The sequence below is a fragment of the Prosthecobacter debontii genome, assembly GCF_900167535.1.
In the GTDB taxonomy this organism is placed as follows: Bacteria; Verrucomicrobiota; Verrucomicrobiia; order Verrucomicrobiales; family Verrucomicrobiaceae; genus Prosthecobacter; species Prosthecobacter debontii.
Map to the genome: position 1 here is coordinate 114,667 of NZ_FUYE01000013.1, position 53,281 is coordinate 167,947.

General features: G+C 57.5%; 40 protein-coding genes, 2 tRNA genes and 1 pseudogene (1 of these 43 cut by a window edge). 25 read left to right on the plus strand and 18 right to left on the minus strand.

Annotation, left to right across the window (positions count from 1 at the left end):
- The 4 genes from B5D61_RS17820 to B5D61_RS17835 form a co-directional block, all read right to left on the minus strand.
- Positions 1 to 52: the start of a hypothetical protein gene (locus B5D61_RS17820; RefSeq protein WP_078814784.1), read on the minus strand. 326 nt of this gene lie to the left of the window's left edge; 52 of the gene's 378 nt are visible here — the first part of the coding sequence; it begins with the start codon at positions 50 to 52; its stop codon lies beyond the left edge, outside the window.
- Entirely contained in the window at positions 49 to 435 is a 387-nt protein-coding gene (locus B5D61_RS17825) for a phage holin family protein (protein ID WP_078814785.1), read from the minus strand. Before B5D61_RS17825 ends, B5D61_RS17820 begins: the two co-directional genes overlap by 4 nt.
- Positions 436 to 459: 24 nt before the next feature.
- The gene (locus tag B5D61_RS17830) at positions 460 to 846 is read right to left on the minus strand and encodes an ElaB/YgaM/YqjD family protein (RefSeq protein WP_078814786.1); all 387 of its coding nucleotides are present in this window, start codon (positions 844 to 846) and stop codon (positions 460 to 462) included.
- 165 nt (positions 847 to 1,011) lie between these two features.
- Positions 1,012 to 1,875: a sugar phosphate isomerase/epimerase family protein gene (locus tag B5D61_RS17835; RefSeq protein ID WP_078814787.1), complete on the minus strand. Its 864-nt coding sequence runs from the start codon at positions 1,873 to 1,875 to the stop codon at positions 1,012 to 1,014.
- Positions 1,876 to 2,020: 145 nt separating this feature from the next.
- Here B5D61_RS17835 and B5D61_RS17840 point away from each other — a divergent pair, with 145 nt between their 5' ends.
- From B5D61_RS17840 to B5D61_RS17850, 3 genes are read left to right on the plus strand one after another with little or no spacing between them, the layout of a single operon-like run.
- The gene (locus B5D61_RS17840) at positions 2,021 to 2,857 is read left to right on the plus strand and encodes a MotA/TolQ/ExbB proton channel family protein (RefSeq protein ID WP_078814788.1); all 837 of its coding nucleotides are present in this window, start codon (positions 2,021 to 2,023) and stop codon (positions 2,855 to 2,857) included.
- A 25-nt stretch (positions 2,858 to 2,882) separates the two neighbouring features.
- Positions 2,883 to 3,317, plus strand: a complete 435-nt coding sequence (locus B5D61_RS17845; RefSeq protein WP_078814789.1) for an ExbD/TolR family protein — start codon at positions 2,883 to 2,885, stop codon at positions 3,315 to 3,317.
- Between the two features lies 1 nt (position 3,318).
- Entirely contained in the window at positions 3,319 to 5,781 is a 2,463-nt protein-coding gene (locus B5D61_RS17850) for a tetratricopeptide repeat protein (RefSeq protein WP_176159509.1), read from the plus strand.
- 1,262 nt (positions 5,782 to 7,043) lie between these two features.
- On the opposite strand, the gene B5D61_RS17860 is transcribed toward B5D61_RS17850, so the two are convergent.
- Together B5D61_RS17860 and purD are read right to left on the minus strand one after the other, a co-directional pair.
- On the minus strand, positions 7,044 to 13,223 hold the full coding sequence (locus tag B5D61_RS17860; protein ID WP_176159510.1) for an alpha-2-macroglobulin family protein: 6,180 nt from the start codon (positions 13,221 to 13,223) through the stop codon (positions 7,044 to 7,046).
- A 720-nt stretch (positions 13,224 to 13,943) separates the two neighbouring features.
- Positions 13,944 to 15,194, minus strand: coding sequence for a phosphoribosylamine--glycine ligase (gene purD, locus B5D61_RS17870; RefSeq protein ID WP_078814794.1), 1,251 nt, complete (start codon positions 15,192 to 15,194; stop codon positions 13,944 to 13,946).
- 114 nt (positions 15,195 to 15,308) lie between these two features.
- On the opposite strand from purD, the gene B5D61_RS17875 reads away from it, so the two are divergent.
- From B5D61_RS17875 to B5D61_RS17885, 3 genes are all read left to right on the plus strand, one after another.
- Complete coding sequence (locus tag B5D61_RS17875; RefSeq protein ID WP_078814795.1) at positions 15,309 to 15,662, plus strand: hypothetical protein; 354 nt, start codon at positions 15,309 to 15,311, stop codon at positions 15,660 to 15,662.
- Between the two features lie 129 nt (positions 15,663 to 15,791).
- On the plus strand, positions 15,792 to 17,207 hold the full coding sequence (locus B5D61_RS17880; protein WP_078814796.1) for an MBOAT family O-acyltransferase: 1,416 nt from the start codon (positions 15,792 to 15,794) through the stop codon (positions 17,205 to 17,207).
- 15 nt (positions 17,208 to 17,222) lie between these two features.
- Entirely contained in the window at positions 17,223 to 18,182 is a 960-nt protein-coding gene (locus B5D61_RS17885; protein ID WP_078814797.1) for a hypothetical protein, read from the plus strand.
- A gap of 149 nt (positions 18,183 to 18,331) precedes the next feature.
- On the opposite strand, the gene B5D61_RS17890 is transcribed toward B5D61_RS17885, so the two are convergent.
- A complete protein-coding gene (locus tag B5D61_RS17890) occupies positions 18,332 to 18,574 on the minus strand; it encodes a glutaredoxin family protein (protein ID WP_078814798.1) in 243 nt (80 codons plus the stop codon).
- Positions 18,575 to 18,644: 70 nt separating this feature from the next.
- Here B5D61_RS17890 and B5D61_RS17895 point away from each other — a divergent pair, with 70 nt between their 5' ends.
- Entirely contained in the window at positions 18,645 to 19,664 is a 1,020-nt protein-coding gene (locus B5D61_RS17895; RefSeq protein WP_217699011.1) for a methyltransferase, read from the plus strand.
- A 56-nt stretch (positions 19,665 to 19,720) separates the two neighbouring features.
- Here the strand turns inward: B5D61_RS17895 and B5D61_RS17900 are convergent, their stop codons facing one another.
- Complete coding sequence (locus B5D61_RS17900) at positions 19,721 to 21,436, minus strand: hypothetical protein (RefSeq protein ID WP_139373342.1); 1,716 nt, start codon at positions 21,434 to 21,436, stop codon at positions 19,721 to 19,723.
- 191 nt (positions 21,437 to 21,627) lie between these two features.
- Between B5D61_RS17900 and B5D61_RS17905 the strand changes: the two genes are divergently transcribed.
- Positions 21,628 to 22,131 (plus strand): cation transporter, encoded by a 504-nt coding sequence (locus B5D61_RS17905; protein WP_078814801.1) that lies wholly within the window; start codon positions 21,628 to 21,630, stop codon positions 22,129 to 22,131.
- 51 nt (positions 22,132 to 22,182) lie between these two features.
- On the opposite strand, the gene B5D61_RS17910 is transcribed toward B5D61_RS17905, so the two are convergent.
- Entirely contained in the window at positions 22,183 to 24,009 is a 1,827-nt protein-coding gene (locus B5D61_RS17910; protein WP_078814802.1) for a hypothetical protein, read from the minus strand.
- 224 nt (positions 24,010 to 24,233) lie between these two features.
- Positions 24,234 to 25,256 carry a glutamine synthetase beta-grasp domain-containing protein gene (locus B5D61_RS17915; protein ID WP_078814803.1) on the minus strand — a complete coding sequence of 341 codons (1,023 nt, stop codon included), beginning with the start codon at positions 25,254 to 25,256 and terminating at the stop codon, positions 24,234 to 24,236.
- Between the two features lie 189 nt (positions 25,257 to 25,445).
- On the opposite strand from B5D61_RS17915, the gene B5D61_RS17920 reads away from it, so the two are divergent.
- Positions 25,446 to 25,880: a BUD32 family EKC/KEOPS complex subunit gene (locus B5D61_RS17920; RefSeq protein WP_078814804.1), complete on the plus strand. Its 435-nt coding sequence runs from the start codon at positions 25,446 to 25,448 to the stop codon at positions 25,878 to 25,880.
- A 99-nt stretch (positions 25,881 to 25,979) separates the two neighbouring features.
- Positions 25,980 to 26,801 carry a PP2C family protein-serine/threonine phosphatase gene (locus tag B5D61_RS17925; RefSeq protein ID WP_245846559.1) on the plus strand — a complete coding sequence of 274 codons (822 nt, stop codon included), beginning with the start codon at positions 25,980 to 25,982 and terminating at the stop codon, positions 26,799 to 26,801.
- Between the two features lie 42 nt (positions 26,802 to 26,843).
- On the opposite strand, the gene B5D61_RS17930 is transcribed toward B5D61_RS17925, so the two are convergent.
- Positions 26,844 to 27,848, minus strand: a complete 1,005-nt coding sequence (locus B5D61_RS17930) for a galactose oxidase (protein ID WP_139373343.1) — start codon at positions 27,846 to 27,848, stop codon at positions 26,844 to 26,846.
- Positions 27,849 to 28,026: 178 nt separating this feature from the next.
- On the opposite strand from B5D61_RS17930, the gene B5D61_RS17935 reads away from it, so the two are divergent.
- Entirely contained in the window at positions 28,027 to 29,268 is a 1,242-nt protein-coding gene (locus tag B5D61_RS17935; RefSeq protein WP_078814828.1) for a sialidase family protein, read from the plus strand.
- 77 nt (positions 29,269 to 29,345) lie between these two features.
- Here the strand turns inward: B5D61_RS17935 and B5D61_RS17940 are convergent, their stop codons facing one another.
- Both B5D61_RS17940 and B5D61_RS17945 read right to left on the minus strand, forming a co-directional pair.
- Positions 29,346 to 30,167 carry an FAD:protein FMN transferase gene (locus tag B5D61_RS17940; RefSeq protein WP_176159511.1) on the minus strand — a complete coding sequence of 274 codons (822 nt, stop codon included), beginning with the start codon at positions 30,165 to 30,167 and terminating at the stop codon, positions 29,346 to 29,348.
- A 29-nt stretch (positions 30,168 to 30,196) separates the two neighbouring features.
- Entirely contained in the window at positions 30,197 to 31,984 is a 1,788-nt protein-coding gene (locus B5D61_RS17945) for a flippase activity-associated protein Agl23 (protein WP_078814808.1), read from the minus strand.
- A gap of 174 nt (positions 31,985 to 32,158) precedes the next feature.
- Between B5D61_RS17945 and B5D61_RS17950 the strand changes: the two genes are divergently transcribed.
- From B5D61_RS17950 to B5D61_RS17960, 3 genes are all read left to right on the plus strand, one after another.
- Positions 32,159 to 32,233 (plus strand) — tRNA-Gly (locus tag B5D61_RS17950).
- Between the two features lie 11 nt (positions 32,234 to 32,244).
- Positions 32,245 to 32,319 (plus strand) — tRNA-Gly (locus B5D61_RS17955).
- Between the two features lie 54 nt (positions 32,320 to 32,373).
- Positions 32,374 to 33,225 carry a 50S ribosomal protein L11 methyltransferase gene (locus tag B5D61_RS17960; protein WP_078814809.1) on the plus strand — a complete coding sequence of 284 codons (852 nt, stop codon included), beginning with the start codon at positions 32,374 to 32,376 and terminating at the stop codon, positions 33,223 to 33,225.
- Here the strand turns inward: B5D61_RS17960 and B5D61_RS17965 are convergent.
- The gene (locus B5D61_RS17965) at positions 33,222 to 33,635 is read right to left on the minus strand and encodes a cytidine/deoxycytidylate deaminase family protein (RefSeq protein ID WP_078814829.1); all 414 of its coding nucleotides are present in this window, start codon (positions 33,633 to 33,635) and stop codon (positions 33,222 to 33,224) included. The genes B5D61_RS17960 and B5D61_RS17965 overlap by 4 nt on opposite strands.
- A gap of 186 nt (positions 33,636 to 33,821) precedes the next feature.
- Between B5D61_RS17965 and B5D61_RS17970 the strand changes: the two genes are divergently transcribed.
- The 4 genes from B5D61_RS17970 to B5D61_RS17985 all read left to right on the plus strand — a co-directional run bounded on the left by B5D61_RS17970 (position 33,822) and on the right by B5D61_RS17985 (position 39,077).
- Positions 33,822 to 34,061 carry a hypothetical protein gene (locus B5D61_RS17970; RefSeq protein WP_078814810.1) on the plus strand — a complete coding sequence of 80 codons (240 nt, stop codon included), beginning with the start codon at positions 33,822 to 33,824 and terminating at the stop codon, positions 34,059 to 34,061.
- Between the two features lie 166 nt (positions 34,062 to 34,227).
- Positions 34,228 to 35,964, plus strand: coding sequence for a porin family protein (locus tag B5D61_RS17975; protein ID WP_078814811.1), 1,737 nt, complete (start codon positions 34,228 to 34,230; stop codon positions 35,962 to 35,964).
- A 51-nt stretch (positions 35,965 to 36,015) separates the two neighbouring features.
- Complete coding sequence (locus B5D61_RS17980; protein ID WP_078814812.1) at positions 36,016 to 36,744, plus strand: polysaccharide biosynthesis/export family protein; 729 nt, start codon at positions 36,016 to 36,018, stop codon at positions 36,742 to 36,744.
- Between the two features lie 131 nt (positions 36,745 to 36,875).
- Positions 36,876 to 39,077 (plus strand): polysaccharide biosynthesis tyrosine autokinase, encoded by a 2,202-nt coding sequence (locus B5D61_RS17985; protein ID WP_078814813.1) that lies wholly within the window; start codon positions 36,876 to 36,878, stop codon positions 39,075 to 39,077.
- Between the two features lie 191 nt (positions 39,078 to 39,268).
- Here B5D61_RS17985 and B5D61_RS17990 read toward each other — a convergent pair whose 3' ends face one another.
- Complete coding sequence (locus B5D61_RS17990) at positions 39,269 to 42,376, minus strand: PSD1 and planctomycete cytochrome C domain-containing protein (protein ID WP_245846560.1); 3,108 nt, start codon at positions 42,374 to 42,376, stop codon at positions 39,269 to 39,271.
- Positions 42,377 to 42,540: 164 nt separating this feature from the next.
- Between B5D61_RS17990 and B5D61_RS17995 the strand changes: the two genes are divergently transcribed.
- Complete coding sequence (locus tag B5D61_RS17995) at positions 42,541 to 44,385, plus strand: hypothetical protein (RefSeq protein ID WP_078814814.1); 1,845 nt, start codon at positions 42,541 to 42,543, stop codon at positions 44,383 to 44,385.
- A 96-nt stretch (positions 44,386 to 44,481) separates the two neighbouring features.
- Here the strand turns inward: B5D61_RS17995 and B5D61_RS18000 are convergent, their stop codons facing one another.
- Entirely contained in the window at positions 44,482 to 45,474 is a 993-nt protein-coding gene (locus tag B5D61_RS18000) for a DUF6807 domain-containing protein (protein ID WP_176159512.1), read from the minus strand.
- A gap of 152 nt (positions 45,475 to 45,626) precedes the next feature.
- Between B5D61_RS18000 and ftsY the strand changes: the two genes are divergently transcribed.
- The 5 genes and pseudogenes from ftsY to B5D61_RS27100 all read left to right on the plus strand — a co-directional run.
- Positions 45,627 to 46,472, plus strand: coding sequence for a signal recognition particle-docking protein FtsY (ftsY, locus tag B5D61_RS18005; protein WP_078814816.1), 846 nt, complete (start codon positions 45,627 to 45,629; stop codon positions 46,470 to 46,472).
- Entirely contained in the window at positions 46,469 to 47,041 is a 573-nt protein-coding gene (gene tadA, locus B5D61_RS18010) for a tRNA adenosine(34) deaminase TadA (RefSeq protein WP_078814817.1), read from the plus strand. The genes ftsY and tadA overlap by 4 nt, the downstream gene beginning before the upstream one ends.
- Positions 47,042 to 47,126: 85 nt before the next feature.
- A complete protein-coding gene (gene ileS, locus B5D61_RS18015) occupies positions 47,127 to 49,865 on the plus strand; it encodes an isoleucine--tRNA ligase (RefSeq protein WP_078814818.1) in 2,739 nt (912 codons plus the stop codon).
- A gap of 26 nt (positions 49,866 to 49,891) precedes the next feature.
- Positions 49,892 to 50,260: a hypothetical protein gene (locus B5D61_RS18020; RefSeq protein ID WP_078814819.1), complete on the plus strand. Its 369-nt coding sequence runs from the start codon at positions 49,892 to 49,894 to the stop codon at positions 50,258 to 50,260.
- Position 50,261: 1 nt separating this feature from the next.
- Positions 50,262 to 50,624 (plus strand): annotated as a pseudogene (locus tag B5D61_RS27100) (type II toxin-antitoxin system VapC family toxin); the annotation flags it as partial.
- 164 nt (positions 50,625 to 50,788) lie between these two features.
- On the opposite strand, the gene B5D61_RS18025 reads toward B5D61_RS27100, so the two are convergent.
- Positions 50,789 to 51,793 carry a D-alanyl-D-alanine carboxypeptidase family protein gene (locus B5D61_RS18025; RefSeq protein ID WP_078814820.1) on the minus strand — a complete coding sequence of 335 codons (1,005 nt, stop codon included), beginning with the start codon at positions 51,791 to 51,793 and terminating at the stop codon, positions 50,789 to 50,791.
- Between the two features lie 226 nt (positions 51,794 to 52,019).
- On the opposite strand from B5D61_RS18025, the gene B5D61_RS18030 reads away from it, so the two are divergent.
- Positions 52,020 to 52,910: a peptidylprolyl isomerase gene (locus tag B5D61_RS18030; protein WP_078814821.1), complete on the plus strand. Its 891-nt coding sequence runs from the start codon at positions 52,020 to 52,022 to the stop codon at positions 52,908 to 52,910.
- A 29-nt stretch (positions 52,911 to 52,939) separates the two neighbouring features.
- On the opposite strand, the gene B5D61_RS18035 is transcribed toward B5D61_RS18030, so the two are convergent.
- The coding region (locus B5D61_RS18035; protein ID WP_139373344.1) for a transposase at positions 52,940 to 53,281 on the minus strand (342 nt) is incomplete at its 5' end.

A 53,281-nucleotide genomic window follows, 5' to 3' on the forward strand; every position in this document is an offset into this window, starting at 1 on the left:
GTAGAGTTCTGGCCCGTTCCAGGTCTTTGATGGCCTGCTGTTTAGCGGTCATGAGTCGTGTGGATTGTTACCGATCCATTCGCGGTCACGCCGGAATTGATGGAAGGTCTCCTCAAAGACACGCAGCTTTTTCAGGCGGACTTTGAGCGAGATGAAGAAGATAAAAGCAAACAACAAGTGACCGCCTGCCGTCCACAGCGCCACCTTCCACCAGGGTAAGCCCTGAGTTTCTGCGACGACCCACACCAAGGCGGGTAGGGCGAGCATCCAGCCAAAGAGCAGGCAGCCAATGAGGACGGCCACCAGGACCAAGATCTCACTGAGTTTGACCCCGGCCTCGCGGGCCTCGATCTGGAATAAGTGGCCGCGTGCCTCCGCATAAAGCGCCAGAGCACGCAGCAAGGATCTGACCCGGGAGACCTCGATATCCATCATGGGCTGGCAGTCGGTCCGGAAATTTTAACGGCGGAGAATCAGCCCGACCACGAGGCCGATGCCAAAGGCGGTGATGAGGGCCTGGCGAGGCTTTTCACGAGCCATCTTTTCCGCTTCGTCCACGAAGTTTTGGCAGGTGTCACGAGCATGCTCCAGGGCATCATCCGCATAGTGGCGGATGTCGCTGGCTTTGTCGGTGAGTTCAGTCTTCAGGGCAGCGGCTTTTTGTTCCGCAGCGCTTTTGAGCTGTTGAGCCCGGCTTTCCGCGGCATCGCGGAGTTCAGCGGCTTTTTGAGCAGCAGCGGCGCGGAGTTCTTCAGCGGCTTTCATGGCGCTGGCTTTAGCGGCCTGAAAGGGATCGTTAGCGGTCGTGCCGCCGAGGCCAGGATTAGGGAGGTTAGGCTCGTTCATGGGCAGAAGATAAGTTCGAGGGTGATTTAAAGCTGACTGACTGCGATGGCGAATGGAAAGATGACAGTTTCTTATAGCACAGCGCTTGAATTGAAATCGTCTCCGGAGGGCTGGAGTGGCTGTGTCAAAGTGCCTGATCTCGTTAGCCCATTGTGACTAAAGCCCTCACCAGCGGATGCTCTGGAGGAATTTTACGCTCTTGGGGATCTGGCTTTCGGACGAGGAGCTTTCGTCTTCGATGAAGTAATACTTCACGCCCACCTTTTGCGCGGTCGCCAGGATTGCGGCCCAGTTCATTTGGCCGGTGCCGAGCGTGACGTCATTGTTCACATCCGTTTGGCCGCTCAGGCTGCCTGTGGCCACACCTTGTTTCAGGTCTTTGAGGTGCATCAGGTCCCAGCGGTTGGGGTATTTCTCCAGCAGCTTGACGGGGTCTTGCCCGGGAAACACGACCCAGAGGGTATCCATCTGGAATTTCACCTGCTCGGGGTTGGTTTCCTGAATGATCAGATCCGCCAGCGTTTCCCCCTTTTTCCAGGGTTGATACTCAAAGCCATGCAGATGGTAGAAGAACTTGATGCCGACCTTGGCCAGGGCAGCACCGGCTTGGTTGAAGGTGGCGGCGATCTCCCGCGCCTGGGCTTCGTCCATGGGGCTCTTGTGATCGGCCCAGGCACATCCGGCATACTCCAGGCCCAGTTCCTTGGCCTCTTGGGCGACGGCATCCGGCTCGGTCTGCCAGCGTTTGTAGGGATAGTGGGCGCTGACGGCCTTCAGGCCACGGCTTTCCAATTCCTTTTTAAATTCGGGGATCGGCATCTCGTGGGTGCCAGCCAGTTCGACGAGCTGAATGCCGAAGGATTTAACCGTATCGAGGGTGCGGGACACGCCCTTCAGCTTGAACTGAGAGCGCAGGCTGTAGAGTTGGAGTCCGGGGCTGGCGGTGAATTTTCCTTCCTCAGCGTGCGTCAGAGCGCTGGTTGTCAGAAAAAAGGCGGTAACTGTGAAAGCAATTCTGGAAAAGCTCATAGGAGAATGGAAGCTGAGACTTTCTTTATGGAAAAGCCAAATTCGGGATAAACTGGCAGTTTTTTTGCCTGTATTCTGCGCCGAAAGCTCCAGCTTTAGCCTCGACTCTTGCATCCTTCACCCTCGTGCCTACTGTCCACCGCCCATGCATCGCCCCACTTTTTTCGTTTTAACCCTCCTGACCTGCTTGATGTCATGGATCGCTCCGGTGGTTCAAGCCCAGACTGTTAGCCCTACAGAAACCGCGACTCCGAGCGGAGTGGTGACGGAGGCTCCCGCTGGCGCAGAGGACAATCCCTTTGGCCAAGCGCTGACCCTGGAGGGCTTCATCAAGAGCACGGGGGTGATGGCTTACCCCCTCATCGTGCTCTCCATGGTCACCGCCTTCCTGATCGTGCTCTTCACTGTCACGGTGCGTCAGGGCACAGTGGTCAGTGATGCCTTCATGAACTCGGCTGACGCGCTGATCCGCAAGCAAGATTACCTGGGCCTGCTGGCGGTGTGCAATCGCCGCAATGAGTGCATCGCCCGCATCACGGCGAAGACCCTGGACTTCGCCACCCGGAACCCGACCGCGAGCTTTGAGGAAGTCAAAGAAGTGACCGAGGCGGAGGGAAATCGCCAATCCAGCCTGCTGTTGGCACGCATCGCCTATCTCGGGGATGTGGGCGCCGTGGCTCCGATGCTGGGCCTGCTGGGCACCACGCTGGGGATGATCACCACCTTCCACGCCATTTCCGGTAAGGAATACGGCGGCTCCAATCAGCTCGGTCTGGCCCAAGGGGTGTCTGAGGCGCTGCTGTGCACGGCCTCCGGTCTGGTCATCGGTATCCCGGCGCTGATTTTCTACGCCATCTTCCGGGGTAAGGTGAACCGCCTGATCTCGGAGATGGAAGCCGCCACCACCCACCTCATGGCCCTTCTGGCCGTGCAGTATAAGCGGGCCGCCCGCGCTGCCACCTCCGGTCGTGTCGGGGAATAACAATGCTTTTGCCGACTGAATCCTCATGAACTTTCGCAAACAGCATTCCATTGAGCCCACGCCCATGCAGCTCGCGCCGCTGGTGGATGTGCTGTTCCTGCTGGTGATCTTCTTTGCCGTGACCTCGCACTATGCGAAGAACGAGCAGGTCATGGACATCAGCGTGCCGGCGGCCGATGAAGGCCAGGAGAAGGAATCCCGCAATGTCGGGGAGATCATCATCAACATCAAAACGGAAGGTGAAATCATCGTCAACGGACAGCAGATCACGGAAGAAGAACTGCTGGTGAAGCTGCGGAACATCGCCTCGATCTACAAGGACCAAGCCGTCATTCTGCGTGGGGATGAAGTGGCCGATTATAAATACGTGATCAATGTGCTCAATACCTGTCAGAAGGCCGGCATCTGGAACATCGCCTTTGCCACGCGTAAGCCCGAAACAGAAGCCCCGAAGAACTGAGATGCGCCGTCCTGATCTGTCCCTCATTGTCGCCGTCTCCCTGCTCGGGGTCGTCACTTCCGCCATCGGGCAAGCCGTGCCTCGTGCCGTGCCTGTGGAGGACGAAGAAGTCCAGAAGCCGATCCCCCGGGCCATCCCGGTGAATCCCAATGAAGTGCCCCCCGCTCCGCCCAAGCCCAAAGGCCCGGACCAGGATCTCTTCGACTACGCCAGCATGGTCTATGAGCGGGGCGAGTATGCCATCGCTGTGCAGTCCTTTGGTGAGTATCTGCAAAATTATCCCTCCGGCTCCCAGGTGCCGCTGGCGCTGTTCCGCATCGCCGAGTGCTACATGAAGCAGAACCAGCTCAAGGTGGCGGAGACCTATTACCAGGAAGTGGTCAGCCGCTATCCGAACTCCGAGGGCGCACCCTCGGCGGCCTATCGTCTCGGAGCCATGCGCTTCAATGCCAAAGACTTTGAGGAATCGGCCCGCCAGTTTGCTTTCTGCGAGACGAAGAGCACCCTGCCTCAGGTCAGGCTGGCCGCCTCTTACAACAAGGCCCGGGCTTATCAGATGCTCGGAGATACCGCACGTCAGGTCGCCGCTTTGCAAACGGTCATCTCCACAAAGACGGACAACCCTTATCGCGAAGCCGCCCTTTTGACCCTGGGCACCGTTCTTCTGGCGCAGGATAAGAAGGCGGAAGCTCTGCCTTTGTTCCAAGACTTGCTCAAGGAGAGCAAGGACAACGCCGTGCTGTCCGAGGCCAGTGTTAAAGCCGCCGTGCTGCTGGCGGAGACGGGCAAGCCCGATGAAGCAATCCCGCTCTTTGAACGGGCGCTCGCCATTCCGGAAACCTCTCCGCTCAACCGTGGCATCGCCTTGGTCGGCGTGGTGCAGGCCCTGTTTGCCAAGGGGAATTACGACGGCGTGATCGATAACTACAATCGCAACTCCGGTGTGCTGCCTGAGGGCGAGACACGGCCGAAGATGCTGCTGCTGGTGGGCAATGCCTACCGCATGAAGAAGGCCTATGCCCGGGCGGTGGAGGTCTATCTGATGATCGAACAAGGCTACCCCGGTTCCGATCAAGCCTTCGAGGCCGGTTACTGGAAGCTGTATTGCTTTTACCTGCTTGATGACAAGGACCTGGGCGAGTTTGCCGCTGCGTTCATCCAGAAGCATTTGCAAGATCGCGCTCAGCATGAGTTTCTCAACCTGGCGCGCCTGATCCGTGCGGACTTCTATTTTAACAAAGGCGATTATGCCAACGCGGCCAACAGCTACAGTGACGTGCAGATCGATAAACTGCCCGTGAAGCTGCAGCCCGGCACCCTCTTCAACAAAGGCTGGGCCCTGGCGGAGGCCGGACGCCATCAGGATGCCATCAGCGCCTTCAGTCAGTTCTTAGCTCAATTCCCCGCGCATGAGTTCACCGCGAAAGCCTTGGCTCGTCGGGGGCTGGCCTATCGCTCGGCCAAAGACATCGTCAAAGCGGTGGCAGACTTCCAGCGGGTGGTGAAGGAGTACACCAACTCGGATGCCGCTGAGGTGGCCTACCTTCAGCTCGGCCTTATCGCTATGGAGCAGCGGGATTCGAAGGCCATGATCGCCGCCTTTGAAATGCTGGTGAAGAAGTATCCACGCAGCCAAGCCGCAGGCCAGGCCTGGTATGGCATCGGGCGGGGTTACTTTGATCTGAAGGACTGGGAAAAAGCTGTCCCGGCTCTGGAAAAGGCCATCGAGGTGGATAAGACCGCCAATCTGGATCGTGCCAGCCAGATGCTGATGCTGGCCCACTACGCTCAGCAGAATGTGGATGGCCTGTCTCAGGCGATCGATAACTATCGCAAGGCCAATGAGAACGCCGTCATCCCGCCCAACGTGGTCTCCTGGTTAGGCCTCAAGCTCTATGACATGAAGCTGTATGCTCGGTCCACGAAGTATCTCAGCCTGGCCACCACGCCCGATGCCCCTGAGAACACAGACCCCCGCGTCTGGAACTACCTCGGCATGGCCTTCCTGGAAACCAAGGACTACGAGGCCAGCATCAAAGCTATCGATCATTTCCTGAAAGTGACCCCTGAAAGCGCGGTCAAAGCTCGCGGTCTCATGACCAAAGGACGGGCCTTGCTCGGTCTGGGTAAAATCCAAGAAGCCGAGAAAGTGGCTCAGGAAGGGTTGGGCTTCGCCAAGGATGGCAAACCCCAGGCGCTCTTGCTGATTTTGGAAGGCGACATTGCCATGGCCGCCGGAAACGAGCTGGAGAAAGCAGGCGATGCCAGCGGCGCTTTGGAGAAATACAAAGCGGCGGCGGGCAAGTTCATGTATCCGGCGCAGTTTTTTGACGATGGTGAAGTGACTCCTGAGGCCATGGACAAGGCGGCAAAAGCTCTCGAAAAAGCCGGTCAGGCGGAGAAAGCGGGCGATTTCCGCAAGAGCCTGAAGGATCGCTATCCGAGCTACAAGGCCGAGAATTGATCCTCGGCCTTGGGATGAACCTTTGAGCGATTCAGATTCCTCGGTTGCGTGAGACCTGTTCACGCAGCCGTCTCCGGCGGGATTGGAGCCCTGGGGAGTCATCGCGAATCTGTCGTTAGGGACAGTGCAGACCGTGTGCTGGAGTCGGGGCAGGGAGGCTACGGAGCTGCGTGCTTTCGCCTCGCCAAACGTTCTTGCTGATTTGCATTCGATTCCCATGCGGAACCTGGGTGAATCACTCGCCGAGATGTCAAACGAATTGATTCGTTTGTTTGACTTTTGGTTAGTCGGGAGCGAGCTGAACTGGATTCACCCTCTCCTCACCCTTGGGGGTAAGGGGGATTGTTTCTGTTTATGTTTCTGATTCTGATTGGTTTTGTTTAGCTTTGGTTTGCTTAAGCTGAGAAAAGCTGTGGGTTTCCTGGAGCTAACCTGTAGCTTTCAGGTGTGATCCCTCACGATGCGACCGCGGGCCCGTGATAGTGATGCGGTCACTCTTGGCCGCAAGGAAGTCCAAGCGAGATCCCTATCCACATCAAGCCCTGAAGATAGGCCTGCGACTGCGGCCAGGAGTGGCCGCATCACTCTTGGCCGCATGGAGGTCCAAGCGAGCTTCTTATCCACATCCAGCCCTGAAGATGGGCTCTCCAGGACTTCGAGGTCGTCAGAAGACGAGGCATGTCGTTCAGCCTGCGACTGCGGGCAGGAGTGGCCGCATCACTTTTGGCCGCAAGGAAGTCCAAGCGAGATTCTTATCCACATCCAGCCCTGAAGATAGGCTCTCCACGACTTCGAGGTCGTCTGAAGACGAGGCACGTCCGCTCGGCCTGCGACTGCGGGCAGGAGTGGCCGCATCACTTTTGGCCGCAAGGAAGTCCAAGCGAGCTTCCTATCCACATCCAGCCCTGAAGATAGGCTCTCCACGACTTCGAGGTCGTCTGAAGACGAGGCATGTCGTTCGGCCTGCGACTGCGGCCAGGAGTGGCCGCATCACTTTTGGCCGCATGGAGGTCCAAGCGAGATTCTTATCCACATCAAGCCCTGAAGATAGGCTCTCCACGACTTCGAGGTCGTCTGAAGACGAGGCATGTCGTTCGGCCTGCGACTGCGGCCAGGAGTGGCCGCATCACTCTTGGCCGCAAGGAAGTCCAAGCGAGATTCTTATCCACATCAAGCCCTGAAGATAGGCTCTCCACGACTTCGAGGTCGTCTGAAGACGAGGCACGTCGCTCGGCCTGCGACTGCGGCCAGGAGTGGCCGCATCACTTTTGAAACCCTAACTCCACGAGCAAAGCCTTACATCCCACGGCGTTGCCTTTGAGTTCGGGGGCATACATGGCCTCGACTTTCGTGGGCAGGGCGCTGAAGCGACCGGGGATCTCGGCTTTCACACGGTAGCTGAGGTTATGGGTGCCGCGAGGCAGGCGCTCGGCAAAGAAGGCCACTTTTTCATCGCGGTATTCCTTGTAGGAGGTGAGGCCTTCGTAGCTCCAACCGCTCTGAACTTCGATGGGTTCAAAACCGGCGGGTTTCAGGTCTTCGATGAGCACATACTCATAGTCGTTCTTGCTGTCGATGCTCAGCTCCACTTCGATGAGGTCACCACTCTTGATGGGGCTATCGCTGGCGATTTCCTCGCGACGATATTTCAGGCCCTGCTGAGTGACCACCTGACCGCGTGCTCCAGCCACTTGCTGGTCCTGTTTCTCCTCGATGAGCTTGTAGAACTTGCGGCGGGCTTTCACTTCCAGGCCGGCGGCAGGGATGGGATCTTCCTGACTGAAGACGGTGAGGTAGGCATTGGCATAGAGCGGGGATTCACCCAGCTTACGCAGCTCCAGGGTGTGCTCACCGGTGGTGAGTTCATCGCCTTCCAGCACCAAGGTGCCATCGAAGGTGAAGAGGTTCTCGCGGGTGATCTCGACCTTCTTCAGCGACTTGCCATCCAGCAGGATTTCCACCGTTTGGTTAGGCTTGGATTCGCCGCTGGCTTTCACATAGGCGGCCAGGGCCTCGATGACGGCGGCGGTGTCCTTGGTGCTGTTCCAGTAGGTGCCGTTGCGGCGATTGTTGAGCAAGTATTTGGCAATGCGTGGGGCCAGTTCACCCTTGGGCTCTGCAGCCACGAGCAGGCGCAGGAAAGCGGCCTGGGTCTCGATCTGATCTTCATACCAATACCACCACCAACCGCCCTGCGGCAGATCCAGATAGGCGGTCTGGTTTTCATCGTCCTGCTTGAGGAACTGCTTCAGATTGCGCAGGCACATATCGCGCCGTTCAGTTTCGCCTGCGGCATCACAGGAGAGGCCGAGCAGGGCGAGATTGTAGCGGGAGAGTTTGGCGCGGTTTTCATAAAGCCGATCCCGCATCTCCTTCTCACCCATCTTATGCCCCATCAGCACGCTGTGGATGAGGGCGTCCAGATTGTCGGGTGCGGCTTTATGGTTCTTCTCTTTGGGGTCTAGGCGCAGACGATTCAGTTCCTGAGCTTCATGTTGCTTGAGCCACTCCATGCCTTCATTGACGAGGCCGTCATTGATGTCCAGACCAGTTCGTGCGGCGGAGATCAGACCATGCAGCACCACAGCGGTGATGTGCGGGGAAGACTCACGGCCACCTGGGAACCAGCCCCAGCCGCCGTCATCGTTCTGCATGGCTTGCAGGCGAGCCAGTCCGGTCTTGGCCATCTTCTTGACTGCGTCTTCGTCAAAGACCGCGTTCTTTTTCGGATCGTTCTGCCAGCGTTTCGCGCGATCCTCCGGCTTGCCAATTTCCTGCGCGTTGAGGTTGGTGCGCTTGTCTTTGATGTCCTTGAGGTTCACCTTCAGATCCTTGAGCAGACCCAGGGTGAGAACGGTAGGCACAAAGCGATTGAGCGTCTGCTCGGTGCAGCCATAGGGGTAATCCGCCAGATAGGGCAGGGCATCCACCAGAGCCATGGCCAGGGTGGGGGAGTAGCGGATCTCCAGGCGGGATTGCTCGGGCTTACGCTCGGCAGGCACACGTAGCTTGATCGTGCCGCTGGCTTCAGTCGGGCGGATGGCGAGACTCCAGGCATCAGTCTTGAGGATGCCGTGGGTGTAAGCCGGGAAGGTCATTTCCATGGCATCGCTGTCCTTTTGAGCCAGGGCTTTGACGCGGATCTTGGGCTCGCCTTCGCCGGTGACTTTGACACGCCAGTCAAACCGATGCTCGCCATGGGCGGGGATGGTGACGGGGGCGAGGGCCAAGCTTGGAGCACCGCCTTGAGGCGGTTCAGTTCCGGCTGAAGCCGGGGCTCCAAACGCCAGCACGCCGCCTTCGAGTTCCAGCACGGCCTTCACGCTTTGCTCGACATCCATTTCGTTATGCACGTTGGCTGAGATGACCACCTCATCCTTCTCCACGAAGAAGCGCGGGGCTTGCAGGCGGACCATGAGGTTCTTGCGAGTGATGACCTCCACACTGGCTTCACCAACTTGCGTTTCGCTGCCCATCACCCAGGAGCGCAGCTTCCAGGTGGTGAGGTTTTCCGGCAGGTTGAAATGAAATTCGCCCTCACCCTGGGCATCCGTGGTGAAGTCGGCGATCCACACCGCGCTGTCGGCGAGGTTGCTGCGGATCATCGGCTGCGGGCCTTCTTCGCTTGCGCCTGCGGCGTCGGCTTCCATGGCCACTGCGGCGACACCTGCAACCGGACTTGGTGCAGCCATCTCAGCCATCGGGGCTGGGGCGGGAGCCCCCGGTGCCATCTTCATGGTCGTGTAAGTTACTCCGCTGGCCGAACCTGCTCTCATGACTGCACCACTCGCAAAAGGATCTCCAGCAGACTCATCCGCCACACTACCGCCAAACGCTCCCAAGGTGTTCATCCACGCCTCGCCTTGTTTTTGCAGGCCGGTTTCCAGGGCATGCAGGGAGTCGGTGACTTGAGGATAGTGGCTGCGTTTCCAGCCCCAGAAGAAGGGGCGGATGTCTTCCTGATTGCTGCCGCCGGAGATGTATTCCAGGGCTTTGTCATAGGCCGTCAGCACGACCTTGCCAGTGAAGGGTTCGCCGTTTTGATCTCGCACTTTCACCTTCACCTTGGAGCCTTGGCCAGGCAGGTAGGTGGTGCTGTCAGGGGTGAGTTCGACACTGGCGATGCGCTTGCTCGGTGGCACCAGGATCTGACGCGTGACCTGATGCACTCGGGCCTCGGCGACGGTGTAGGCCTCGATGAAAATGTTGGGCTGATCCTTCTCTTCAAGTTTGAAGCGGTAGGTGGTGCTCTTACCTTCTAGCTTGAGCCAAACCGGTCGCTGGTAAACACTGTTCTGCGGGCGCAGAAACAACGCCACGGTGCTGCCGGGGCGATTCGTGTTCACGGTGATTTCCACCTCGTCACCGGGGGCATACTCATCCTTCTGCACCAGCAGTTCCAGATCATCGAAGCGGAAGTCTTTACCTTCGTCGAAACCCTGACCGCGCACGGTGAGGAAGGTCACGCCTTCGATCTCGTGGCCCGCTTCATCCTTCAGCTTAGCCGCAGCTCGATACTGCCCGCCTTTGGGGAAGGAGAGACGCAGCTTTTGCCCCGAACCGGAGGGATCGGGCAGGGAAAGGGCGGCGGTATGCACGGCCTCCTCAGTGGGTTTGCCTGCGGCATCGTAGGTGATGCGATAGATGGTTAGGCTGCCGGTGGCTTTGACATCGCGACCGTCCAGCGTGCGGGCATGCACTTGGATTTCGCCCTCTTCACCGGCCTGATAGTAGCCGCGATTCGGGGACACATAGACCTCGAAGGGACGCCGTGCGGCCAGCACGCTGCCTTTGCCAAAGATGGTGCGGCGGGAGGCATCGGTGACTTCCGCCTCGATCTCATAACGATGGTCTTCATTACCATGCAGTTCCTTGGCCAGGGTGGTATCAATCTTGATCGTGAAGGTGCCATCGGCATTCAGGGGCGACTCGCCTTCAGCCACGAGTTCCGGTGGATCACTGTTCCAGCGCACCCAGGGATAACGAGGAATGCAGAAGCACCAGCGTTCCGATCCGGGATACCAGGAATAGTAGGTAGCGCGCCAGCCGTAGCCTTTGCCAAAGAGCCAGTCCCAGGGGCCGATGGGGAACCAACGATCCGTGTGGGCACTGCGCTGCACCTTATACTTCACTTTCCCCTGTTTCACGGGCCCGCCGAAGTAGTAGTCCGCCTTCACCTTGGCCTCGAAGCTATCACCCAGCGCCACGGGTGTGCTGGGCGCATCCACCTGCACTTCAAACTCCGGCTTCTTGTATTCTTCCACGCGGAAGCTGTGCTGGCCGAGGTGCTCATTGCCGCCGATCAGACGCACATGCTCCAGGCTGATCGCATAGGCCCCGAGCGTGGCCTCTTCGGTCAAAACCAGCACATCATCAATGGCCCCGGATTCATCGGCCTTGTAGTCCTGCTCATGGATCTTCTCGCCGCGTGGGTCCGTGATGGTGACGCGGATTTTGGCCCCACGATAAGCATTGGTATTGAACTTGGAATCGTAACCCACTTTCCGAGCCCAGGCCTTCCACTTCACCTCCTGCGCGGGGCGATAGACGGGGCGGTCGGTGATCGTGTAGAGCCTCGTGTCCTCTGCAAATGGGTCACGGTCGAAATCATCGCCTGTGAAGTAAAACCGCTCAGCACCGAGATAGGCGAGCTTGCCCTCAACAGCCGTGGCGGTGATGAGCCACTGATGATTCTCGGGGATGTCACTCGCTTTGACGATGACCTGCCCTTGCGCATCGGAGCGACGCTGGAAGTCCTTAAATTGATAGACCCGGACTGGGCGCTGATTGTTTCTTCGATCACTCCATTCTTCACGATAGCCAAAGAAGCGCACGGTGGCCTCGGGCACAGGGGCTCCCGTCACGGCATCGGCGATGAAGTAATGAGTCGCCGTTCCTTGCTGGGTCTTTACGATGACGAGGCTCTCCAGCCACAGCAGCGCACGGGTTTGGCGTCCGCCTTCAAAGGTGCCCTCCACCAGCCAGGCTCCGGCTTCCTTCAGCGGTGTGGCGACCTCCACTCGACGATCCCAATGATTCGCGCGAGGTTTCAGTTCTTGCTCCCAGGTGGCGGTGATGGGGCCGAGATACTTCTCACCTTCTTGTTGAATGAGCCGCTCGCCGATACCGGAGACATTGCTCTTTCGCCAATCTCCATCTTGAGGATTGCTGCGCAGATAAGCTTCGGTGTCAGCGAGGAGTTTAGCCACATTCACCTTGCGAGCGGTGAGGCTGATCTTCGTGGCATTGCGGAAGAGCAGGGAGAGCTTGGCCTCCTTGCCTGCTGCCTGAGGCTCCTGCGGCTCAAACCGACCCCAGTGACCGAGGATCTGATCCAGCCGATTTTCCAGCCCCTTTTTGTAGTCAGCTCGTGTCTCCAGGGCAATCGCCCGCTTCAGGGCCTCCGCCGCACGCGGGTACTGGCGGCGATCCTGCCACTCATCCGCGAGCTCACTCCAGGCAATGACGCGTTCCAAAGCCGGCACCTCGCTATCTTCAGCCAGGGCCTGATACAGTTTGATGAACGACCACTCGAGTGGCAGCGTCCAGCGCTTCGGACCGGTGGCCAGCTTGGCCGTGGTTTCATCATCCTTCAGCGTGTGCAGGGCCGCGATGCCATTCTGCCGATCACCGGCTTCTTCATCCGCATTGGGTTGGAAACCGTAACCGGCCAGGGTTTGCACCGAGAACCACTGCTTGGCCAAAGCCGCCTGTTTCATGCGGGCTTGTAATGCCTGCTGCGGGCCGAGTTGGCTCAGGGCGGAGCGGACAAACATCAGGCGTTCTCCATCGCTCGTAGCCTCTCTCCACGAGGCGGGAGCGTGGAAGTAAATGGGGTTGCCCTCTGCATCCACGGGGTAGCCATTGCCGTCGCTATCCAGGCCGCTTTCATCATCGTAGCCGGGCAGGGTGGAGAGATCGGTGAGATGCTGGAGTGCCCAGGCAGGCTGCACCCCGTAGCGACCGGTAGCAAGCACGTGCTCCAGAGCGGTTAAGACTTCTTCCTTACCTTTGTCATCTGCTTGGTTAGGCAGGGTCAGCCAGGCTTGTTCCAGGAGTTGCAGCGCCCGCACCTCGTCACGAAGGCTGGTGGAGACATAGCGCCCCCCAGCGCGGTAGTTGTGCTGCCCTCGCTGATACTCGCCATCGATGAGCGTGCCATACTGGGGCAGACGCTGATAATCCTGCCCCGCTTGGAGGAGCATGGCCCAGTTTTTCGCATGAGCTTTCACTGCGTCCTCGATGACTTGCTCCTGCTCTTGACCGGCACTGAGGCTGGCGAGGGCATCCACCGCGACCTTCAAGAGGGGGGCGGTGCCCTCGGGGGTGAAGAGGGTCTTCTTCGCTAGATCAGCAGCCTCCCGGTGATTTCCCTCCCGGCTGAGAGTCTCCACCTTCTTGACGAGTGCGTCAGCATCTTGGGCAGGGGTGGAGGTTGGCATGAGCAAAAGGGCGAGGGGGAACCAGAGAAAGTGTTTCATACCGCAGACAAGGATTTACCAAAGCGCATCACGAGAGACAAGCCGATCTCTTGGGATGGTGACGAAGCTTTTTTTATTCGATGCCGAGACAAAATCGGAATGAAGGAGTTTTAGCTTCAGGAAGCCAAGACATCGCAGCAGAGGGCGGGGGCTGGATGTGCCAACTTTGAGTTGAAGGCGCTTTTTTTTGGCAAAATGCGCGATTTACCTGGGTAATTCACCGCCTTGTTTGCTCGAAAGAATAGAATCTGTGCAGTATTCTTACTTGCAATCTTGACGCGCTCTATTTCGTGTTGAGTCATGATCCTATTTCGCAGTTTGGCTTGGGTTATTTTCTGCATTTTTCTCCACCTTTCTGGAGTGTGGAAATTAAATGCTGAGACGAGCCCATCTCCGGAAGCTCAAAAAACGGAGGATGTGAACATCCATCAACGCGGCGGTATGCTGCTGGCCTTCACTGCCATCACCGTGGCTGTCGTTGGTTTCGTGCTGACACGAAAACGCCAGCCTCCTCGTTCGCCGCCCTCTGGAGGGGGGCGGGATTGCTGAGGCTTAAGGCGTCATGAAAAGGTATTGACCGGCGGACCTATCGCTTGGTCAATACCCGATACTATCCTGACTTCTTGACAGGATCAGGATCTGGCCCGTTCGGGCAGGGGTACCGATTTCGTAAGGGTTATCTCAATCAAAATGCAGGGTCGCGATGTCGCTGCGGCGCTGCAAGCCGTCGAAGGTGACCTTCTTGGACTCGGCATAGGCTTTATCGCGGGCTTCTTGACGGGTCGTGCCTTGAGCCACGACAGCGAGCACACGGCCACCATTCGTCTCAAATTGACCCTCCGCATTTTTGCGCGTGCCGCAGTGATAGACCCGGGCATCGATCACATTCTCTAGGCCTGAGATCACATCACCGCTGCGAGAGGAGGCGGGATAACCGGCAGAGGCGGAGATGAGACAGATGCTCCAGCCTTCCGCAAACTCGATGAGCTCGGGCTTTAGGCTGCCCTTAGCCGCTTCAAAGACGTAGTTGGCAAAGTCGCCCCGCACCATGGGCATGACAGCTTCGGCCTCAGGATCACCAAAGCGGCAATTGTATTCCAGCATCTGTGGGCCCGTTGGCGTGAGCATGATGCCGAAGTAAAGGAAGCCACGGTATTTCAGACCATCTTTTTGCAGACCTGCCACGGTGGGTTTCACCATCTCTTCCTCGATCCGGGCCAGAAGCTCGGCTGGGGCAAGCTGACGGCTGGCGACCGCACCCATGCCACCGGTGTTCGGGCCTTCGTCGTTGTCGCGGATGCGCTTGTAGTCACGGGCGGGCATGAGGATCTGATACTGATCATCACACACGGAGACAAAGATGCTGATCTCAGGGCCGGTGAGGCATTTCTCGATGAGCAGATCTCCCGCACCGAAGACGCGCTTGCTCAGCACATCTTCAATGAAGGCCTCGGCCTCTTCACGATTCGGGCAAACCGCCACGCCTTTGCCTGCGGCGAGGCCATCGAACTTCAGCACGATGGGGAACTCGGTCAGCGCAGCCTTGGCTTCTTCGGCTGTTTTTGCCACGGTGAAATCTGCGGTCGGGATGCCATGACGCTGGAGAAAGAGCTTGGCGAAAACTTTGGAGGCTTCGAGCTGGGCTGCTTCTTTATAGGGGCCCCAGCAGGGCAGACCGGCTTCAGCACACAGATTGGCTAGGCCACGATCTTTAACGAGCCAGGCTTCTTCACCCGCCACGCAGAGATCCACCGCGTTGTCCTTCATCCACTGGATCAACTCTGGCAGACCGGCTGCGCTGACGCAGGTGGCGAGGCTGGCAATGGCATCGCTGCCCGGATAGGCATACAGTTCATGCTTCTGCGGAGATTCGCTCAATGCGGTGATGAGGGCGTGTTCACGGCCGCCTTTGCCAGTAACCAGGATCTTCATGGGGCGGGATGCATAGCGCGCCCGGCGGCGTAGGCAACTGAGGAAAAAGCCCGAGCCACCCCCTTAGGCGCATTTGCGCTGGCCATCCGGCACGAGACATTCAAAAATAAGCCGATGCCAACCGCTCGTCGTTATCCCCTCGGCCTCTATGCTCTGTTCCTCATGATCGTGGGGGTGTGTTTGAAAGTGAAACGGTATGTCGTGGTCAAGGCGGCGGTGGACCAGATGGTCCTGGAGAATCCTCAACCCACCAGCACGGCCCAGATTCACCAACAGGTCACTGAAGTGGTCACAGGGCTGCCGGAGGCGGTGGCGTGGGATTGGGCCGCGAATGCCTGCTTCATGCTGGCGCTGGTCATGCTGCTCATCCGCCAGAGTTGGATCATGGCGGCCCGACGTGAAGCCCGAGCCCGACGTGCGAACGAGAGGGCTGCGGAAATGAAAAAGCGACGTTGGTCGCGCCGCTGAGGTGAATTTACCAAGGGTGCTGAAATCAATCTCGGAGTGCGGGTTTAAAACGCACCTGAATGTCGGTTGATTCGAGGCTGAACCCGATGCAAGGACGCGCAGGCATTTTGCCCACTCTCCCGATTCGTCATGTGGTTCAATAGCTTCGGATTCTGGCTTTTCTTTGGTCTGGTGGTGCTGATTTACAGCCGCCTGCGTCTGGCTGGGCAAAACCGCTGGTTGCTGGCAGCCAGCTACTTCTTCTACGGCTGTTTCGATTGGCGGTTCCTTTCACTCATCCTCTTCTGCACGGTGCTGAATTACCATGCGGGTATCAAGATCGCGGCCTCTGAGGATGAACGGCATCGGAAGTTTTGGATCGGTTGGAGCATCGTCATCAGTCTCATCGTACTGGGGATCTTTAAGTATCTCGGTTTCTTCACCCATGAGCTCTCGGCCTTGTTGCAGAGCTTTGGCGTGATCGACACGCCATGGGTGCTGCACCTGATGCTGCCGGCGGGGATCTCCTTTTTCACCTTCCACGCGCTGAGTTACACGATCGATGTGTATCGGCGGGATACCCCGGTGTGCCGGAGTTTCGTGGAGTTTGCGCTGTTCATCTCCTTCTTCCCACAGCTCGTGGCCGGGCCGATCAACCGCTCCACGCTGCTGTTGCCACAGATGGGAAAACCGCGCCCGCCTTGTGATGCCGCCCGTTTTAAAGAAGGGCTGTATCTGGTGATGAGCGGTCTGTTTCTAAAAGTGGTGGTGGCGGATAACATGGCGTGGCTGGCGGGGCATGTGTTTTCCTCATCACCCGAGTCGCTCGGTGGGTTGGAGGTGCTGCTGGGGGTGTATGCCTTTGCCTTTCAGATTTACGGGGACTTCGCTGGTTACAGCTCCATCGCCTGTGGCACGGCCTGCTGGCTGGGTTTTGACCTCGCGGTGAATTTCCGCCGCCCCTACTTCGCCATCAGCCCGCAGGATTTCTGGCAGCGCTGGCACATCAGTCTGTCCACGTGGTTGCGCGATTACCTCTACATCCCCCTCGGCGGAAATCGTCAGGGTTCGCTGATGACATATCGGAATCTCATGCTGACCATGTTGTTAGGTGGTCTGTGGCATGGGGCGGCGTGGACGTTCGTGGTGTGGGGCGGCATTCATGGTCTGTGGCTGGCGGTGCATCGTGCGCTGGGCGGGGGCCGCAGGAAAGATGCGCCTGATTCGGTGGGCCTCGTGCTGGTGAAGTGGCTGGTGACCTTCCACCTCGTCTGTCTGACGTGGTTGGTGTTCCGGGCCGAGACCTTCGCGCAGGCTTGGGGCCTGATGCTCCGCCTCGGCTCCGACTGGAGCTGGACGGCCTATGCGCAGACCAGCCTTTCTCTCATCGGTTTCTTCCTGCTGCCCTGGCTGGTGTATGAGGCCTGGGTGGAGCGGCGGAAGGATGATTATGCCCTGTTGAAGACCCCCTGGGTTTGGCGGGCGGCTCTCTATGTTTATCTCACGCTGATGATGCTCTTCTTCCCTCCGCCGGTGCCGGCGGAGTTCATCTACTTCCGCTTCTAAACCCATCCCACCGTCATGTCATTGCTACGTCATGCTGAAACCAAGGTCCTGCTGGTCCTCGTGCTCGCTCTGGTGGTGCTAGAGGGCGGGGCCCGAATGTTTGAAACGAAGCTCTCCAAGGACGTCAGCCACATCCGCTCTCTGCCTGCCGTCGCGGCGGAGCTGAAGGCGGCGCCTGCCAATCAGCTCAAGGTCCTGATCTTGGGCAACTCGCTCTCCCGCGATGGTCTGGATAAGGCTCTGCTCAAAACGGGCCTGGAGAAGCTGACCGGCCGCCCCGTGCATCTCGCGGCCATGCATCCAGATGCCAGTAACATCGGTCAGTGGTTCTATGGCTACCGGCGCTACTTTGCTCAGACCGGGGCGCATCCAGATCTGGTGATTTTGGGCACGGGCCGCCCCCACCTTTTGGACGGTCGCTCCGAGCCGGATCGCCAAGCGGCTTTTTATACCAGTCTGAAAGACATGCCGTTGCTGCTGAAGGAGCAGCAAGGAGACGTGGAGGCCATCTCTAAGGCGCTGGTGGCGCGGGCATCCATGCTTTTCGCGCATCGGGCACGGGTGGAGCCGCTGCTCTTTTACAACGGCATTCCTGGTTATACCGAGACCACCCAGACCCTGAGCGTCCATCGGGAGCACGTCACGCCTGCATCTGAGGGAGAAACCGCAGATGCCCATCACGAAGCTGCACCGACCTGCCATTTGTTCGAATCGCTCCTGAAGACCTTCCAAGCAGGGAAGACGCGCGTCATCGTCGTGGCTATCCCCATGACGGAGACCTATGAACTGCCTGAGTGTGTGGAGAAAGCCGTGAAGCAGGCCCAGATGTCTGTCGTGGATACAGGTGCATCTCTCCAGTATCCGCCGGAGCGTTTTCCTGATGGGTATCACCTGGATAAGACCGGTGCAGCCCAGTTTACCTCTCAGTTGCTCGAAGTGCTGGGGCAGCGTCCCGAGTATCTGCCGAACAAGTGATGCCCACAGAAGTGATGCGGGCACTCTAGCCCGCAACTGCATGAAGGCAGCACGGATTCCCTAGAGGGTGCCTTCGAAGTTCTTGCTCGCCATTTTCAAATGGCGGGAAGCCGCGAAAAGAATGCTGCGACCACATCCAAGAGCGCGCCCTAGATCGCTTGCCGGGCTTTGAGGAAGGGAATCAACTCCTCCACTCCGAAGTCGGCCAGAACGTCACCATCCCAATCCATGGTCGGGGCTTTGGATTGGCCGGACAGTTCGACCATGTCTTTCATCGCGGAGGGGTTACCGCTAACGACAACTTTTTTAAAGGTGATGCCGTGCTCATTGAGGTAGTCGATCACATCGTCGCACCACGGGCAGCCGGTTTTCACATAAAGGATAGGAGTCATGGGGGGCAGGGGGATTTCAGTTTGATTTCTTTTCTAGCATACGCAGCTAAGTTCTTCCATGGTCTTGTGCATGACCGACCTGACCGCTTTTCCTGCCACCGACCCGCTGGGCATTTATCGTTACCGTGATGGCCTCTATGCCGTGGATTTGGTGACGGCAGCCCTGGAGTTGGATTTCTTTTCGTGGCTGGCGGCTCATCCCTCGACCTTGGATCAGATTTGCGCCCAATATGGCTTTCACTCGCGGCCAGCGGATGTGATGATGACGCTGTTTGCCGCCAATGGCTGGGTGCGTAGTGTGGACGGTGTGTTTCATCTGACCGAAGTGGCACTGGAGTATCTGGTGGCGTCGTCGGAGTGGTTCCTCGGTCCTTATTACGCCTCGCTGCACGAGCGCCCGATTGCGCGGGATTTCCTTCAGGTGCTGCGCACGGATAAACCCGCAGGCTGGTCGGGTGATAAGGCATCGTTCGACTGGCACAAGGCCATGGAGCAGGAAGACTTTGCCCGCAAATTCACGGCGGCCATGGATTGTCGAGGGCGTTACCTCGCGCAGGCTCTGGCTAAAAAACTGGACCTGACGGGCCGATCCAAACTGCTGGACATCGGCGCAGGGTCCGGCATCTACGCCTGCTCCATCGCCGCCGAGCACACGCATCTCCGCGCCGTGGTCTTCGATCAAGCTCCGGTGGATCGCATCGCAGGTAAGCTCATTGCCGAGCGCGGTTGTGCGGAGCGTGTCAGCGTGACGACGGGCAACATGTTCGATGGTTTGCCGACGGATTGCGATGTCCACCTCTACTCCAACGTGCTGCATGACTGGGGCACGGCGGAGGTGAAAAAGCTGCTGGAGGTCTCCTATGCCGCACTTCCAGCAGGTGGGCTGCTGATCATCCACGATGCCTTCATCAATGCTGAAAAAACCGGCCCTCTGCATGTGGCGGAGTATTCCTGCCTGCTCATGCATTCCACGCAGGGGAAATGCTACAGCGTGGGTGAGTATGCGGAGCTTCTCAGTGAGGTGGGCTTTGTGCCTGGAGCCTATCAAGACACGGCCGTGGGACGTGGCTTCATGGTGGCAGGGAAGTAGCGTTAAAATAAAAAACCCCTGGCAGTTTCTGCCAGGGGAAATCACCGGGGCTTTATTTATTTCTTGGTGATGTTGTAGGAAGTGTAAGTTGCCCACAAAACATTCGGATATTTGGTTTGGTTATAATCCGCATAGACCCCGATGATCTGTCCCGTTGTCAAGCTTCGCTGAATCTCCACTGTCAGGCGATTCATGGGGGAGGTGTAGAGGTTTGAGTAAACAATGATGGATTCGGCCGGCGATGGATAGACGAGTAGACTGATGGTCGTGCCATTGAAGGTCATTGTGCGCAAATCACTGGAAATCGTAAGTGTTGCGGTAACCTGTCCTGAACGGTTTAATGGAACAGACGTCACGGGAAACTTTGGGGCCTTCGATGGGAAGCCTTTGGTGACATCGGAATTCAATGTGCCGTTTAATAAGACGGTATAAGTGCCTGCGGTTGCTCCAGCAATAACGTAAATTTGGTCATCTGTAATCGGCCCGGTGAATCCATAGGCACCAAAGATGGCTGGCAAAGTCTTGTCTAAGTTAGGGACCGTGAAAAAGCCGTAGCAGAGTGGAGCGTCGTTGCTGGATTCGATCTGGAGCATCACGCCTTCGAAGGTGATGCGACGTTTCACAATCTTTCCAGAGACGGTATCTTCGATATTGATCGTGGCGGTGACTTTGCCCGTCTTCGGGTCGACCTTGCCGACAAAGATCTTTGCCCAAGCTTTCTCATCTTGAGCTGCCGGGCTGCCACTGCCGCCTTCACCCACACGAAGAGTATTTTTGACGGTGATGCCTAGCTTTGTGGGGAAGAATCTCGAATACGTGGTCGTGTTCAAGGTGTCATCCAGCGCAAAGTTGAAGAGCTTTTCAACCCCTAGATCCAGCACCGAGCCCACCGTTTGGCCTTTCGCGGGTGCAATCCAGCGTTCCACGGAGGCGACTAAATTCAAGGGGCCAAAACCAGTGCGAAAGGCTTTGTCCTTAACTCCCGGGTCTTTTTTCCACTGGAAATCATAACCGGTTTGAGCCGGTAACATGTGATAACGGAGATCACTGCGCTGAGTGAGTTTGATTTTTCCGGCCAGGAAGCTGTTGGCACGCTTGTAAGGGTTCGCAAAAAGCACAAATTGATTGGCGGCACCATTGGGCAGGGAAGCCGAGAAAGCTGTGCCATCGCTCAGCTTGCCCGCGAGTTTGAAGTTGCCTTTGGCATCAATCGCTCCTGTCGCAAATCCTGAACCGGTAGGCTCGTCTTCATCTGGATCAGCGGTCAATTCCAATGCTGTGGTGTAGGAGCCCAGGGTCGGCACGGTCTCTCCCTTCGCATAGGTTTTGACGCGGAAGCCGTTGTCAGTGAGAGCTACATCGTCCCCTGACTCCTTGACTTTCACCGTCAGAACAGGTTCGGCATCGTCCCCAAAGTTCTCAATCATGAGGACCACATCCAAGGACGTGGTTCCTTTTCTCACGATGGAAATGGTCGCGGGGAGGGTGCTCGCGGTTCCGATCGGTTCCTCTGCCTCTGGAGCCTCCGCAGCGGTGTAGTCGAGGGTGCCTTTAACGCCATAGACCTTGTTTTCCGAGCTGGTCAGCTTCCCAGAGAATCCGCCTTTGGTGGTGACCGTCAGGGTCAGTAGCCCGGTGGGCGACCCCGTGTCACCGGCGCCGGTGTAAAGCAAGGCTTGATAGCCGCCCGCCAGTTTTGCGGGCAGGGGAGCCGCCACAGCCGTCAAAGCGCTCAGGAAGGAGCCCAAAAGACAAAGTCGCAATGCGTTCATGATTTGATTAAACCGAGTCAGATGTTGGATGTTGGTTTGGAGATCGAGTTGAGCGGCCAGATTGCAGGGAACAAGCCCAGAATCTCCCGCGTTTTGATACTCCCTCCATCTTATGGGGTTACAGGAGATTTTTTTCACAAAGAAACAGCGTGAGCCCTGCGTCTCTAAGGGAGTCCGTTTTAACTGCCCATATGAAACCCACAGCCCTCCTTGCCTCACTTGTCCTTTTCACCGCCGGATTCATCCATGCGGAAACCACCGTTACGCTGGAAGGCGTGCATAACTGCTGCAAAAGCTGCACCAACGGCATCGTCAAAGCTGGCACCAGCGTCAAGGACGTGACCGTGACGGCTGAGGGCAAAACCGTCACCGTGGTGGCGAAGACCAAGATGGGGGCTAAAAAGGCGGTCGAAGCCATCATGGAGGCCGGTTACTACGGCACGCCTTCAGAGACCGCTGAAACAGCTAGCGCCCCTAAAACGGAAAAGAAACTGACGGATGTCACCGTCACGGGTGCTCATCTCTGCTGCCAGAAGTGTGTGAACGCGATGACGGATGCTGTTAAGGCGGTGCCTGGCGTCAAAGAATACGACATTCAGAACAAGGCCAAGTCTTTCACTGTGAAAGGTGAGTTCACCGAGGCCGACCTGATTGCTTCCATGAACAAAGCCGGTTTCCACGGCACCGTGAAGTAAGGCTCACCCCTTTATTTTTCCAAGATCGACGCGGTAAGACGGTTCGCTGTCTTACCGCGTTGCTTTGGTCAGGAAACCGCGTTCCTCCGGTAGCATGCGGGCTTGAGCCTCAATGTTGCTGACGACGGTGCGGGCGGCATCGGCGGCGTTGTTGGCGTTGCTGTCACGGGCTAAGACGGCAAGAGCGGCCTTTTGACCGGCGGAGAGCGCGCGCAGGTCTAAATTCTGCAGCAAGGGGGTGGCTGTTTTGATATCGCCAAGTCGCCAGTGAGCCAAGGCCACCATCAGACGCCGCTGCTGATCTTCCGGGCGCTGATCCAGGAGTTGTTGAGCTGCGAGGAGGGAGGTTTCCAACTCGCGCCCGGTGAGCAGGTTTACATAGATGTAGCGCTCTTGATAAACGGGGTCGTTAGGCCAGCGGCGGTTGGCTTCGGTGGCGGCTTCCAGCAGGCCTGCTGTATTGCCATTGGCCTCCGAAGCGCGAATAAGACCCTGGTAGCCGATGCGGTCGGTGCGGGGATTCAGCGCAGCGCTTTTATAGGCTTCTTCGGCGATGTCGGCAAAGCCGCGCGCCTCGGCGTATTCGGCGATCTTGATGCATAGTTCTCCTCGGCGCTCGGTATCCGCCGCGTTTTTGGCTAAAATCAGAGCGGTGCGCACTTCATCAGGAGGTTTGCGCATGACGAAGGCTAAGTGAGCCCGGTAGAAAGCGGCTACGCTTTGATTGAGAATGGACTGCACCTTTGGGTCATTCACCAGTCGTTCCAGATCCTCGAACCGTTGCAGCATCGTCAGGGCCGTGAGGTAGTTTTCCAGCAGAGGCTGATAGTCTTTGGCCTCATCTTCAGGCACCAGAGCTAGCACCTGGAGGAACTGCTGCTGCTCCACCAGCCAGCGCACCATGGGCACCAGGTCTTCTCGGGATTTGCCATGCGCCAGATCAATGGCCTCCTGCACCAGTTCCACCTTTTGCGAGGGATTGAGCGCCAGCTTCCGTTTCAAGGCGGCGACATTGTGCCAACCGGTAGCCTTGGGGTGAGCGCGCAGGCGTTGGATCAGGTGGCTGGCCTCATCGGGTGGGAGCATTTCAAAGCTATCTAAAAACTCGAGCGCCTTGAGGCCGAGAGCATCATCCTTTTGGGCGATTTCCCAGGCCCGACGCCTTCCGGCTGATTGCTCTAAGGGATCACTGGATTCTGTCTGGATGCGGGCTAGGCGCAGGCTGTGCTCAGCGTCCTCAGGATGTTTTTCGGCATAGGTCTTCAGTGTCTTCAGCAGCACGCCTTCTTTTTGGCTGGCTCCCCAGACTTCCTCCGCCAGCTTCATCGAGTGAGCATCGGAAGGCGCCTCGCTCAACACTTGCTCCAGCAGATCTGAAGCTTCCTTATTTCTGTTGAGGTTAAGGAGGGCCTTCACTCGAGTTTGCTTATCCTTCAGCTCGGTGGCACCGGCGCTTTCCAATTGATCCAGGAAAAATAGAGCCTCTGGACGCTTCATCGCGGTGAGAAACTCGGTGTTGATTCGGATAGCCTGGACGTTGTCCGGTTTGATCTTGTAAGCTTCTTGAGCCTTGAAGACTGCATTCACGATCTGGCCGTCCTCGGCCATTTGACGGGCTTCAGCCACTAGGCCCTCGGCCTTCCAGTCCTGATAGCTGTCTTGCATCGGCTTGGCGTAAAAGAAGGCCCCGATGATCAGACCGAGGCAGACGGTCAGGATGCCAATGCGTGCGATCCAGCGTGCGACTGGGGACTGACGGTCCTTATGGGCCTGCGTAGGAGGCACCAGCAAATGCCAGACCGCAACAAACGGGCGGAAGAGAATGAACGGTTTCGTCTGACCGAGTTGAGCGGGGTCAATCTGCTGATTGGTAAGCACGTCGAATGAAAAAAAGCGGTTGGGGGAGAACCTCTAAAATAACGAACGTCAGGGGGAGAGTCACGGCTAAATTTCATGACGCTCCTTTGGTGAAGCGGTGAAGGGGCTGGCTGCTCTGGTTGTTTCCCTGGCAAGAAGGGATCGTGCGGGTAAAAAAAAGAACGCCGCCTGTTTCCAGGCGGCGCTCCAGGGGAGAGTGATCGTTGTCTGAACTTGAAACCCGATTAAGGCTTCGGCACTTCGGCGATAGTCGCCAAGATGCGGGAAGCGATGGCGTAGGGATCGCCTTGGGAGTTCGGACGGCGGTCTTCGAGGTAGCCCTTGTAGCCGTTGTTGATAAAGCTGTGAGGAACACGCACGGAGGAACCGCGGTCGGCGATACCGTAGGTGAACTTGTCGATGGACTGAGTTTCGTGCAGACCAGTCAGACGCATGTGGTTGTCTGGACCGTAAACGGCGATGTGCTCGTTCAGGTTCTTGGCGAAAGCAGCCATGAGAGCTTCGAAGTATTCTTTACCGCCGGTCTCACGCAGATAGTCGGTGGAGAAGTTGGCGTGCATGCCGGAACCGTTCCAGTCGAGGTCTTTGCCCAGAGGTTTGCAATGGAACTCAACGTCCACGCAATACTTCTCGCAAAGACGGATCAACAGGTAGCGAGCCACCCACATCTGGTCGGCGCACTTCTTGGAGCCTTTACCGAAGATCTGGAATTCCCACTGACCTTTGGCCACTTCGGCGTTGATGCCTTCGTGGTTGATGCCTGCGTCGAGGCAGAGGTCAAGGTGCTCTTCAACGATCTGGCGAGCGATGTCACCGACGTTTTTGTAGCCCACGCCCGTGTAGTAAGGGCCCTGGGGAGCTGGGTAGCCACCTTCTGGGAAGCCCAGAGGACGGCCGTCCTGATAGAGGAAATATTCTTGTTCAAAGCCGAACCAAGCGCCTGGATCGTCGAGGATGGTGGCGCGGGAGTTGGATGGGTGTGGAGTCACACCATCGGGCATCATGACTTCGCACATGACCAGCACACCATTCTTGCGGGTGGTGTCTGGAAACACGGCCACAGGTTTCAGCACGCAGTCAGAGCTGCGGCCTTCGGCCTGCTGGGTGGAGCTGCCGTCGAAGCCCCAGTTAGGAAGCTGCTCCAGGGTCGGAAAGCTTTCGTATTCCTTGATCTGCGTCTTACTGCGGAGGTTCGGGACGGGGGTGTATCCGTCGAGCCAGATGTATTCGAGTTTGTATTTGGCCATGGTTGTTGTTCGACTTTTTTGAGTGAGGAGCCTGGGGAAGAAATCACTCTTCTTCATTCCCTCGGGTGGGGATGAAGCATGGTTTATGCCAAAGTAGAAGTTGTTTTTTCATAACGCTCTCAAAAAGTTCTCATCTTTGAGTGCTGGCGGAGGTTGCAGGGCGGGTGATCCAGCCCGTAAGTGACCGCTATGGAAGCCAAAAATACCGCCCGCGCTCATGTTCGTCTCGGTTACGATGGCCGTGTCCACAAGACTTTTAAGGGCCACATGGCTAAAGAACGGTTTGAACACGAGGTGAGAGTGCTGCGTTACCTAGAAAAACAGGGCTGCCCCTTCGTGCCTCGGGTGATCGAGGCTGATCCAGACAAACTCTACATGGTGACGACCAACTGTGGGAATCGTGTGGACTCCCTGACGGAGGACCGGCTCCGGCAGCTCTTTGCCGAGCTGGAGCAGTATGGCGTGCGGCATGAAGACCCCTACATGCGCAATGTGACCTACAGCCCTCAAAAGGGCAGGTTCTGCCTGATTGATTTCGAGTTTGCCACCATCCTGGATGATCCTGACCTGGGGCCCCCGCCGCCAGAGCCTGATCCCATGGAGCAGGGGCCTCGCGGCTGGTAGATGAGAGTTGAGCAACGCTTTAGCCATGGTTAAACAGTGGCTGAGCGATTGTTTCCCAACCGACGTTAAGCCATTGCTCAACCATCGCCCAACCTCTCAGTGACTCCTCCCTCCGCCCCAACCGCTCTTTCTTGGTCCGGCATGACGCATGTCGGCCGCGTCCGCAAAAACAATGAAGATGCATTTTTGGCACTCGCCTACGATGCCAATGAGATTCGTTATCTGGGAAAGGTGGGAGACTCCAGCCTGGAGCATCATGACTTCGTCTTTGCAGTCAGCGATGGCATGGGCGGGGCCAATGCAGGAGAGTTTGCCAGCAAGATCGCCGTGGAGCGCATCACACGTCTGATGCCAAAGGTCTATCGCCTTGCCGCCCAGAAGTTGGCCACCGGGGTGAATGACGCCCTTGAGGAAATCTTCAGCCATGTGCATGCGGAGATGACGCGCATGGGCCGGTTTTACGCCGAGTGTGCGGGTATGGGGGCCACGCTCAGCTTGGCCTGCTTCTCTCCGGGGTGGATGCACTTTGCGCATGTGGGAGATAGCCGCATCTACTACCTGCCCGCTGGCGGAGGCATGATGCAGGTCACGCATGATCACAGTTTCGTCGGTTGGCTGCGCCGACAAGGGAAGCTGAATGAACGGGAGGCCCGCATGCACCCCAGCCGAAATGTGCTGAACCAAGCGCTCGGCGGCGGACACCAGATTTTGCACCCGCACTTCGGTGCGGTGAGCTGTCATCCAGGGGATAAATTTCTGCTGTGCAGCGATGGCATCACGGATGGCCTCTGGGACAATCGGCTGGAGGAGTATCTGAAGACCCCTCAGGACCAACCGAAAGCCTTCAAAATCGTCGAGCGCGCTGTGGCGGAGTCGGGTAAGGACAACTGCACGGCGGTGGTGGTGGAGTTTGCGGCCTAACGAAAAATAGTTTTATTTTGCCTCTGGGCGTCAAGGCAACAATCAGGGCGGTGTGATGCGCCCCATCCACACGGCAGGAGAGCGCTTGCCGGGGCGGGCTTCACCGCCAGGAATAACGATCTGCCCCTGCCACTCCACAGCTGGCGTGGTGACCAAGGAGAAAGGTAGATCTCCCAGCCCGACCCAGGAGTCACTGCCAGGATGATACGCCAGGATCTCGCGGGGGAAACCTGGGTGCTTGTCCTTGGGTTCAAAGTTGACCAAGGCACCATCGTCACCTCCCAGCACGAGGATGTTGCCGTTCACGATCGGGGCGGGGGAGGGGGCTGCTACGGCGACACGCGGCAGATCACTGATTTTTTTCCATCCTTGGTTAGGTTGCCAAGTCCATGCATCCTTCAACCATTCGCGGGTGGGTTTACCCTCGGCATCTGCTTTCAGAGCTGCTCCGCTGAAGAGATACAGACTGCCTTCCAGGGCCGCCATGGTCGCAAGGATACGGCCTGGACCAGGGCAGGGGGCCAGCGTCTTCCAGCCCTTATCCAAATGCTGTAAATCCAGCGCCCACAGGGTGTTCATCGCTTCGGTTGCTGTGGGGGTCTCGATACCACCGCAGACATAGATCACGCTGTCCATCTCCGCCCCAGCCATGAAGGCGCAGCGTTGAGGCAGGGCGGGGAGTTCGGTGAGGGTGACTTGACCCGCACGGTAAGCCACACGGAAGACCTCTTGGAAATTGTGAGTGGCATCTCCGCCGCCGATGCAAATGAGCCCCTCGGGTGTGGTGATGGAGACGCCGTAGCCGTTGGATTTAGGCAGGTGCCCCGCCTCTTTCCAGGTCCCTTTCGGCTGCTCCAGGGCATAGACGCGCTCATACCATACTTTGGTGCCGCCTTCCCAGGGCCGCTTGTCTGGGAAATTGGTGCCGCCGGCTACGATCAAGGCTCCCCCTGAAACCCCGGCAAAGGAGCCGGCAAACCCTTCTGGATCAGGGAGATGGGGCAAAGAAGTCCAGTCATCTTCAGCAAGGGCAGGTAGGGTGAGCATTAGGAAAAGGGCAGACAACAAGGGTTTCATCAGGCCATGGCTCATAGCATGATGTGACGAAGCTGGGCTACTCTTTCTTCATGGTCAGTGCAGCAGTCCAGTGGGGATCTGGTTAGCATGGGTGACCAGTGAAGCCTTCATCCCTCACCGCGTTATCTGGATTCATACCACCAACCGCATGCAAATACGACTCTTCAGCTTCGCCCTCGGTTTATTCTGCCTCGCCTCCAGCGCACTCGCTGTGGAGCCCTACATCGAGAAGCAGGATCTCTTCGTGGTGGGGGAAGACCCCGCCTATAACATCTACCACATTCCGGGTGTGGTTGTCACCGCCAAGGGCAGCGTGCTCGCTTGGTGCGAGGCCCGTAAACGCGCCGCTGGAGTCAGTGACTGGGATGACATCCGCATCCTCATGCGTCGCAGCACGGATGATGGCAAGACCTGGAGCGCCCCGAAAAGCATTGCCGATGTGCCGGGGCCAAAGACGAAGAATCCCTTCGCCTTCGCGATGAAAAACGTGGATCCCAAGGACGTGACGTACAACAACCCCGTCATGATCGCCGATAAAGACGGCACCGTGCACATGCTCTTCTGTCTGGAGTATATGCGCGCCTTTTACCAGCGCAGCACCGATGACGGCCTCACCTGGAGCACGCCGGTGGAGATCACCTCGACCTTTGATGCTTTTAAAAAAGACTATGACTGGAAGGTGCTGGCTACGGGGCCTAACCACAGTATTCAGCTCAAAAATGGTCGCCTCGTGGTGCCTGTCTGGCTCTCCACGGGCACCGGTGGTAATGCCCACCGCCCCAGCGTCACCGCCACCATCTACAGTGATGATCAGGGGCAGACCTGGAAGGCCGGAGACATCGCCGTGCCCTGCACCGAAGAGTGGATCAACCCCAATGAAACCGTGGCGATCGAGCTGGCAGATGGCCGAGTCATGCTGAACGTGCGCAGTGAGTCCAAGGCCCATCGCCGACTCGTCACCATCAGCCCTGACGGTGCCACCGGCTGGAGCACACCTCGCTTCGATGACGCTCTTCTGGAGCCCATCTGCATGGGCGGCATTGTGCGTTATTCCCTGGCAGAAAGTGGCGGTAAAAACCGCATCCTATTTTCCAATCCGCATAACCTCAGCAAGGCCAAGGGCAAAGAGGAGCTCGGGAAGACTCGCGACCGTAAAAACGTCAGCGTCAAACTTAGCTACGACGAAGGTCAAACCTGGCCCGTCAACAAAACCATCGAGCCGGGTCCGAGCATGTATTCAGACATCGCTGTTACACCTGCTGGCACCATTCTCTGCTTCTACGGCAGCAGTGGTAGTGGCTCCTCCCTGCATCACTTTGCCGGAGGTCGCTTGACCCTCGCTCGCTTCAATCTGGCCTGGCTCACCGATGGCATGGACGGCGGTAAATGACAATCAAACGAGGCCCTACAGGATGCACAATGGGCATTCCTGTGGGGGCTTTCGTGGAAGGTGCCGGGCGATGAATTTTAATGGCTCACCTCCAGCCACTGGATGCCGGGATTTCGCTCACACAAGGCAGTGATCTCCTCTGGGCTCATGATCATGAAGGCGGTGGAGAGAGCGTCTGAAAGCGCGGCCGTGGGGGCGAGGGCGTAACTGCGCTTCTCCTGGAGGGCCACGGGCGTCAGCGTGCGGGGATTCATGATGTGGGCCCCTTTGACCATGAAACCGCTGCCGCTGAGCGCTTGTTCTTTGAGCTGCATTTCGCGGCTGCCTTCCGCCAGGGTGATGCCCCAGGCGTCTTCACCCGATGGAGGCTGTAACGCCAGCAGGGTGCTGTCTCCGGCATTGAGGAAGGCTCGAGTGATGCTCCAGTCCTGAAGGATCTGCACGGCTTGATCCAGGGCGTAGCCTTTGCCCACGGCCCCGAGGTCAAAGAGCATGCGGTCGGCATGCACGGTGACTTTGCAGCCGTCCTCATGCAGTTCGAATAAGTGGCTGCCGATGCTGTGCCGAGCCTGGGCTAGACGCTCCGCATCCGGCTCGATGAGGTGACCCTCACCGCTGCGCCAGAGCTGCATCAGTGGTCCGATGGTGATGTCAAAGGCCCCCTGAGTCTCCTCATGCACTGTCTTGGCGAGATGCAGACAATCCCACACGGCGAGGGAAACGGCCAACGTTTCACCGGCCTTAAGGCTACTCAGTCGAGCGATGTCGCTGGTGGAGCGGAAGCGGCTCAGTTCCTCCTCCAGACGATCAACCTCGGCAAAGACCGCCTCGGCGGCTTGGGCGGCATAGGTGGCGTCCACGTCGTCTTGGGAGACGATCACCTCGAAGGAGGTGGCCATGGCTTCATGAGCGAAGCAGTGATACTCACTCATAACTGCGGCTGTGGAACTAGACCTCCAGGAAGGTTCGGCAGACTGGGAGAAAAACTCGGTGGCTGAGATAGGGTGCCCTCAGGAGGAGGTGGCGGCACGGCGGCTTCGGTCTCAGGGGCTGGTTTAGCGGGCGAGGTATCAGCGGGGGCCGGAGTCGGGGTTGGGGCAGGCGAGGCGGCGGGTGGTGGCACTGCCGGGACCGGGGCTGGTGCGGGAGCCTTACGCAAGAGTACGCTCAAGATGATGCCTGGGCGCAGTCCATAGGGGTAATGCTCCGTGTAGTTAGCCGCATTGATCCGGGCTTTCACCTGATCATAAAACTCCCCATCCACGACAATGACATCGGCATCCAGGTTCTCTGGAACCCGGTCTTGGTAACCGACTTTTTTCCAGTTTCGCCAATACCAGGGCAGCGGCCAGCCTGAATCCCGAGAGATGACCTGAATCGTCTTGGTATCACCTTGATCACCGACGTAGGTATTCACTTCGGCGAGCAGCTTCAACAGGCTCTTTTGGGTGTGCGAGTAAGCGTAAGGATTGCGAGGGTCGGCGGAGTATTCGAGCTGCGGATTCGGATGGGTGCCAGTGAGGCCGAGCGATTGATTGCAAAGATGCAGGATGCCGAGCCCTAACAGGATGTTATACACCCAACGCATGAAAGCTCCGGGCATGGCCGACCAGAGAGCCCCCGCACCGAGCCCTGCCAAAAGGATGAAGGCGTGCTGTGCGCTGAGGATGGACCACGGGGTCTTGTAGCTGAGCACAGAATAGCCCATGAGCAGGACCAGGCTGTAAACGGAAAGAAACACCAGGAAAGCTTGGCGACCGGTGTTTTTGAAATCTCCGATGAAGGCGTAAATCATCCCGATCAGCGCTAAGCCACCGATGAGAGCCTCTGTCCAGATGAGGGTGTCTTTGCGCCAGAAGATGAGGCTGATGTAGTAGTGCCACGGTTTCTCATGACCACTGCCTCCGCTGCGCTCCAGGTAGTGCAGGTAGGTGAGAAAGCTGTCTCCCACGGCTTGCCAATCTTTAAAACCGTTGGAAAAGGCGGCCACGGAAATGAAGACCGCTGGCAGAGCGACCCATAACCAAGGGCGTGCCGGGCGGCCTTTTTTACGAGCAGGGCCAATGCTGAAGCTGCTCGCTTTCCGCGGCTCAAACTCGCCGATCAGGCTGCGGGCGACGAGCCAGCCTACGACGGCAGCGCCTACGTTGAGGATGAAAGTCTCCTTGGTAGCGTGCTGGAAGCCTAGAGCGCAGCCGCCCAAGACCAGCCATAAGCGCGTGCCGCCCTGAGAATACCGCCAGAAGCAGCCCAGAGTCAATGCGATGAGCAGCACCAGCAGCATCTCCATGATGAAGTAGCGGCTGTAGAAGACCATCATCGGCGACGACGCCATCAGCAGCATGGCGATGGCGGTGCCGTAGCGGCCGAGGGCATCGGCAAAGAGCAGGGTGACCAGCAGTAGAGCCATGCTGCACATGACGGTGACCATGCGCAGATTCGCCTCTGTCCAGGTGGTGGGATCACCCCAGCCTGCCAGCTTTGACCAGAGCAGGCTGACCTGATGCAGGGCGGGGCCGTGAAAGTCCTTCGGGTCATACGTGAAGTGCCCGGTATTCCAGGTCTCCGCCAGCTTCATTCCCAGGATGGCTTCATCCGTATGCATAGGGCGCAACTCCAGGCCCTGAAAGCGATAGGAGTAGGCCAGGCCTAGAGCCACGACGACCAGGATCAAAAAGGTAAGCAGGGAGAGAGTGACTTCTTTTCGGGGGGCCATTGCATTCTACCATGGCGGCTCCAGACGCTGGTGCCAGCAGGAAAATGATCCTATGCGCCACTTGACCCGCTAAAGACTCTCATCTCCGCATGAGTGAGACATGAACGTGAAAAACTTGAATTATCTGCTTGCACCTGTCGTATTCTGCTCCAGGATTCCGGCCCACCAAGAAAAGCGGGTGTAGCTCAGTGGTAGAGCACTTCCTTGCCAAGGAAGATGTCGCGCGTTCGAATCGCGTCACCCGCTCCAGCTTTTCAAAGGCGGGTGTAGCTCAGTGGTAGAGCACTTCCTTGCCAAGGAAGATGTCGCGCGTTCGAATCGCGTCACCCGCTCCAGCTTTCGAAAAGAAAAGGCTGGAGGGATTACTCAAAACATCGTTCCCACATTTCATGTTTGTCTGGTCCAAGCTATCCTCGGAAAAATGGAGCGATGCCTGGGAGGAAAGATTCGCCGGAAATCCGTCCCTGAACCTCGTTATCACCACCGTGCCTGGGCGCACCACGATCCGTGTTGAGGTCTATGCCGAGAAGCAGCGGGATGTGGATGCGGTGAAAAAGATGTTTGGCGGCACGGTCCGCGAAGTGAAGAACCGCAACTGGGCTGCGATGGCTCAGACCAATATGCCTCCCATCCAAGTGCGGGGTAAACTGGTGATCTGCTCTGCACGCACAGCGGCTGAGATGAAGAAGGCCAAGAAAGAGCACGTGGGTAAAGAAGTGATCGCCATCCCTGCCGATATGGCCTTTGGCACCGGTCACCATGCGACGACTGCCACCGTGTTGCGCATGCTGGTGGATGCGGCGGCCCCCTATCAAGGCCGCGCATGGAAGATGGCCGATCTCGGCTGCGGCAGTGGCATCCTGGCTATCGCCGCGATGAAACTAGGCGCGACGAAAGTCTGGGGCTGCGACTTTGATCCCAAGGCCGTAGAAGTTTCTCAAGAGAATGCCGAGCGCAATGACACACCGGGCATCCGCTTTACCGAAACCGATATTCTGGAATGGAAGGCGCGTGAACAATACGACATCGTCATCGCCAACATCTTTTACGACATTCTCGAGGCCGGGTTTCCTCAGATTGTTCGCGCGGTGCGGCCTGGAGGCACCTTGATGGTCTCGGGGATCTTAAAATCCCAGGCAGAGTCCTGTCTGGCGGTTGCGTCCCGCCTCGGCGTGACCTGGGACCGCGTCGTGACTCGCGGGAAATGGGTCTCCGCCTGCGGCACCGCCCCCCAAGCCTAGGGTTGATCCAGCGTGGCGACGATTTGCGGGTAGTCGGTCAATTGCACGAGTTGGATGCTATACCGAGCGGCGATGGCATCCGCCTCGGACTCGGGATAATCATCCCGGTAATAGACTTCTTTCACTCCATAAGCGCAGAGCATTTGCATGCAGCTGGTGCAGGGCTTTGTCGTGCAGGCGACCAACTTGACATTCCCTCGGGTGAAGAGGCTGCACAGGTTCACCTCGGCATGGAGCATGTATTTTCGGCGGACGTCACGATCGTTCCAAAACTCAGGTGAGGCGTTGTAACCCGGGGCGAGGCCGTTGTAGGCGGTGCCGATGACCCGGTTGTCAAAGTCGATGGCGACAGCGCCGACTTTCCGGAAAGGATCTTCAGAACGCAGGCTGGCCACGTGGGCGAGGGCCATGGCGTATTCGGGGATGGATAGGCGGGTTTTGTGACCTGGCATAGGGCTGATACACACCCTCGCGGCGGAAATCGTCAACGAAGAAGGCAAAAATCAAAACAATTGTGATAACTGTTCAAATGAGTGATTGACACGCTGTTCAAAAGAACTATTCCATGCGCCACGCAATTGAATTCTGCGTCACCCATGAACCAACTCCGACACACCAAAATCTCTCGTTTGTTCCGTCAGTTGAAGCACGTGATTCACGCCGATGAGGGGCCGCTGGTGCGGCGCAGAAACTTGCTTTCCAGCCGAGATGGGGATGTTCAGTTGGAGTTGGACTTCGGGGATGCTCGTGGGGCGTTGAGTCGTCGCCAATGGCTTATGCCTGAGGCTGATGAGGGGCTGAACGGTCCGGTGGAATGGATCCCATTGGGGCGCTAAAACGCGGCTTTGGACGACTCGGATTGGTATAAATGTGATTTTTGTGCCAATCCGTTCACTGTTCAGGTGCTTTTTAGGATGGACAACAGGCATCACAGTTGCTTTTATCGATTTTCATCGAATTGGAATTTTCTCCGATTCTCTGCGTTTTCTCTCCCCCAACCGTATGTTTGCACGATTAACCTCCCTCCGCCGCTCATCGCTGATCGCTCTTGCCTTAGGTGTTGTGCAGATGGCTGGTGTCTCTTCTGTCCTCGCTCAATACGGCGCTTCTCCCACACAGACAGGTTTGTTCTTCGACGATCTACGCGCCCGTCAAAAAGCGGAAAAAGCAGCCACCACAGGCACTCGCGATGGTGATGTGACCTATGACTATGACAGCGGCATCTATCGCTCCAACGAAGACTCCGCCATGGGCCAGCGCACGACTGACTATCAGACCGCGCGTGAATTGAGCCGTCCATCCGTCCGCAGTGGTAGCGCCGCTTATTCTGCCCGCACCGTGGGTGACTACACCAACTACGCTGGCCAATACACCTCTCCGACCGGCTTCTTCGCTCCCACCTACGTTTCCGACCCCTTCTTGAATGGTCGCCGTAATGTGCGCGTGGGACCGATTAACATCGGTTTTGGACTCTATCAGGGCTTCGAATACAACGATAACATCAATCGTTCTGGCACCAACCCGACCGGGGATTTCATCAGCACCACCTTGCTGAACATCGACGCCAACTATCAGATCACCCAAAACAACCGGTTGTCTCTCTCCACGGCGATTGGTTTTGACCACTATTTCAATCATCCTGAATTGGCTCCCTACGGTGGTGGTGATTTCGTGCTGAACGTGCTCCCTGGCAGCACCATCGCCTTCGACATCAAGGCAGGTCCGGTCTTCATCACTGTTTATAACCGCACCTCTGTGCGTCCTGCGGTGCAAAACGACTTCGCTCTGACCCGCACTCAGGTCTTCGGGGTTCTGCAAAATGACACGGGTGTGGCTGCTAACTGGCGCATCAATTCTGCCTGGACGCTGGCCGTGAACTACATGCACTCCTTTGCGGATCCTTTGGAGGAAGATAATAGCGGTGACCCTGTCAATAACAGCGGTAACTTTGGTCGCACGACGGATTCCATTCATGCCTCGCTCACCTACAGCCCTACTGGCACCTGGGTAGCAGGTCTGGAAGGCGGTATCACTTCATTGAAGTATGACAGTAACTTCAACAATGATGGTATGCTCAGTAACATCGGTGCCTTCTTCGTTCTGCCCATTGGCAACACGACTTACATCCGCCTTGCTGCCGGTTATCAGGACTTCTCCTTCGATGATCCAAGTGATCCTGGCACAGCTGCGCCACAATCCACGGGTGATCAATCCGATTTGAGTGACTTCTATTACGGCGTGACGATCAGTAATCAGCTCAATTCCCGCGTCAGTCACTCCCTGTCCTTCGGTCATGAGTCGTCTCTGAACGTTACCTCGAACTACATCACCTCCGACTACATCAACTACGGTTTGTCGGTGATCGCCTGGAAGGGGAGCCGTATCTCTTTGAGCGGTTATTATGAACAGGCTGAGGGTTCCGGCGGATTGTATGCTCAAGATCTCAGCCAGTATGGTGTTGACCTCTATATCGCTCATAAGCTGAGTTCCAAAGCTACCCTTGGTGCGGGCTATCACTTTGGTCGGACGGATACCGATGCGGTGGGGGATGCAGCTTCTCGCGGTAACTTCGACCAGCACGCTCTGAACTTCGATATCACCTATGCGCTGTCTCCGAAGGCCAGTTTGGTTCTGGGTTACCGCTATTATGTGACCGATGTCACATCCGGCCCGGGTGAATTCAACGATCAAGACTTCGAGCAGAACCGCTTTATCCTCGGTTTCAATTACAACTTCTAACCGAGTCCTGCGGCTTTCCGCATCCGGTAACCGTTTACTTTCTTGATCTGTATGTCCGTTCGTCGTCTGTGTGCTCTTCTTCTGTTGGCTTCTGCCAGTTGGTCCTTCGCTCAGGATCCTGGCTATCGTGAAGTCGATGATCGCCGCACCCAGCCGACTCAGGCTCCGGTGCCCACGGGAGATATCGCTCGGTCTGCCGCCGTGCTCAACTCCATGGAAGTTCTCGATGACAGCCAGATGATCGAGCCTGGAGATGTGATCAGTATGCGTGTGGTGGAAGACCGCCGTGAGCCTCAGCAGATGCGTGTGGGGGCGACCGGTGAGGTATATGCGCCGCATATCGGTCTGGTCAAAGCCGCTGGTCGCACCTGCAAGCAGTTGGCCTTCGATGTGAAGCGTCGCTTGGAGCAGAGCTTTTATAACGTCGCTACCGTGGTGGTCGCCATCGACCTGAAACGTCAAGATGACCCGAACGCCCGCTTGCGTTACTCCAGTTCCGAGATCGACTTTTTCACCGTCTATGGCCAAGTACTGCGCCAGGGCAAATACGAGCTGCCTCAGGACGAAGACGTTACTATCAGCCAGGCTATCCTGCGTGCTGGTGGTTTTGCTCAGTTTGCTAACCCTCAGAAGGTTAAGCTGGTGCGCAAGACTCCGCAGGGAAACAAGACCATCGTCGTCAATCTGGACAGCATCATGCGTCAGGGGAACCTGGAATATGACGTCTATCTCCGGAATAACGATGTGATCATTGTGGATGAGAAAAAGGTGAACTTCTGAACGTGAGACGGACGCAGGGAGTCTCTTTTAGAACCACGGATGGCTTGACGTTTTGTATGCAAAGACCGCAGAATGCGGCATGTTGGCCTAGCAGTGTCATCCTTGCGGCAAGCCCACACTTACTTTAGAACGTGAACAATCCACCGAATCTCCCCCTTGATCCGAACCTGACGCTGCCAGGGGCCATCCCTTCGTCCAACCTGAATCGGATTCACGAGACTTCCGCCAAGTTTCAGCGTTACAAGCTGCTTCTGGCCCGGCGCTGGTGGTTCCTGCTTTTAACCGCCAGCATCGGCGTCTGTGTCCAGGCGCTTTTGATCATGAACGAGCCAGTGACCTACACGTCTTTGGCTAAGCTCGTTGCGGGCGGCCGCATGGTCGCCCAAGGGGATCTGAACTGGCAGGAAACCATGCAGGATTTCTACGGCACCATCATTGAAACCCTCGAAAGTGCCGACCTCAAAAAACGCACTCTAACGCGCGTTCAGGCGCTGCATCCGGACCTGAAAGACTCGGAGGTGGAGATCAAGGTCACGCAGACTCGCGGATCTGCCATCTTTAACGTTTTTGCCATCGGGGCCGAGCAAAAATACACCCAGATCTTCCTGGAGGCATTGCTGGATGAGTTTGTCTCCTTCCGTCAGCAGATCCGTGAGCAGGGCCTTGAGCGTGCCCTGAATACTTTTACCGAGACGGTGGTGAAAAAGAGCAAGGAACTTCAAGATCGTGCCGCTGCGTTGGAGGCTTTTCGCAAGGCCAATAACATCGTCACCCTCAACAACGGTAACAACGAGGCCGCCGCTTTGCTGAGCAACTTGACGGTCAAAAAGAAGTTCTTGGAGATGGAGCTTAATGACATCACTCTCGCGCTTCAGGACGTGGATAATGCCATGAGCAACCGCGAGCGCGGACTGGCGGCAGGCACCATGACCCCCGCCCAAGCTGCCACTGCTGCGGATGCAGCCGCTCCCAAAGTGGAGTCTGCTCAAGGCAGCATGGGATTGACGTCCGTGGAGCGGGACTATCTGGAGACGCGTAAGAAGATCCTGCGACTCGAGTCAGAGCGCGTCAAACTCCTGAAATCCTTCAAGGCTCAGCATCCGATGATCGTCGATATTGACGAGGAAATTGAAGCCGAAAAAAGTTTGCTGACCAATTTCCAGCAGGAAATCGTGAAGGAATTGCGCGGACAGCAGGCTGACCTGGAACGTCGAGTTCGGGGTCTGGAGCAACAGATCGCCGCTCAGGCGAAAGAGGCGGTTGAACTCGGTGGCAAGCTGGCTCAGCACGAGCGTTTGGAGAAAGAGTTTGAGGCCACCAAGCTGGCCCATGACCGCATGTTTGAGCGTGTGCAGGAGTTCCAGCAGCTTCAGAACGTGCAGACCGACTATGTGGCCATTCAGGAGCATGCTTCCTTAGCCCTCAAGTCGGACCCTGAATGGGTGCAGCCTCTGGTCATCGGATTGGTGGTCGGTCTTGTGGCTGGTGGCCTGATCTTGCTCGTCTTTGATCGCCTGGATGACCGCATGAACTCTTTTGCCGAGTTCCAGTCCCTGTTCCCCAATGAAGCCGTGCTGGGGCAGGTGCCAGAGCAGCGTCAGCGAGGGGATGTGAAGCTCCTTCAGCCAAATGATGACCGCCATCTTTACGCCGAGGCCTTCCGCAATATCCGCTCTTCCATCCTTTTCAAGAACTGGCAGGGCCAGCCGCCAAAGACCATCCTGGTCACCAGCGCCGTGCCGAATGAAGGGAAAACGACCGTTACCTCCAATTTGGCCATTACCCTCGCCCTCGGTGGTGCACGTGTGCTCCTGGCCGACTGTGACCTCCGTCGTGGTGGGGTGAATGAACTCTTCAAGCAGCCAGTCAGCCCTGGCTTGAGCGAGGTCCTCCGCGGTGGCCTGCACTGGCGCGATGCCGTCCAGGAGACGCCGATCCGTAACCTGCATCTGCTGCCTCGCGGTGCCGTCTATGATCAGACCTCCGAGATGCTCCTCTCGAAGACGGCGGAAGATGTGTTGCATGAAATGGGGGCTGAATACGATTACGTCGTCTTCGATAGCGCCCCAGTTCTCGTAGCTGATGATACGGGTAGCTTTGCGCCGAAGATCGACACTGTTCTCTTCGTCGTTCGCATGTCGTCCACCATGGCCCGCCTCAGCGGTAAGGCTCTCGACCTGCTCTATGAACGCCAAGTGAATGTGGGCGGTGTCATTCTCAACCGTGCTTCCACGAGCTTGAAGGAATACACTTATTACAACTACGCCAGCTATTATTACACGCCTCAGCCCGGCGCCAAGAAAGCTCCTCTAGACGCGCAGATCGTTTCCTGAGACAAAGTTAAACTTTTTCCCTTATCCGCGTTAGTTTATCTGACCAACGCGGATTTTTTTGTGCATTGAACATTACCGAGTTTCAAGGTCACCCTCCTGCTAGGAGTGCACAGCATGCGGTCAGTGTTGTGAGGCGATGCCGGCATCTTTGAGACTGGTTGCATGCATTAATGCCGACCGTCCCTGTGGGCTCAATAGCGTGTGATGGTCTCGTGGAGATTCAGCACCACACGGCAGACGCTGGTCCAGGCGGCGAGTTCGGGGAGATTGCCTTGAGGAGCGGGGCGTAAGCCGGTGGAGATAAGCTTTTGAGCGTCAGCGGGGGCGGCTTGATAGGTCTCGCGCTGGATTTTGAGAAAAGCTAACAGACTTTGTTGTTCGTTGGGCTTGGGCGCACGAGCCAGAGTTCGCTGGTAAATGGTGTTGATGCGGTCCTGATCGCTGCCTGCTGGGAGGTTTTCAGCAAAGGTGCGAGCGGCTTCGACAAAGGTGGGGTCATTCAGCAGGGTGAGGGCCTGCTGTGGGGTGTTGGACACATTCCGGGACGCGGTGCATTCATCGCGGGCCGGGGCATCAAAGTTGGCCAACATCGGATGCAGGAAGGTGCGCTGCCAATGCATGTAAACGCCGCGCCGCCATTGACGATCATCCGTGCTGGCGATGTAGTCGCGACTGGGGAATTGCAGGTTCTCATAATAACCGCCCGGTTGATAGGGCTTCACACTGGGGCCACCGATGTCCAGATTGATCAGACCGGTGATGAAGAGGGCATTGTCACGCACAAACTCGGCATCAAGACGACGTGGGTTTTGATAGGCCAGCAAACGGTTGCCAGGATCGATGTCACTGAGTTCAGGGCGGGTGCGGCTATCCTGCTGATAGGTGGCGCTGGTGACCATGAGGCGCATGACGTGTTGGATATCCCAACCACTGTCACGGAACTCCGCCGCCAGCCAGTCGAGCAATTCGGGATGGCTGGGGGTCTCGCCTTGGGCACCGAGGTCATCCACAGCTTGGGAGAGGCCATTGCCAAAGAACTGCTTCCACAGGCGGTTGACGAAGGTGCGCGCGGTCAGCGGGTTTTGTGGGGAGGTGAGCCAGCGGGCGAGGTCCAATCGAGATTGGCGGGGACTGTTGGCGGGTAAAGCACCTGCGATGAAGGCGGGCGGTGCGGGCGGGCAGATTTCACCGGTTTCATCCATCCAGTTGCCACGCGGGAGACGGCGAATGGTGAGCGGTTCTTGGACGGCCACGGTGACCTGCGTCCAGGCCCGGCCATCGTTGCATTCCAGCACCTGAGCGTGCAGGGATTTCCAGGTGGTGAGCGCTTCGCTCTTTTGGCCCGATTGCAGCAGCCAGGCTTGGGCATAGAGAGGGGAAGTCAGGTCCTCTTTTTCCAAGCTGGCTTGGAGGGGAGTGATCCAGTTCTTCGCCAAGGGGGACGGAGGCGAAACGGATGCAAAGGCAAGCCGGAGACAGCCAGCGCTGTGATTGCTCAAGCGCATCGAAAAGGTCTCGTCTGGTTGGAGATCTACGGGCTGATCCAAAAGGTAAATGCCCGTGTGCGGAGCGTGAGTTTGGCGGATGGAGGTCTTCCATCCGCTGACGATTCCGGGGACTTCAGCGGTGCTGGAATATCGCGGTTCTTTGAGGTCGGCATCGGCATGGAAGGGTGAGACGGGGGTATCCTTCGCTGCACCGCTGTGACGGACACTGAAGCTGGGCGTGAGAGCGAGGCCATTGGTGGCTCCATTGAGCTCGATGCTGCCTTGGTGGGCAGCGTCTGGCAGGAGCTCGAGGCGGACGGCGGCAATGCGAGTGGGTTGGCTTGCCTTGTAGGTCAGGGTGGTGTTCTGAGCTGCCTTGGCTTGAATCAGCAGGCGATTTTGTGAAGCGGCCGTGATACGGGAGTCATCGACGGATTTGGCATCGGTTGGCTTAGGCTTGGGCGGCGCTCCTTTTTTGGAGGGCGGAGCGAGGGTGGTCTGGGCCTCGAAGGTGGGACTGAACCAGCCTTCGGGATGGGTTTTCAACCGAGCCAAGGTATCTCGCCGCCACTGCTGCACCTCGGTTTTAGGCGCGGCTTGCAGGGCTTTGAGGGCGATCTGGTCCATCTGAGTCTTCAGGTGGGCTAGGCGCTTCTGGAGGTAGGGGCTATCCACCTGGAGCTCGGGCGGGAAGGGGTGCTCGTTGCTCCAGCCCTTCAGTTCTTCCACGGGAGTATAACCATAACTGGAATATACGCCAAACTGCTTCACATCCGCGAAGTAGGCGGACATGGCATAGAAGTCATGGGCGGTGAAGGGATCGAACTTATGGTCATGGCACTCGGCGCAACCGAGCGTGGCCCCCAGCCAGGTGCCGCCGATGGTGCGCACGCGATCTGCCTGATATTTGGCCAGGTATTCCTTCGGCTGAGCACCGCCTTCACGGGTCATCATGTTCAGGCGGTTGAAGCCTGTAGCGATGAGTTGTTCCGTGGTCGGATTGGGCAGGAGATCACCGGCCAGTTGTTCGAGAGTGAATTGATCGAATCGTTTGTTCGTATTGAACGCAGCGATCACATAATCCCGATAGGGAAAGACGCGCTGATTTTGATCTCCATGGAAACCGACGGTGTCGCTGAAGCGAGCCACATCCAGCCACCACGCGGCCCAGCGCTCGCCAAAGTGAGGGGATTCCATCAAGCGAGTGGTCCAGGTCTCGACCGCCTTTTGGGGATCTCGGGTGAAATCTTGCTCGAATGCGCTGACCTCTGCTGGGGAAGGCGGCAGACCCACGAGGTCCAGGCTCAGACGCCGGATCAAGGTGTGGGCATCGGCTTGGGGGGAAGGGGCAATACCTTTAGCGCTGAGAGCGGCCTGAATAAAGGCATCGATGGCAGGTTTGTCCGAGGTGCCAGCGGGTAAAGTCGGTTTGACCAAAGGTGTGTAAGCCCAATGAGGTTCATACGGGGCACCTTGGCGAATCCATTCGGCGAGGATTTCCTTCTGCTCGGCGGTGAGGGTTTTCTTCGACTCCGGCGGCGGCATCAGGTCATCTTCATCATGGGTGAGGATACGATCCATGAGACTGCTTTTCTCAGGCTTTCCAGGGGTGATAGCTTTCATCTCGATCGCGGCCTCCCGCACATCTAGGCGCAGGTCGGCCTCACGATGGTTTTTGTCTGGTCCATGGCAGGCAAAGCAGTTGTCGGAGAGGATGGGCCGGATGTCTCGGTTGTAACGCAATGGCCCCGCCGCAGTGGCGAATACGGGCGGAGCCAAAAGAGCTAGGAATAGAAGCGTGCGGACCATCATGAGAAGAACGTCTGGGAAGACCTACGCTATCAAAACGGGACTGTTTTCGGCAGGGCATGGACACATCCGCTCGGTGCCACGTCGGGAACTATGCACGATCGGTGAATAAACCGGGCTCCTGGTGGGTCTATCGTTCATTCCCAACCGTTTCCCCCATGAAAACCATGAAGCTTTCTCCTTCGGTGATCGAGTCTCTGGAGCCCCGTCTGGCTCCTGCGGGGCTCGTTTCCCTCTCTCTCTCGGCCAGCGGTGCTCTCACCATCTCGGGCGATGCACATCACAACGATTTCCAGATCACGCAATCTGGGGATCAGTGGACCATCAGTCGTATTCATGATGTTCCAGGAGACAATACCGAGTTCCGGCTGAATGGCGGGCCGCAGTTAGAGTCCATCACCTTTGACAAACCCGTCTCAGTGAAAGCCACCCTAGGGGATGGTAACGATGAAATGTTACTCAATGGCGTGGATATCCTGAAAACCCTCAGTGTGAATACAGGGAATGGGGATGATAAGCTGGATCTGACCTCGTCCACGATTTTTAGCACCGTGACAGTGGCAACGGGAGATGGTGACGATGATGTGTTGTTCGATGGCGTGGATATCCTGAAAACTCTCAGTGTGAATACAGGAAATGGGGATGATAAGCTGGATCTCACCTCAACCCAGATTTTCAGCACGGTGAAAGTGACGATGGGAAATGGCGATGACTACTTCACGGCGGGTGGGGATCTTTACTTTGCCAAAGGACTCAGTGCGAATTTGGGGGGCGGCCCCAATACACTGGACGTGAACGCAGATACGCTGCTCTCGGATGGCAACATCTCGGTCGTCTCTGGCGGCGCGGTGAATGAGATCCAGACTTTTCGCTTCCAGGTCGGGGTGGGGGAGGTGAATGGCAGCCTCACCTTAAAATCGACGAAGGGACCAACTGATTTTGAAATTGGTCTCGAGACCACGGACAGCCTCGTGGTCAGCAAAAACATGATATTGCAGTCCACGGCTGGAGAGGACTATGTGACGGTCCTCGGTAGCCTCTTTGTCGATGGCACTCTCGCTATCAAGCTCAGCCATGGGGATAACACCACGACGATGGTGGAGATGGACCAGCTTGTGGTGGGAGCACTTAGCTACAGTGGTGGGTCAGGCCTGGATGACTTTTTGATCGGTGCCCGTGAGGTCATTGTGGATGGTAATTTCAGCTTCGCTGGTAGCTCGGGGGAAAACATTCTGGAGATTGCCCCCACCGAGTTTTTTGGCGTCGCGGGCAGCATGAGCTATAAAGGTGGGTCGGGCGTGGATAATTTCTTCCTGTCAGGCCCTGAGGTGGTCATTGCCAAGAATCTCTCTGTCAGTGCTTCGCACGGAGCCAACTTTATGGGGATTGAGGCGGTCGAGGCCGCCATCGGCGGTAGCTTACGTTACAGTGGAGGCAGCGGATCTGACCGGGTGGACATTGGGGAGTCCGATGGAGGCTCCGACTTAGTCAATATCGTGGGTTCGACAACCTTGAGCTTGAGCTCAGGCGCTGCGGATGTGCAGGTGAGAAATGCGATCCTTCAGGGAAATCTCGCTATCAGCACCAGTGCTGCTTTTGGCCTAGCCGATGAAGTGCGCCTGTTCGAAAGTGAATTCTGGCGCAACGTCTCGATCAAAATGGGGGGTAATGCTGATAGTTATGTCGAGGTGCGTAACGGCATCTTTGATTGGGATGTCTACGTCAACACGGGCAACGGCAATGATTTGGTGCGCTTTGATACCGATGCCAGCGTCCCTGGCATCTACAGTTGGTTTGATGGTTATGTCACCATCAGCCTCGGCGCGGGCAATGATGAATTCTATGCTGGCAACAGTGATGTCATCGAGTTCGTTGGCAATGACTTCAACTACTACGTGGATGTCTATGGCGGCACCGGTTTCGATACGGCCTATTTCGTGAACAGCGCCGCCTACAACAACGGCTTCAATGGGCCGCTGCCCTGGTGGAGCAGCATTGAGGATGTGGCCTAACCGAAGGCTCGGTTAGACAACATCTGGATCAAAAAAAGCGGCAGCCGATGAAGCTGCCGCTTTTTTGTTCAGTCAATCAATGACGATGATGCTAACTCAGGGCTCCTTCGCATAGTCGGCATAGGCCTCGGCGATCTTCGCGTCCTTTTCATTGCCCAGATGGAAGATAAAGCGGTGACGCAGGGAGATCTTCTCGCCTTTTTTCAAGGTCATCGCGCCGCTTTCAGATGTCGGGTCCAGAGCCTTGAGGCCGAAGGGGTTGGCGGTGAAGAGACCGTAGGTGCGCACGTGCCATGGAGTGGGGTGGCGGAAGCTCTTGGGGTGGTTCAGCATGGCTACGCCCACGGCTTTGCCGCCCACAGTGCCGTAGTAGTCACACCAAGTGGCGCGCTTGGCCCAGGCGTCAGCATCGATATCACCGTTGCTGTTGATGATGTGGCCGGTGCCTTTCTCTTTCTTCTCCTTTTCCACCGCCATTTCGGTGGGGATACGGATGCTCAGGCCGGAGTCTTTTTTGTCGTCCACCAGGGTGTCGCCTTCGGTGGCGATGAGGTCCAGATTCACATCGATGAGGCGGGTATCACCCACGACCTTAAAGGTGTATTGGCGGACTTCTTCCAGGATCTTCTTGCCGTCGGCGTCCACGTAGTCGGAGACGGTGGTGAAGGAGGCCGTGTCACCCTCTTGGATGTCCTTCAGCGTTTGCAGCTTGATGGCACCCAGGTGCTTGATGCGCTCGTCGTATTTGCCGTTCTTGTTTTCGGCGAAGGTTGATGGTTCGGCCCAGCTATCGTAGCCGCCGATGCCTTCATGACCAAAAGTCAGGCCGCGCTGGTGCGGGTGATCGTGCTGCTCACCTTCGATCACCTTCATCGGGAAGGCGCGAGTCATCGTCACGCCACCGGCACCGATGATGGGCCACAGGTAGGGCTTATTGGCCTGATCCACCACGAGCTCAGTGAAAAACTGGCCGTCGATCTTCACGATGGCACCGCCTGGAGCGGTTTTTTCCACGGTGAAGGTGGCGGCTTGGGCAGTGAGGGTGAGAGCACCCAGGAAAAACGCAGAAAGGAGGGGCGTAAACTTCATGATGGGAAGAGAAAACAACAAGGGCATACATCAACGTGCGTGCAAACCTGTTTCTTCCTTTACGCCGCCATTCGGGCAGGTCCGTATCATTCCTGGTGGCAGGGGCATCAAATCTGAGTATGCACTCGGCCCCCTGATTTTCGTTTTCATCTATGGCTGGCTTTTTCAAATCCCTCCTGCAGCGCTTCACCAAACCCGATATCGATTGGGATGATCTGGAGGCTGCTTTGATCGCCGGTGATCTGGGCCCGCGTCTCTCCCTCCAGATCGTGGAGGATCTCCAGGCCCAGCAGCGGAAGCTTCACGGCGCCGACATCGTCAAGGTGGCCCGTGAGCACGTGCGCAAGATCCTGCCCAATAGTGTGACGCCGATGAGCAAGCTGGACGGCAAACCCAAGGTGGTGCTGGTGATCGGTGTCAATGGCACAGGTAAGACTACCTCCACGGCGAAGCTGGCCTACTTGCTGAACAAAGGCGGTGCCAAAGTGGTGCTGGCCGCAGCGGATACCTTCCGTGCAGCGGCGGTTGAGCAGCTTGAGGTATGGTCCCAGCGCCTGAACATCCCCATGGTCAAAGGGCCGCCGAATGGAGACCCCGCATCGGTGTGTTTCGAGGCCTACGATCTCGCCCAGCGCACTCAGGCTGACTTCCTGCTGTGCGACACTGCAGGCCGTCTGCACAATAAGCACAACCTCATGGAGGAACTGAAAAAGATTCACCGCATCCTCGGGCGTAAAGACGAGACCTCCCCGCATGAGGTGCTGCTGGTGGTGGATGCCACCACGGGGGCCAATGCCCTGCAACAAGCCCGTGAGTTTCATAAGATCATTCCGCTGACCGGTGTCATCGTGACCAAGCTGGATGGCAGCGGCAAAGGCGGCGTGCTGGTGAACATCCAGCAGGAGCTCGGCGTGCCCACCCGTTACATCGGTCTGGGAGAAAAAGTGGAGGAGTTTCAACGCTTCGACCCCAACCGTTTTGTGGAGGAACTGCTATGAGCCTGATCGTGCCCCCCGTGATCGACCCGGCGACGGATGAGCACTACATGCGTGAAGCCCTGCGCATGGCGCGGAAAGCAGCCCGTCAGGATGAGGTGCCCATCGGCGCTGTCATCGTGCATCAGGGGACTGTCATCGGTCGCTCCTGGAATCAGGTGGAGACCCTCAAAGACGCCACCGCTCATGCCGAGATGCTGGCGCTGACGCAGGCTGAAAGTGCCCTGGAAGACTGGCGGCTGGCCGACTGTGATCTGTATGTGACCAAGGAGCCCTGCCCGATGTGTGCAGGGGCCATTGTTCACTGCCGGATCCGGCGCGTCATCTTTGGCTGTGGCGATCCCAAAGGCGGTGGGGCAGGCGGCTTCTGGAATCTGCTCCAGGCACCGAATCTGAATCATCGCAGCGAGATCACCCCCGATGTCTTAGCCGAGGAAAGCGTGGCCTTGCTCAAGGCTTTCTTTGCCGAGGCCCGCAAACGCAAAGCCTTGGGGCTGACGCATACGAAAGGCATCGGAGGAAACCCCTCGGCGGTGTCCAATGAAGATGCGTCGATCTTTGACGGGCCGTGAGCTGGGACGGGTCGAGCTGGTGGTGCGGCGATGCTTGTAGTTGCCCTAGGCCTGAGTCGCGTCTAGTCTCCGCCCCCCATTTCCCATGAGCGCTGAGACTGCCCCTGCCAAAAACTACAAAGACACCGTTCTCCTGCCGAAGACCGACTTCCCCATGAAGGCGGATCTCGTCACTCGGGAACCCCTGCGTCTGGCTAAGTGGCAGGAGGGGAAGATTTATCAGCGCATCCAAGAACAGAGCCAGGGCAAGCCGAAATACATCCTGCATGATGGCCCTCCCTTTGCCAACGGTGACGTGCACATGGGCACCGCCCTGAACAAGCTGCTGAAGGACCTCATCTTGAAGTCCAAGACCATGGCAGGTTATCATTGCCCCTACGTCCCGGGCTGGGACTGTCACGGCCTGCCGATCGAGTTCAAGGTGGTGAAACAGGCCACCGGTTTGACCCCTGTGGAAGTGCGCCAGCGCTCCGAGGCGGAGGCTCGCAAATACATCGACATCCAGCGCAACAGTTTCAAGCGCCTGGGCGTGTTTGGCGATTGGGAGAACCCCTACCTTACCCTCGATCCGGGCTATGAGTCCGGCATCCTGCGTACTTTTGGCAAGGCGGTGGAGAAAAACCTGATCTACCGCATGAAGCGCCCCGTGCTCTGGAGCTACGGCGCCCAGACCGCTCTGGCCGAGGCCGAGGTGGAGTATAAGGAGAAAACCAGCCCGGCGGTGTTTGTGAAATTCGCCCTGCCTGAGGGATCAGCTCTGGTCATCTGGACCACCACGCCCTGGACCCTCCCTGCAAACCTCGCCATCGCGCTGCATCCGGAGTTCGACTACACCGTCGGCACCTTCGTCCATGAGAGTGGTCGCACGGAAAAGCTCACCATCGCCACCTCCCGTCTGGAAGGTTTCGCCGCCAGCACTGGCTTTAAGCTGGATGAATCCCAGCCTATCACCAAACTGAAGGGCAAGGACCTCGCCGGTCAGGAAGCTCAGCATCCCTTCCTGCCGCGCACGTCCAAGGTCATCAACACCCTCTTCGTTACGGCCGATACCGGCACGGGTGCGGTGCACATCGCTCCAGGTCACGGTGCCGATGACTATCAGGCCGGACGTGAGCATGGTCTGGAGATCCTGTCCCCCGTGGATGGAGACGGCAAATACACCGCTGAGTGCGGTCTGCCTGAGTTCGTGGGCAAGCATGTCTTCCAGAGCAATGAAGGCATCATCGCCATCCTGGAGGAAAAAGGCGCTCTGCTGGGTAACGAAAAGTATGTTCACCAGTATCCACACTGCTGGCGCTCGAAGACGCCGATCATCTTCCGTGCGGTGGAGCAGTTCTTCATCAAGATCGACGATATCCGCCAGAAAGCCCTGGAAGAGATCGACAAGGTGACCTGGTTGCCTGCCTCCAGCCGTAACCGCATCTATGGCACCGTGGAAAATCGTCCCGACTGGTGCATCAGCCGCCAGCGCACCTGGGGGGTGCCTCTGCCCGTGTTTTACAGCGCTGAGGGTAGCATCGTCATGCGGACGGACGTCATCAACAAGGTGGCCGACATCGTCGAGAAAGAGGGCACCAACCTCTGGTTCGAAAAAGACGACGCCTGGTGGGCGGCGGCAGTGGGTCTGCCTGCGGATACGAAGCGCGGCAACGACACCCTGGACGTGTGGATCGACTCCGGTTGCAGCCATGTCTCCGTGCTGGATCGTCACCCCGAGCTTCACGCTCCGGCGGACATGTATATCGAAGCGACGGATCAGCACCGCGGCTGGTTCCAGAGCAGCCTCATGATGAGCATGGTGGCCCGGGATGCAGCTCCCTATAAGAGCGTCATCACCCACGGTTTCGTGGTGGACACCAGCGGCAAAAAGATCAGCAAGAGCGATCAGGGCAATGCGGGTAAGAACGCCAAGCCTATGACCGCCGACCATTACTACAACACCTACGGTGCCGACATGGTGCGCCTTTGGGTGGCCAGTGTGGACTATCAGAGCGACGTGCCTTTCTCCGAAGATCTGTTCAAGCAGAACGGTGAAAACTATCGCCGCATCCGCAACACGATGCGTGTCTTGTTAGGCAACCTTCACGATGAAGCCAAGGGCCTGACCCTGGATCAAGCCGAACTCACTCTCGTCGATCGCTGGATCCTCGAGCGTCAGCATGTGCTGGTGAAGGACTGCGTCGAGGCCTATGCCGCCTACGATTTCCGCAAGGTCTTTACCCTGGTGAATCAGTTCATCACCGGTGACCTCAGTTCCCTCTACATCGACATCACCAAGGACCGCATGTATTGCGATGTCGCTGGTAGCCCACGCCGCCGCGCCACCCAGGCCACCATCCGTGAGATCACCGAGACACTGTGCAAGCTTCTGGCCCCGATCCTGGCCTTCACGGCCGACGAGGCCTGGGAACACCTCGGACATGCCGAGAGTCTCCACCTCCAGCTTTTCCCAGCCCCTGCTGCGGCCTTCGCTCCTGGTGATGCCTGCGTTGCTGTGGATCAGCTCGTGCAGGCCCGTGCCGTCATCCAGCAGTCCATCGAAAAAGCCCGTCAGGAGAAGAAGATCGGCTCCAACCTGGAAGCCACGGTTTCTCTCACTCTACCGGAGAAAGGTTTCGATCACTCCGTCTTTAGCGACCTCGGCACGCTTCAGGAGTTCTTCATCCTCAGCGAGCTGAAGATCACCCGTGGCACCGAACTGGCCGCCAGCGTCGGCGTCTGTAGCAATCCCAAATGCGCCCGCTGCTGGAAGCTGCTCCCCGATGTCGGCTCCGTCGCTGAGCATCCGACGCTGTGTGGTCGGTGTGCGGAGGCGGTTGCTTAAATGACTAAATGCCGGATATTTAGATCATGAAACAGGAGATTGAAGATGTCCGGGCGGGCTTGAAGTCCGTCTTCGATTTCCTTTCGGCCTCTGACTTGCATGATCAAGATAGAGCAGTATGGGGATCCGAATCTCGTCTCGATGTATTGTCTGCTGAAATTACAAGGTATATGCCTGAGTTAGCCGAGCTTTTAGCGAGGACTGGCAGAAATATCTTGAGCGGACAGATTCAGAAAACCACTTCTTCTGCTATTCAACAAGGAGTCACTGCCAACGCAGATCAAACCCCTCCGCTGGGAGCGCGCGCAATGATCGGTTTTGCCTTGAATGGCGGACGCACGCCACGCGCGACAGCCGACTGGATGAAGGAACTGCGCGAGGGAGACGCGGACTGACATGCCTTGGGTGATCGATACCTGCTTGCTTATCGACATCGCGGATGCCGATCCCCAGTTTGCCGTTGCCTCGGCCACGCTTCTGGATGCCAAACGGCCCGAAGGGTTGGTCATTTCACCTGTGACCTACGCAGAACTAGCTCCTGTTTTTGATGGGAATGTCGCTCGGCAGGAACTCTTTCTCTACCACCTGCAAGTCTCATGGTCCGAAGTCTGGACGCGAACAGAAACCCTGACGGCCCATGCAGCCTGGCATCGCTATGTTCAGGCTCGGCGGCAGCGCCGCATCAACAAGCGTCCCATGGCCGACATTCTCATCGGAGCCTTTGCTGAACGCTTCGACGGACTGCTCACACGCAATGAGAGCGACTTCCGCAGTGTGTTTCCCAGCATGCCAATCCTTGGCCTTAGAAATTGTTTCGCAGGTCGGCAAATCTCAACGGCTTCAATGCTTTCCACCTTTCGGCGGCAGCAGGTTAGGTGCCGCCAGCAACACAGTTACGAACTCGCGACAGGCCAATGCCCGGCTCACCAATTCGCCGCCGTGAGGCCACCGCCTTTCGCGCGTTGGAGGCCCCAGCTCATGAGGAGGCGACCATCATCCCAGATGTATTTGGTCTTCGTGCCGAGTTGGACCAGGATCACATCACGCCCACGGGAACTGGCGGTGGAGATGAGGCAGCGGCCACTGGCCACGGTGTAACCGGTCTTCATGCCATTGCATTCCGGCATATTGCCGAGCAGTTCATTCGTGCTTTTCAGCGTCACGGTGCTGCCGCTGTTCTTGCGGAAGGTGTAGTATTTCCGGCGCACCGCATCACGGATGATGGGGTTGCGATAAGCCGCCATGGCGACTCGGGCCATATCGCGTGCGGTGGAGTATTGGCCGCTGACGGTCAGGCCATGGGGGTTCTTGAAGTTTGAGTTCGTGCAGCCCAGGGAGCGCACCTTGGCATTCATTTTGGCAGCAAAGGCGCTGAGGCTCCCGGCGTTGTCACGGGCCAGGACATTGGCCACGTCATTGCAGCTCTTGATGAGGAAGGCATACAGCAGATGGCGACGGGTATAAACTTCCCCAGCACGCAGCCCCAGGCAGGTCGGTTCCACCTGGAGATCTGAGGCGAGCACTCTCACCGGCTTATCGAGATTTCCGGCATCCAGCACCACCAGCGCGGTCACCAGCTTTTGCGTGCTGGCCACCGCCCGCGCGGTCTCCGCATTTCGGGACGCCAGATGACGCCCTGTGTGCGCATCGATCAAGAGGTAGGATGATGCACGGATGGAGGGAGAATTCGACGCAATAAAAGCTGGCTCGGCTTCCACATCCCAGGTGGGCCGGGTATAGGCCACCGGTGTGATCGTGCCTGCAGTGCCTGCCGTGGTGGGATAGGCCGTCTGGACGTAACTGGTGGAACTGCTGAAATCACCGCCTGACCGCACTGCCGAACGCTGCGGCGCGGAACAGGAAGCTAAAACGATGGCGAGAAGACCTGTGGCCAGCCGGAAGGAGGTGCGTGAAAACAATGATGGCATGCTCAGTCAGAAGTAATTGGGGGTGTTAACGTCTGTGATCCGGCGCAAGTTCAATGCCGGGCCAAAAAATCTTCTGCAACTACGCGGACGGCGGCGGACTGTCAACCCTGGGAGGCCATCGGGGACGACAGTCTTGTTAGGCACTCTGCACGGTTTCTCCTGGCGAGACGTTGGAGAATGTGACTTTCATCTTGCTTGTCTCGCGGTTCTTCGCTCCGAATGAAGCATGGCACTGATCATCAATGGCGAAGAAATCGACGACGAAGTCATCGAGGGAGAATTCCGCAATGTGAAGGGACACTACGAGCGCATGCTCCAGGTCTCCTGCTGCGAGCGCGACCAGGAATTTCGGGGTTATGCCAAGGATAACATCATCTCCCGGGTGCTGCTCAATCAAGAGTCTCTCAAGCGCTTCCCAACCGTTTCGGAGGAGGATGTCACGGAACGGCTGAATCGTCTCATCGAGGAAGCGGGTGGCGAAGACCAGTTCTACATGAACATCGGCATGCCCTACAAAGATGAGGCGGTGGTGCGAGAGAATGTGCAAGGCGGTGTACGCCTGGATAAGATGCTGGGGGAGGTCTATGGCCCAGATCCCGACTACACTGAAGAGGAACTGAAGGCCGCCTATGACAAGGATCAGAAGCTCTACATGACCGAGGAACTGATCCAGGCCGCCCACATCACCAAAGGACTGCAAGGGGCTCAAAGCCGCACGGAAGTCTATCAACTGATGCGTGACCTGCGCCGCCAACTCCTGGCCGGGGCGGACTTTATGAAACTGGCGGAGGAAAACCGTGCCGATGAGCAGCAGCAGATCGATCTGGGGTGGTTCAAGCGCGGCGAGTTCATGGAGGAGTTCGAAGTCATTGCCTTCTCCATGAACGAGGGGGAAATCAGCCCCGTCTTCACCACTCAACTCGGCTATCATCTCTGCACCCTGCTCGGCCGCAAAGCTCCCGAGCCGATCCCTTTTGCCGCTGTGCGTGAGGCCGTGCGCCAGCGCCTGCTGGAGGCACACAAGGACGCCAAGTTCAACGAACTCATCGCCGAACTGAAGAAGACCGCTCAGGTCGAAGACACGGACCCCGATGAAGCGGAGTCGGCTGGGCATTGAGTGTAGGAGATGGACCTGGAGTAACTGTGTTAAAGGCAAGTGTTAGAAGAAGTTTTTTTAAAGTGGCGAGCGAGGATAGCATTGAGATGGATCAGCAACTTGCGGGCCGTCGCCACCAGCGCCACTTTGGACGGCTTGCCGGCTTCCTTCAGACGCTTGTAGAACACCTTCAGTTCTGGATTATGGCGGATGGCCGCCAACGCTGCCATGTAAAGCACACGCCGCACACAGCTGCGTCCGCCTGAGATAAAACGCCGCCCACGCCATTTGCCACTGTCCCGGTTGTAAGGCGCTAGGCCTGCCAGCGCCGCGATCTGCCCTCGCGATACTTTGCCCAACTCCGGCAGCGCTGCGAGCAACTGGCGACTGGT

Bases quoted from the DNA above. Each gene is read 5' to 3' on its own strand.
- B5D61_RS17930 (WP_139373343.1), bottom strand. From the start codon at position 27,848: ATGCTCACCCTACCTGCCCTTGCTGAAGATGACTGGACTTCTTTGCCC.
- purD (WP_078814794.1), bottom strand. From the start codon at position 15,194: ATGAAGATCCTGGTTACTGGCAAAGGCGGCCGTGAACACGCCCTCATC.
- B5D61_RS17830 (WP_078814786.1), bottom strand. From the start codon at position 846: ATGAACGAGCCTAACCTCCCTAATCCTGGCCTCGGCGGCACGACCGCT.
- ftsY (WP_078814816.1), top strand. From the start codon at position 45,627: ATGGCTGGCTTTTTCAAATCCCTCCTGCAGCGCTTCACCAAACCCGAT.
- B5D61_RS17905 (WP_078814801.1), top strand. From the start codon at position 21,628: ATGAAACCCACAGCCCTCCTTGCCTCACTTGTCCTTTTCACCGCCGGA.
- B5D61_RS17970 (WP_078814810.1), top strand. From the start codon at position 33,822: ATGAACCAACTCCGACACACCAAAATCTCTCGTTTGTTCCGTCAGTTG.
- B5D61_RS17880 (WP_078814796.1), top strand. From the start codon at position 15,792: ATGTGGTTCAATAGCTTCGGATTCTGGCTTTTCTTTGGTCTGGTGGTG.
- B5D61_RS17825 (WP_078814785.1), bottom strand. From the start codon at position 435: ATGATGGATATCGAGGTCTCCCGGGTCAGATCCTTGCTGCGTGCTCTG.
- ileS (WP_078814818.1), top strand. From the start codon at position 47,127: ATGAGCGCTGAGACTGCCCCTGCCAAAAACTACAAAGACACCGTTCTC.
- B5D61_RS17895 (WP_217699011.1), top strand. From the start codon at position 18,645: ATGACCGACCTGACCGCTTTTCCTGCCACCGACCCGCTGGGCATTTAT.
- B5D61_RS17875 (WP_078814795.1), top strand. From the start codon at position 15,309: ATGCCAACCGCTCGTCGTTATCCCCTCGGCCTCTATGCTCTGTTCCTC.
- B5D61_RS17935 (WP_078814828.1), top strand. From the start codon at position 28,027: ATGCAAATACGACTCTTCAGCTTCGCCCTCGGTTTATTCTGCCTCGCC.
- B5D61_RS17990 (WP_245846560.1), bottom strand. From the start codon at position 42,376: ATGATGGTCCGCACGCTTCTATTCCTAGCTCTTTTGGCTCCGCCCGTA.
- B5D61_RS17890 (WP_078814798.1), bottom strand. From the start codon at position 18,574: ATGACTCCTATCCTTTATGTGAAAACCGGCTGCCCGTGGTGCGACGAT.
- B5D61_RS17960 (WP_078814809.1), top strand. From the start codon at position 32,374: ATGTTTGTCTGGTCCAAGCTATCCTCGGAAAAATGGAGCGATGCCTGG.
- B5D61_RS17995 (WP_078814814.1), top strand. From the start codon at position 42,541: ATGAAGCTTTCTCCTTCGGTGATCGAGTCTCTGGAGCCCCGTCTGGCT.
- B5D61_RS17920 (WP_078814804.1), top strand. From the start codon at position 25,446: ATGGAAGCCAAAAATACCGCCCGCGCTCATGTTCGTCTCGGTTACGAT.
- B5D61_RS17915 (WP_078814803.1), bottom strand. From the start codon at position 25,256: ATGGCCAAATACAAACTCGAATACATCTGGCTCGACGGATACACCCCC.
- B5D61_RS17850 (WP_176159509.1), top strand. From the start codon at position 3,319: ATGCGCCGTCCTGATCTGTCCCTCATTGTCGCCGTCTCCCTGCTCGGG.
- B5D61_RS17965 (WP_078814829.1), bottom strand. From the start codon at position 33,635: ATGGCCCTCGCCCACGTGGCCAGCCTGCGTTCTGAAGATCCTTTCCGG.
- B5D61_RS17975 (WP_078814811.1), top strand. From the start codon at position 34,228: ATGTTTGCACGATTAACCTCCCTCCGCCGCTCATCGCTGATCGCTCTT.
- B5D61_RS18030 (WP_078814821.1), top strand. From the start codon at position 52,020: ATGGCACTGATCATCAATGGCGAAGAAATCGACGACGAAGTCATCGAG.
- B5D61_RS17885 (WP_078814797.1), top strand. From the start codon at position 17,223: ATGTCATTGCTACGTCATGCTGAAACCAAGGTCCTGCTGGTCCTCGTG.
- B5D61_RS18000 (WP_176159512.1), bottom strand. From the start codon at position 45,474: ATGAAGTTTACGCCCCTCCTTTCTGCGTTTTTCCTGGGTGCTCTCACC.
- B5D61_RS17945 (WP_078814808.1), bottom strand. From the start codon at position 31,984: ATGGCCCCCCGAAAAGAAGTCACTCTCTCCCTGCTTACCTTTTTGATC.
- B5D61_RS17835 (WP_078814787.1), bottom strand. From the start codon at position 1,875: ATGAGCTTTTCCAGAATTGCTTTCACAGTTACCGCCTTTTTTCTGACA.
- B5D61_RS17980 (WP_078814812.1), top strand. From the start codon at position 36,016: ATGTCCGTTCGTCGTCTGTGTGCTCTTCTTCTGTTGGCTTCTGCCAGT.
- B5D61_RS17840 (WP_078814788.1), top strand. From the start codon at position 2,021: ATGCATCGCCCCACTTTTTTCGTTTTAACCCTCCTGACCTGCTTGATG.
- B5D61_RS17940 (WP_176159511.1), bottom strand. From the start codon at position 30,167: ATGGCCACCTCCTTCGAGGTGATCGTCTCCCAAGACGACGTGGACGCC.
- tadA (WP_078814817.1), top strand. From the start codon at position 46,469: ATGAGCCTGATCGTGCCCCCCGTGATCGACCCGGCGACGGATGAGCAC.
- B5D61_RS18020 (WP_078814819.1), top strand. From the start codon at position 49,892: ATGAAACAGGAGATTGAAGATGTCCGGGCGGGCTTGAAGTCCGTCTTC.
- B5D61_RS17860 (WP_176159510.1), bottom strand. From the start codon at position 13,223: ATGCCAACCTCCACCCCTGCCCAAGATGCTGACGCACTCGTCAAGAAG.
- B5D61_RS17900 (WP_139373342.1), bottom strand. From the start codon at position 21,436: ATGAACGCATTGCGACTTTGTCTTTTGGGCTCCTTCCTGAGCGCTTTG.
- B5D61_RS17845 (WP_078814789.1), top strand. From the start codon at position 2,883: ATGAACTTTCGCAAACAGCATTCCATTGAGCCCACGCCCATGCAGCTC.
- B5D61_RS18025 (WP_078814820.1), bottom strand. From the start codon at position 51,793: ATGCCATCATTGTTTTCACGCACCTCCTTCCGGCTGGCCACAGGTCTT.